Here is a 57671-nt window from a genome sequence, read left to right as displayed (position 1 = left end):
AAAGTGATGGGTGCTGTAATGCCGCAAGTCAAAGGCAAAGCAGACGGCAATCAAGTCAATGCGATCGTTAAAGAATTATTGGATCAAATGTAAGCTCACGCCGCGAGTATGGATGACATGCTCGCGGCTTTTTTTCTGATTTCAAAAACTTAAAAAAAGCATAAGGACAAAAAGGAAACTACCCTTGGACTTTATAAGTAATTTTTCTTTTTTGCATCTTATGTTATTATTAATAAGAACGCCAAAAAAGGAGCTGTAACATATTTGACAGACAAAACTATGACGATCGAGATAACACTTAGTGAGAACGATGACGTTCGTTTACTCTTAGGTGCTCACGATAAGAACATTAAAATCATTGAAGACTCGACGGGGACGGTCATTCACACTCGTGGGGAGCTGATCCAAATCGTCGGCGAAGCGGAAGCTACAGAAAAAGCACAATCCGTGATCCGAGCGTTGCAAGAGTTGATCAAACGAGGCATCAATATCAGTACTCCTGATGTGATCACAGCTTTGAACATGGTAAACAAAGGCAGTCTTGATTATTTCAAAGATATGTATGAAGAAGAAATCATCAAGGACCGTAATGGGAAACCGATTCGGGCAAAAAATGCCGGTCAAAAGAAATATATCGAAGCTGTCCGTAAACATGATGTGGTCTTTGGGGTCGGACCAGCCGGAACCGGAAAAACCTTTCTGGCCGTCGTAATGGCGATCGCTGCTTTAAAGAAAGGTCAAGTGCAAAAGATTATTTTGACACGGCCCGCGGTTGAAGCAGGAGAGAACCTTGGCTTTCTGCCAGGCGATTTGAAAGAAAAAGTCGATCCTTACTTACGCCCCGTTTATGATGCGTTGTATCAAATTTTTGGGATGGATCATACGAACCGTCTGATGGAACGAGGCGTCATTGAGATCGCACCATTGGCATATATGCGTGGACGTACGCTAGAAGATGCCTTTGTCATTTTAGATGAAGCGCAAAATACGACGATCGCTCAAATGAAAATGTTTCTGACGCGTTTAGGATTCAACTCCAAAATGATCGTCAATGGCGATACGAGTCAGATCGACTTGCCAAAAGGGACTTTAAGCGGTTTGATCCATGCGGAGCGAACGTTGCAGGAGATCCCTAAAATTGCTTTTGCTAATTTTGAAGCAGGAGATGTGGTGCGGCACCCAGTTGTGGCCGATATCATTCGAGCTTATGAAGAAGCAGATCTTAAAGACAAGCGCTGATCGTCTTTCAGGAGGAGAACTATGATCATTCAACCACTACGGAAACTTAGAGAAAGACTCGGGAAGTTTTATTTACCAGTTTTGATGTTTCTCTTCTTTCTTTTTTCGATTGGTATCATGTACACCAGTGTCAAACAGAATAATGTCGATTATAGCGAAGGCCAGGTGGCGGAAGAAAACATTCGTGCCAATAAAACGATCGAAAACACTACTGCAACGGAACAAAAACGCAAATTGGCAGCAGAAGCGGTTCCGCCAGAGTACACCTATCAGGATACTCTAGCGCAGACACAGCACGATCGCATCGACCACCTTTTTGACTTAGTTGATTCAGTCAAAAAATCAACGGATGAGGCACATGCAAAAGAAGTTGCTGAGGCGGATGAGGATGAAAATATCCCTAAACCGAGTACGGATGAATACATTGCAGCCTTAAAAAAAGAGTTTGAAAAAATGAGTGATGATGAACTCGATTTCTATCAGTCATTGACGAATAATTTTTTGTCGACATTGTTTTCATTAAGTACCGATGAATTGAATACGGTACGAACCTATGCGTTGCAGCTAGTAGACGAGCAAATGGCCAAACAGATCCGTCAAACAGAACTCAGTACTTTCCGCTCAGAGGCGGAAGACAAGATCCAATTTCTAGATGTTACTTCGGATATGGCGTCCGTTTTACGCTTCATTGTCAATCAAGGAATCGTCGTCAATGATATTCCCAATGAAAAGCGGACGGAAGAAGCGAGACAAACCGCCATGGATGCAGTTCCACCGGTAATGATCTATCAAGGGGAGATCATTGTTCGTGAAGGATCACAGATCGATGCCAACGCATTGGAAAAGCTGCAGCTTTTAGGAATGACCAATCAGACCTTCTCAGTTTTTCCATTAATCGCCTTAGTTTTAGCGACCTGCTTACAAATGCTCATGCTGTTTTATTATACAAGACAGACAAAAGATGTTGAAAAGCGAATGAACGCCGTCACTTTTTATATTTTGGCGATGGCATTCAGTATCTTGATCATGAAATTTTTCCAACTGTTCCAATCAGAATTAGTGACCTTTATCCCGCTCTTTTTCCCAGCAGCCTTTACACCGCTGATTCTAAGCATTTTCTCCAGCAGACGTTTAGGGATATTAGCCGCGATTTTCCAAGTGGTCAGTGCACTCTTCATTTACTTTGATTCCAGTGGGACCAACTTGTTGACGACTGTTTTAGTGACCTATCTCTTCTCTGGGTTGATGGGAACGATGATCAAACGAGCACGTATCGCCAGTCAAGGGAAAATCGCAGTCATGTGGGTGATCGTTTTCCCATTACTCTTAAGCATCATGTTGGTCATTTTCCAAGGAATGGATTTGGCCCGCGGCAATACGTGGACAACACTCGTCTGTGGATTGGCCGGCTCGCTTCTTAGCTATTTGCTGACGATGGGGCTGCATCCATATATCGAATTATTGGTAACGGATGAAAGTATGATCGTGTTGAATGAATTGAGTAACCCGAACCACCCGTTATTGAAGCAGTTGCTGGAAGAAGCACCAGGGACCTATCATCACAGTATGATGGTTGCTAATCTTAGCGCCAATGCCGTCGCCGAGATCGGTGGGCAAAGCTTACTGACCCGCGTGGCTTGTTATTACCATGATATTGGCAAAGTCAAACATGCCAATTTCTTCGTAGAAAATTTACCTGCTGGTGCCGAAAACCCGCATAATTTTTTGCTGCCGGAAGACAGTAAACAAATCATCTTCGGTCACGTGATCGACGGAGCGGAAATTCTCGAAGAAGCCAAAATGCCGCGAATGGTGATCGATATTTGCCGTCAACACCATGGCACAACTCTGATGCGTTATTTCTATGTAAAAGCTCAAGAGCGTAATCCCGAGGTGACGGAAGAAGATTTCCGTTATCCTGGGCCAAAACCGCAGACACGAGAAGCGGGTGTCGTGAGTATCGCTGACAGTTGTGAAGCAGCTGTTCGAGCGATGGAAAATCCGACCAATCAAAAAATTCAAGAATTTGTTGCGAATCTCATCAATGATCGGATCTTAGACGGTCAATTAGATGAAACGGGACTAACGTTGAAAGAAATCCGGATGATTGAAAAATCACTGGTCAACGGACTATGCAGTACCTTCCATTCACGGATCAAATACCCAAAAATGAAATCGGAAGCAGAGAAAATGAAAGAAGAACAAGAAAGAAGAGAGCGCTAATGGAGATTACCTTTTTAGATGAGACAAATTCAGTGGGGGAAACGAAGATCAAAGAGATCGAAGGACTTCTGCAATTTGCTGCAGGACATTTAGACCTTCCAGAGGATACGGAAATGTCCGTCACGTTTATGGACAATGCAGCCATCCAAGAAATCAATCGGGAGTATCGCGGCAAAGATATGCCGACAGATGTCATCAGTTTTGCCTTCGAAGAAGAAACGGCGGAGGAGATGCCGATTATTTTTGACGAAGCTCTTGAAGAGATGCCTCGTGATCTAGGAGACATTATGATCTCCATTGAACGGGCAAAGGAACAAGCTGCTGAATATGGGCATACTTATGATCGGGAACTTGGTTTCTTGGCGTTGCATGGTTTCTTGCATATCAACGGCTATGATCATATGACACCAGAAGATGAAAAGGAAATGTTTGGATTGCAAAAGGAAATACTGGATGCCTATGGACTCAAAAGATAAGAATATTGGGAAAAATAAACAGTTTATCTCGTCAATCGAATTTGCTTTCACCGGTATAAAAACCGTCTTTAAAGAGGAACGTAATATGCGTAAACATGTTGGGTTAGGAATCGTTGCGATCATTGCAGGCTTTATTTTCCGTTTGAGTCAAATGGAATGGCTCTGGTTGCTGCTAGCTGTTTTCTTAGTCTGGATCGTTGAGATCATCAACACCGTCTTTGAAAACGTCGTAGATATGTTTACAGATTTCCATTTCCATCCTATCGGAAAAAAAATCAAAGATATGGCAGCTGGTGCCGTGCTGATGACTGCAGTTTTTGCGTTAGTCGTCGCCGCGATCATCTTCTTGCCAAAATTGCTGCAGCTCTTCTGATGCGCACCAAAACACAAGATAAAGGGGAACAACAATGACAACACACAAATCAGGCTTCGTTGCGATCGTCGGGCGGCCAAATGTTGGGAAATCAACACTACTAAATCGAGTCGTAGGACAAAAAATCGCGATCATGAGTGACAAAGCGCAAACGACCCGTAACAAAATCCAAGGGGTCTACACGACGGATGACGCACAGCTGATCTTTATCGATACACCAGGGATCCACAAACCCAAACACCGTTTAGGCGATTTTATGGTGGAAACCGCCTATAGTGCACTGCGAGAAGTTGACGTGACGCTATTTATGATCAGTGCCGATCAAAAGCGCGGCAAGGGTGATGATTTTATCATCGAACGGTTGCGTCAAAGCCAGACGCCAGTTTTCCTAGTGATCAATAAAATTGATAAAGTCCATCCGGATGCTTTATTGGCAATCATTGAAGATTACTCCTCACAAATGGACTTTGCTGAGATCGTACCGATTTCTGCAACGGAAGGCAATAATTTCGAAACGCTAATGAAACTATTGGTCGATGAAATGCCTGAAGGTCCTCAGTATTTCCCAGAAGATCAAATCACTGATCATCCGGAATACTTTATCGTTTCCGAGTTGGTACGGGAAAAAGTCTTGCTGCTGACCAGAGATGAAGTGCCTCACTCGGTAGCGGTCGTCGTTGACTCCATGAAACGAGATCATAATGACAAGGTGCATATTCAAGCGACGATCATTGTCGAACGTGACAGCCAAAAAGGCATTATCATCGGTAAAGGCGGTAAAATGCTGAAGCAGATCGGGACGAAAGCCCGTCTAGATATTGAACACTTACTAGATGACAAAGTCTTCTTGGAATTATGGGTGAAAGTTCAAAAAGATTGGCGCGACAAGCAAACCTTCTTAACGGATTACGGCTATCGTAAAGATGAGTATTAAGGAAAGGCAGATCCATCACGGTCTGCTTTAAAGAGGAAAAACTGATGCAGTTAGCGAACTGGATCAGTTTTTTTCAAGAAATGAGGTGCGACGATGAATCTTGTTGAAACAAAAGGAATTTTGCTTTTTTCAAAGGACCATAAAGAAAAAGACAAGCTAGTCAAAATCTTTACGGAATCTGCCGGGAAGCAAATGTTTTATGTCAAGGGTGCTCATCGGAAAAATAACCCCTTGGCACCAGCGTTGCTCTCCTATACTGAAGCCACCTACATGGGAACCATCAAAACGGAAGGCTTGTCCTTTTTAAACAATGCCAAAGACATCCATCCTTTTCGTACGATCCAAAGTGACATTTTTATTGCTGGTTATGCAACCTACTTGTTGAATTTGGCTGATTCTGCTATCGATGATCGGGTCTATGACCCACATCTATACCAATTTTTACATGAGGCATTGCACTTAATGGATCAAGGGAACGACGCAGAGATCATCACCAATATCTTTGAGATCCAGATTTTGCATCGTTTCGGGATCACCCCGAATTGGACCCATTGTGCCATCTGCGGAAAAACCGACGGTCGGTTTGACTATTCCTCAAAATATAGTGGCATTTTATGCGAACAACACTGGGGGATGGACGAACGTCGCTATCATGCGGATTCTCGTGCGATCCATTTTATTCGCTTATTTTCGCAAATATCCTATGAGCAGATTGCTTCGATCAAATTAAAGCCAGAAACGAAAACAGCGATTCGACAAGTGATCGATCTATTGTATGATGAATATGTGGGCATTCATTTAAAAAGTAAGAAGTTTATCGATCAGATGGGGCAATGGCAAGACGTTTTAAAACCGAAAAATCAATGATAGAGTTGGCGAAACTTCAATGGAGTTAAGCCGACTCTTTTTTTGAACAATGCGGTAAAGTGACTCGCATCCTGAAACCCTACAGCAAAAGCGGCTTGCTGAATGGGCAGATCCGGCTGTGCCACCAAAAGCTCTTTGGCACGGGTCATGCGATAGTTTAATAAGTATTGGGCGGTGGATTGTCCTAAAAAACGCTGGAACAACCGAGAGAGATATTGAGGCGAAACATAGACGAGCCCTGCTAGTTCTTTGATCGTGATCGCCTGATCGTAATTCGTTTCGATTTCTTGTATAACGGGAACCAGATATTGTTGGAACAGCGGGTGTTTTTCTGTTGGATTCCCTGAGCGTTCTTGCATAATCGCCAATAAAAAGCGGTAACATTCGCTAGAAGCCCGTAGCGGGTCCCAACTGATTTGTTGGTCTTCATTGATCCGTTGATTGATCCAGGTGACATAAGAAAAGGTTTCTGACTCTTCAGCTAATATATAGGGCTGATTCGTGTACTGCTTTAACACCTCAGCTGCCAAAGGGCCTTGGAATGTGGCGAAGGATGTTTTCCAGTTAGTCAGTGGATAATAGCGATGGGGCGTAAAAGGAAAAATCAAAATGCCTTCATTCGGACGTAAGATAAACGATTCCTGACCAAATGTGATTCGGCCTTCCCCTTGCTCGGTTTGCAGCCAATGGAAGTAGGGATAGCCATCAGGACGAGCGACGTCATCTTGTGGCCAATCGTTGCCGATGCTTTCCAGAGATAAAGGCAGCTGCAGATTGGTTTGATAAAAGTAGATAGGCATAGTGTACCTCCGTGTTTCGAAAAGTTATAAAATAGTGTTTCATGTATTATACTACAACAAAATGAAAAGCCTTACAATAAGAGAGTAGAAATCATTTTATTTTAAAGGAGCGTTCACTTATATGACAAAATTTTTTGATCGAATTCTATTCGGCGGCGATTATAATCCAAATCAGTGGCCGAAAGAGATTTGGGAAGAAGACATTCGGATCTTTAAAAAAGCAAGTATCAATAGCGCGACCGTCAATGTTTTTTCATGGGCAAAGATCCAGCCCTCTGAAAATTGTTATGATTTTGAGGAATTGGATCAAATCATCGAAAAATTAAGTACGGAGGGCTTCGACATCGTCTTAGCCACTTCCACAGCCGCTTTGCCAGCTTGGATGTTTAAGAAGTATCCGGAAGTCGCTCGCACCGATTATGATGGACGCCATCATAAGTTTGGGCAACGGCATAATGCCTGTCCCAATAGTTTGGTTTATCAAAAATACGCAGAACGTCTGGCAACGAAATTAGCCGAACGTTACGGCGAAAATCCACAAGTGACTTGTTGGCACATCAATAATGAATACGGCGGCGAATGTTATTGCGACAACTGTGAAAAAGCGTTTCGTGTTTGGCTAAAGGATAAATATCAAACGATCGAAGCACTGAATAAAGCCTGGAATATGGAATTTTGGGGTCATACTGTATATGAATGGGATGAAATCGTTCTGCCAAATGCGCTGTCAGAAGGAATCGGCTATGACAAGACGGCATTTGCAGGAATTTCTATTGACTACCGACGCTTCAACTCGGATAGCCTTTTAAAAAACTATATGATGGAGCGGGACGCTATTCGGAAAATCGATCCCACGACACCGATTACAACGAATTTGATGGGAACCTTTAAAGGACTGGATTATTTCAAGTGGGCGAAGGAAATGGACCTTATTTCGTGGGATAATTATCCAGCGTATAATACGCCATGGAGTTTAGTAGCCATGACACATGATCTAATGCGCGGCTTGAAACAACAGCCCTTTATGCTGATGGAACAAACACCCTCCCAACAAAACTGGCAACCCTATAACTCATTAAAAAAACCGGGACAAATGCGGGCGCAAAGCTACCAAACGATCGCTCATGGGGCGGACACGATCCAATATTTCCAATTGCGACGTTCCATCGGTGCTTGTGAGAAATTCCATGGAGCTGTTATCGAACATGTCGGTCATGAAGACACGCGAGTTTTCCGAGAAACGGCAGCTCTTGGTGCTGAATTAGCGCAGCTTTCAGACATTATTGGGACGCAAACTCAAGCACAGGTTGCCGTGATTTTCGATTGGGACAATTATTGGGCATTAGAATATACGAGTGGTCCGACCGTTGATCTGAAGTATGTAGAACAGATCCATCGCTACTATCGTTATTTTCATGAACAAAATATTGCCGTCGACTTGGTTCCCGTGGATGCTGACTTATCAAAATACAAATTAGTCGCAGCACCTGTTCTCTACATGGTCAAAGAAGGAATGCAAGAGCGGCTCACTGATTTCGTCAAACAAGGTGGTTCTTTACTTACCACGTATATGAGCGGTATCGTTGATCAATCTGACAACGTTCACTTAGGGGGCTATCCTGGGCCATTGCGGGAGTTAGCTGGCATCTGGGTGGAAGAAATCGATGCATTAGCCCCAGAACAATCAAACGGCGTTTCCTTAGTCAATGAAGAACTGACAGGAACCAGTAATTTAGTCAGCGATTTGATCCATTTAGAAACCGCCGAAGCGCTAGCGCATTACACAAGCAATTTCTATGCAGGAATGCCGGCAGTGACGAAAAACATGTTTGGCGATGGCACCGTCTATTACTTTGGTGGACAGTTGGAAGATCAGCTGCAAGATCAGCTTTTCAAAACGATTGTCGAAGAAAACGATATCACCCCAGTGATCGAGGAAGCAACAAAACTAGAAGTTGCCTGTCGTGAAAATGCAGAGGCGAAATTCTTCGTTATCATCAATTTCCACGAAGAAGCACAACCGTTGCCAGCAATGTTTGTTGGAAAGACGGATCTTCTGACGGGTGAGGTTCTTTCTTCAGAAATGATGCTGACACAATACACCACCTATATCGTCAAAGAGGAGCGTAACTGATGCGAACTTTTGCTATCGAAGATGACTTTTATCTAGACAAAAAGCCGTTCAAAGTGATCTCTGGAGCGATCCATTATTTTCGGGTCGTTCCTGAATATTGGCAAGATCGATTAGAGAAACTACGCTTGATGGGTTGTAATACTGTGGAAACCTATGTTCCGTGGAATCTCCATGAAGCACAGGAAGGCGTCTATCAATTTGAGGGGATCCTTGATTTGCGGCGATTTATCCAAACGGCACAAGAAGTAGGGCTTTATGTCATTTTGCGACCAGCACCTTATATTTGTGCAGAATGGGAATTTGGGGGACTGCCTTATTGGCTTTTGCAAGATCCCATGATGAAGCTTCGGTTTGATTATCCACCATTTATGGAAAAAATCACTCGTTATTTCGCCCATTTGTTTCCACAAGTGCGGGATCTGCAGATCACCCAAGGCGGTCCGATTTTAATGATGCAAGTAGAAAATGAATACGGCAGCTACGCCAATGATAAAGAGTATTTGCGGAAAATGGTGGCTGCGATGCGGCAACAGGGTGTAGAAACGCCGTTAGTGACCTCTGACGGACCTTGGCACGATATGTTAGAAAACGGCACTATCAAAGACTTGGCATTGCCTACGATCAACTGCGGCTCCAACATCAAGGAAAACTTTGAAAAACTTCGAAGATTTCACGGAGAAAAACGGCCACTGATGGTCATGGAATTTTGGATCGGCTGGTTTGATGCTTGGGGTGATGACCATCATCATACAACATCAACGGCTGATGCAGTAAAGGAACTTCAGGATTGCTTGGCAGAAGGTTCTGTCAATATTTATATGTTCCATGGCGGGACCAATTTTGGCTTTATGAACGGGTCAAACTATTACGAGCGCTTAGCGCCGGATGTCACTAGCTATGATTATGATGCCTTGTTGACAGAATGGGGAGAACCTACTGCCAAATACCAAGCCTTCAAAAAAGTGATCGCTGACTATGCGGAAATTCCTGAGTTTCCCTTGAGTATGAAACTTGAGCGAAAAGCTTATGGAACATTCTCAGTGAAAGAACGAGTCTCCTTGTTTTCGACGATCGACACGATCAGTCAACCGATCATAAGGAATTACCCTTTATCGATGGAAGCCTGCAATCAAGCGACAGGTTATATCTACTATCGCTCACTGATTGGGCCTGCACGGAAGATTGCCGACTACCGTCTGATCAATACGATGGATCGTGCCCATACGTTTATCAACCAGGAACTTTTGCGCATCGATTACGATCGAGAAATCGGTCAATCCTACAGTTTCGATCTATCAGAATCAGAAAACGAGTTGGGGATCTTGGTGGAGAATATGGGGCGGGTCAATTATTCCGTTAAAATGAACCATCAGCACAAAGGCATTAAAGACGGTGTGATCATTAATGGCGCATTCCAAAGCAACTGGGAAATCTATCCCTTGCCGATGGATAATTTGCATGCCATTGATTTCCAAGGGAAATGGCAAAAAGGCCAACCAAGTTTCTCACGCTTTGAATGTGTTTTTGATGAATGTGCAGATACCTTTATCGAATTGCCGGGCTGGGGCAAAGGGTTTGTCCAAGTCAATGGTCATATGATCGGCCGTTTCTGGGAAAAAGGACCGCAGCAGCGCTTGTACGTCCCGGCGCCGTTTTTAAAAACTGGAATGAATGAGATCATTGTTTTTGAAAGTGATGGGAAAATCGCTGATGAGATCGTCTTTCATGATCAGGCGGATTTAGGTCCAGAAGGATAAAAGTTCAAATTAATCATTGACAAACCCTAGCTTCAACTACTATCATAAGGGTAATCGAATCCGTGCTATGACCGGAAGAAAGAAAGAAGACCATTCCATGAAGCGAACTTGGGAGAGTGAAAGCCAAGTTGGAACCTTATTTCGCAGGCGTCCGTGAGCATGATCAATGAAGCTGCCGACTTGTCGGAAGTAGGGTGGAACCGCGAATGTATCGTCCCTATATCTATACACTTTGTATAGATATAGGGACTTTTTTATGTTTCACACTAAGAATAGCCAAAAATAAAGGAGGTTTATTATGTTATTTGATATGACGATTCCAGCAAGTGCGTTTACCGAAAAAAAGCTCAAAGTATTAGCAAGTATTCCACTGCAGGTTCGACTTTTAAAGGATGAACAGCTTTTACATGAATTTACAACGAGTCCAGACCAAATGCTTTACGACTTATCTGATATTTTAGAAGCAGATGCCGTGGTCGAAGTAAAATTGATCCCCGGATCAGTTGTCGAGTTTTATCCTGTCGTCAATGCGTTATAAGAAAGGAAGAAAAAGATGAGTAAACTAACTGTGCAAGAGATGATTTTGACTTTGCAAAAATTCTGGTCTGAAAACGGCTGTATGCTGATGCAGGCCTATGATACAGAAAAAGGGGCTGGAACCATGAGCCCATACACATTTTTACGTGCAATCGGTCCAGAACCATGGAACGCCGCTTACGTAGAACCTTCTCGCCGTCCAGCTGATGGCCGCTACGGGGAAAACCCAAATCGTTTGTATCAGCACCACCAGTTCCAAGTCGTGATGAAGCCCTCTCCTGAAAATATCCAAGAGCTTTATTTAGAAAGCTTGCGTCTTTTAGGGATCGATCCATTAGAACATGATATTCGTTTCGTCGAAGATAACTGGGAAAACCCCTCAATGGGTTGTGCAGGTCTTGGTTGGGAAGTTTGGTTAGATGGGATGGAGATCACCCAGTTTACTTACTTCCAACAAGTTGGTGGCTTAGCGTGTAAGCCAGTGACATCAGAGATCACTTACGGCTTAGAACGTCTAGCATCTTATATTCAAGAAGTTGAAAGTGTCTACGATCTTGAATGGTCTGCAGGTGTCAAATATGGTGAGATTTTCCGCCAACCTGAGTATGAACATTCAAAATACTCCTTTGAAGTCAGTGACCAAGACTTGCTTTTAGGGAACTTCGATCGTTTTGAAAAAGAAGCAAAACGCTGTATCGATGAACGCTTAGTTCATCCAGCTTACGACTATATCTTAAAATGCAGCCATACCTTCAACCTGTTGGATGCTCGTGGCGCAGTCTCCGTCACTGAACGTGCTGGGTACCTCGCACGTATCCGTAATATGGCTCGTCAAGTAGCAAAACTATTTGTAGCAGAACGGGAAAACCTCGGTTATCCATTGCTTGATCCAGAAGTGGCGCAAAAACTGATTGAGGAGGGAAAATAAGATGGCACAAAACCTATTATTAGAAATCGGCTTAGAGGAATTACCTGCGCATGTCGTAACCCCAAGTATGAAACAATTACAAGAAAAAACGGCAGCTTTCTTAGATGCTCATGCATTACCTTATACAGCGATTGAAGCTTATTCGACACCTCGTCGTTTGGCAGTCTATGTCACCGGTCTTCCTGAAAAACAAGCCGATACACAAGAAGACGTCAAAGGGCCAGCGAAAAAAATCGCCTTAGACGAAGCAGGCAATTGGTCGAAAGCAGCTCAAGGATTTGTTCGGGGGCAAGGATTGACAACCGATGACATCACCTTCCGTGAATTAAAAGGTGTTGAGTATGTCTATGTAACGAAACATACCCAAGGTCAACCAACCGTTGAGGTATTGAAAGGATTGCAGGAAGTAATCACGAGTTTGACTTTCCCAGTAACGATGCACTGGGCAGACTACGATTTTGAATATATCCGACCAATTCATTGGATCGTCGCACTCTTTGGTGAGCAAGTCATTCCTTTCCAAATCCTTGATATTGTTACCGGACGCGAGTCAAAAGGTCATCGTTTCTTAGGTGAGGCAGTCACGTTTGATCATGCGGACGACTATTTGGAGAAAATGAAGCATCAGTTTGTCATTGCTGATCCAAGCGAACGTCAACAAATGATCACCTCACAAATCAATGCGATCGCTCAAGAAAACAACTGGCGGATCGATTTAGATGAAGACCTACTCGAAGAAGTGACAAATCTGGTTGAATACCCAACAGCTTTTGTAGGGGACTTTGAAGAAAAATATCTTTCTGTACCTGAAGAAGTGTTAGTTACTTCTATGAAAGAACATCAACGCTACTTCGATGTCCGCACCCTTGATGGAGAATTGCTGCCGCATTTCATCTCTGCCCGCAACGGGGATGCCGTGAAAATTGATAATGTCATCAAAGGAAACCAAAAAGTCCTGACCGCCCGTCTAGAAGATGCTGAGTTTTTCTATAATGAGGACAAAAAATTGACCATCGACCATTGCGTGGAAAAGCTTAAGCAAGTCACCTTCCACGAAAAAATTGGCAGTTTGTATGAAAAAATGCAGCGTGTTGGATTAGCTGCACAAATCATCGGGAATACTGTTGGTTTAACACAAGAAGAACTGACTGATCTCCAACGGGCAGCTCAAATCTATAAATTTGATTTAGTGACAAATATGGTGGGAGAATTCCCTGAATTGCAAGGAATCATGGGGGAAAAGTATGCCTTGATCCAAGGAGAAAAACCAACAGTTGCCCAAGCGATTCGTGAACACTACATGCCGATCTCAGCAGAAGGTGAACTGCCGCAATCGAAAATCGGGGCTGTTTTAGCCATTGCGGATAAATTGGACAGCTTGCTTGCGTTCTTCGCTGTCGATATGGTTCCAAGTGGTTCAAACGATCCTTACGCACTCCGCCGGCAAACGTACGGAATTATCCGCATCCTAGCTGAAAAACGCTGGTATTTCCCATTTGCTCAGTTACAAGAAGAGATTCGTGAAGCTATTAATGCCCAACCGGAAATTTTTGGTATTCAACTTGCCGCAGGTCAAGAACAAGTGACCGATTTTGTGAAAAGCCGTCTGCGTCAATTCTTACTCAGCAAAAATACGCGTCATGATGTCATTGAAGCTGTTTTAGGCGCACGCCAAGCAGATATCAGTACGCTATTTGAAACGGCTCAGATGTTAAGAGAACATCTGCAAGACACCGACTTCAAACCATCGATGGAAGCCTTGACCCGAGTAATCAATTTAGCGAAAAAAGCCGAATTGGAACAAGCAGCAATTGATCCTGCCTTGTTTGAAAACGACTCTGAAACTGCCTTGTATGAAGCGGTCTTAACAGTAGAGAACAAGTTCCCACATCAAACGATGGAAGAAAACTACCAAAGTTTAGTGGCACTGCGCCCATTGATTGAAGCTTATTTTGATCAAACAATGGTCATGGTGGAAGATGAACAGATTCGCCGCAACCGTTTTGCCTTGTTGGATAAAATCGCGAAGATGAGTCTGGCAGTGGCTAGTTTAGATGCTTTGATTACAAAATAAAAAGCAGCTTGCAGTTGCACATTTCTGAATAAAAAAGCTGGAACTGAAAGAATCAGTTCTGGCTTTTTTTCTATGTTTCTCGATTTTTTTTGTACTTAGAATTGCTTTCTTGCAGTGTTAAATATTATATAATAAAAAACATTTTGACCCATTACTTTTCAAGGGATCGAACGATTCTTCGGCTTTAATGATTGGGGATTTGATGATGATTATAATGATACAAAGATTCTCATCATACAGACCGATTCATTTTTCCATTGAAAATACGCTGAAACGATAGGTGCAATAAAATAGCCTGACAGATCACAAGATGATTTGTCAGGCGAATGTTTATTTGCGGGTCAATTTTACCACCACTTCGCAGCGGGCGGTTTGTGGAAACATATCTACTGATTGCAGATATTCTACGTGAAACACTTTGGCTAATTGGACTAAGTCTCTTGCTAAAGTAGAAACATTACAAGATATATAGACCATCTTCTTCGGTGGTTGTTTCAGCAAAGCTTGCAATAATCGTTCATCCAAGCCTGTCCTTGGCGGATCAACAATGATGCTATCAGGTTTGAAGCCTTCATTGAACCATTTTGGTAAGAGCTCCTCAGCAGTTCCCGTTTCATAATGGGTATTTTGGGCACCAATACGGTGGGCATTTTCTTGGGCATTTTCGATCGCTTGAGGAATAATGTCCATGCCGCGGACTTCTTTGGCATAAGGTGCCACACTCAACCCAATCGTCCCCACACCACAGTAAGCATCAACAACTGTTTCATTTTTGCTTAAGTCAAGGGCTTTTAACCCTTCTTGATACAAGACGCTGGTTTGCTGCGGATTCAGCTGGAAGAATGCGCGGGCGGACAAGTCGAAGGTCAGTTCATTCAACCGTTCTTCGATCGCTTCTTTGCCCCAAAGATGAATCGTTTCCTCTCCCATGACGACGGACGTTTTTTTGTTTTGCACATTTTGCATGATGGAAACGACTTGCGGCAAGCGCTGATTGATCTCGCGAATCAGCGCATTTTTTTGCGGCAGTTTGACAGAATTGGTAATGAAAACAACTTGGACTTCGCCAGTGGCGATCCCGATGCGAACCATCAATGTTCGTAAAATCCCGCTATTTTTTCGTTCATCGTAAATCGGGATCTGGTATTTGTTCAACAATTGGACGATGCCGTTGATCACTTTTTGCGTATCTTGTTCTTGTACGAGGCAATCATCAATGGCGACTAAGCGATGAGACTCCATTTCGTATAAACCCGCTTCGATTCGTTTGGTTTGACTGTTGTAACGCAATTGAAATTGTGCTTTGTTGCGGTAATGCCAAGGAACATCCATGCCTAAAGTATCCCTTAGTTCAAACTGTTGGTAACCTTTTGGCTTAAATTTTTCAAGTGCTTGTTTCAATAGGTCTTTTTTGAAGTCTAATTGTTTGTCGTAGACTAAGTGCTGCAATTGGCAGCCGCCGCACCGGTCGTAAAACTTGCAGGGTGGTTGGATGCGATCGCTGCTTGGCTTGATGATTTTGGTCATCTTAGCTTCAGCAAAGCGGGGAGAGGCTTTGGTGACTTCGGCAATGACCTGTTCCCCCGGTAGAACACGGGGAACAAAGATGATCAGCTTTTTGTAATACCCGATGCCTTCTCCGTTGATTCCCAAGCGTTTGATCGTTAGTTGTAGTTTTTGTCCAAGCTGGACTTGTGTATTTGCCATGTGAACTCCTTAAATAAAATAGTCAGTTCATTTTACCACATTTTTTCAGCTTGATTAGAAGGAATTTCATCGTAGTTGTGGTAAAATAGAATGTACGTTCGCGAGGTGAAGAAGATGAATACAATTATTCGTATCAATAAAGGAAAAGGACCATTTTATGAAGTGGCGACATCAGAAGGTGAAACGCTGCGGGTCTCAGAAGATCTTTTGGTCCGTTTTCGGCTATTAAAAGGCAAGGAACTGAGTGAAGAAGAATTAAAAGAAATCAAAAAAAGTGCGGGGTTTGATTTAGGATTGCAGCAAGCCATGAACTATATCAGCTATCAGCTGCGTTCTGAAATGGAAGTCCGTACCTATTTGAAAGACAAAGAAATCGAAAAACAAGACCGAGACTTAGTCGTTGAACGGCTGAAAGAGCTGAATTTGATCGATGACAAAAACTACGGAGAGAGCTACATTCGCACCCAAGTCCGCATGAGCGATAAAGGACCCGTGGTCATCAGTCAGCAATTGAGAAAAAAAGGCTTGAAAGATCCCGTGATTCAGGAAGTATTGCCTTTGTATACTGAGGAAATGCAGTTTGAAGTCGGGTATCATACGGCTGAAAAAGCGATGCGTCGTTTTCACAACAAAAGCCATAAAGAAATGATCCAAAAGATAAAAATGCATTTGATGCAAAAAGGTTTTCATCAAGGAGTCATTCAGATGATTTTGGATGAATTACCGATGGAAAAAGATGAGGACCAAGAAAATGAAGCGCTCCAAAGAGAAGGGGCCCGACTTATGCGGCGGCATCAGCGGTTACCATTGATGAAACGAAAAATGAAAATCAAGCAAGGCCTTTATCAAAAAGGGTTTGCCATCGATGATATACAACGATTCTTAGATGAGGAAGTAATGGATGAGTAAGCAATGGGAAACTTGGGATGAAGAAAAAATCAAGACGTTCCAAGAAACATTTTTAACTTGGTATCATAAAGAAAAACGCAATCTGCCTTGGCGGGCGACCAACGATCCGTATGCAATCTGGATCTCAGAGATCATGCTTCAACAAACACGAGTGGAAACAGTGATTGGCTATTTCTATCGTTTTATGGAACAATTCCCGACGATCCAAGACTTGGCGGCAGCCGAAGAACAAAAGCTTTTAAAGGTTTGGGAAGGTTTAGGTTATTACTCTCGTGCCCGTAACCTTAAGGCTGCCGCCCAGCAAATCGTTGCCGAATTCGACGGAGAAATGCCCCAATCAATTGAAGAGATTCGCTCATTAAAAGGAATTGGTCCCTACACAGCTGGAGCCATTGGCAGTATTGCTTTTGGCTTGCCAGAACCGGCAATCGATGGAAATGTGATGCGGGTCGTCAGTCGGTTATTTTGTATCGAAGCAGATATTGCGAAAGCCAGCAGCCGAAGACCATTTGACGAGGCGATGAGAACAATCATTTCCCCCGATGAACCTGGTGAGTTTAATCAAGCCTTGATGGATCTTGGCTCACGAATCTGTACACCCACTACACCGAAATGTGAAGAGTGTCCCATCAGTCAGTATTGTCTTGCTTATGCGGAGAATCGACAAACAGACTTTCCAGTGAAATCGAAAAAAGCAAAGCCAAAAGATGTCTATTACATCGCAGGCGCCATCGAAGATCAAGGCTCGTTTTTACTCGTGCAGCGACCTGAAACAGGCTTATTAGCTTCTATGTGGCATTTTCCTTTGGTAGAAGTGACGAAAGAACCGTACGAGGCTCTGCAGCGAACATGGGCAAAAGAGGAGCAGCTGCAGTTGGATTTGATTGCCGAAGATGATGCACTCGAAATTTTTCCTGATCTGCCTGTCGTTTGGCAAAAACGACATTTTGGCGAGATCACTCATATCTTTAGTCATTTGAAATGGCACGTCCTTTTATTTTACGGCAGAAAACGTGGAGAGCTCACGTTACAAGACAGCGAATGGGCAGCAAAAGAATCCTTTCAAAACTATGTTTTCCCAAAACCCCAGCAGAAATTGGTGGATCAATTAAAGAAATATCAGAAACTCGATAAAGATTTCTAGGCAAAGCTTTCTTTTATTGCTATAATATTAACGATGTCGGTGTAATGAACACCCAAACAAAACGCAAGTTTTCTTGCTGAGGGAAGGGTTGCTATGCGAGTTCCAAAAGAAGGAGAGTTTGTCAGCATTCAAAGCTACAAACATGACGGCAATTTGCATCGAACGTGGCGGGATACGATGGTCTTAAAGACCAGTGAATTCTCAGTGATAGGGGTCAACGATCATACATTAGTGACCGAATCAGATGGAAGACGCTGGGTTACCCGTGAACCAGCAATTGTATATTTTCATAAAAAATACTGGTTTAATGTTATTGCAATGATTCGAGAAAAGGGGGTTTCCTATTATTGTAATCTTGCTTCACCGTATTTACTTGATGAAGAGGCATTGAAATATATCGATTATGACCTTGATATCAAAGTATTTCCTGATGGCGAGAAACGTTTACTAGATGTGGATGAGTATGAATTGCACAGTAAGATTATGCAATATCCGCAAGACATTGATTTTATCTTAAAAGAAAATGTCAAAATTTTAGTAGATTGGATCAATAATGGCAAAGGACCCTTTTCGCAAGGGTATGTGGACATTTGGTATGATCGCTACAAGCAGTTGTCTCAAAAATAAGTAAAATGGGTCGAATCGCTCATTTTCCCTAAGAAACTTCAACCAAGTTGGTTGGAGTTTTTTTGTGTTTCTAATGGAATGCTTCAATCAGCAGGTTTTAAGTTCTGTTTAAGCTGACAGTCCCATGATAGAGAGACCAAGAAAATTAGTGGGGGAAGCACATGAAGAAAAAAGGGAAGCTTGTTATCGGGACCACCATGATTCTGCTTTTTGCAGCAGGGTTTGCTGTGTTGAGAAACGACCAATCCGCTCGTGAGGAGAGTCAAGAAAGTACTTCTCAAACTGAGCTTAACGCTCAAACTGAAGAGACCGCTCAGACTGCCAGTATGGTTCAAATTTATGTAGATCCCTCAGAATACGATGCAGCGATTGAAAGTGAGAACGATTATGTACCGATTTATCAGTCAACAAGTCAAGAGACAGTCATTGGGAAAATCCATCGGGGAAGTTGGGCAACCTTCATCAGTCAAACAGAAGACATGGTTGAAATTCAAACAGACGATGGGGTAACTGGTTATATTGAAAAACAATCAGCATCGATTCAAGAAGTCGCGCTTTCGGCAATCCCAAAAGATCTATCGAACTTCAAAGTCGTCCTTGATGCAGGTCACGGCGGCGAAGATTCTGGGGCACTGTCAACGGATCAAACGATCATGGAAAAAGACTTGACGCTAACAACGGTCCAAACGATCGGCGAAGTGTTGACAGAAGCAGGTATTCAAGTCAGTTATACACGCACTGAAGATCGTTATCTCTCGCTGTCTGATATCACCGCTGCTTCGCTTTCAGAAGAACCAGATTTATTTATTAGCATTCATTACGATAATTCAGAAATACCAAACAGTAATCAAGGACTGACAACTTACTATTACTATACTGGGTCAAAAGAGATGGCAGAAACGATCACTGCCAATTTGAGTTCTTCGGTGGCATTGAGTTCCAACGGCACTCGTTTTGGTAACTATTATGTGTTGCGAGAACAATATCTTCCAGCAGTATTATTGGAGTTAGGCTATTTGAACAGTGACAATGATTTGGCAATGATTACAAGTGAAGGGTATGATCAAAGGGTGGCGCAAGCGTTGCTGACAGCGATTGAAGAGATCGTTGAAGCAGAGGAATAAAAAACGGCGACTACAAAACAGAGGAAGGATCTGTTTTGTGGTCGCTGTTTTAAGGAATCACTTCTCGTTAAAGGTTTTGCTCATTTTGATATGGGGCATATCCGCGTCTAAAAAAACATCGCCTTCAGGCTGATAGCCTAACTTCAAGTAAAACTCTTTGGCGGTTATTTGTGCCCCTAAAGTGACTTTTTTGATTCCTTGTTTTTGAATGAAGGCTTCCGCACCTTCGATCAGTTGACTGCCATAACCTGAACCTCGATAAGCAGCGGGGACCGCCATTCGCTGCAACTTCACTTCATGATCAGAGATAGGTAAGAAACGCAAGGTTGCGACTGCTTCATTATCGTCGTCATATAAGACAAAGTGGACTGCCAATGCTTCATTTTCATCTACTTCCAATGCTAATGGAACACCTTGCTCTTTCACGAATACTTGATTTCGTATTTTCAATGACGCCAAATAAATGTCACTCAGCGTATCTTTTGTTTGTGCAATATGCATAAAAAATTCACCTCAGCTAAGATTTCTCCGTTATTTTTAATAGTATACCACTTTTTTTACAAATTTTTTTTGTTTGCGGCTAAAGTCGCAAGCTTTTTTTTTCAAAATCATCTATAATGTTATAAAAAAGGGAGGGAATCTTTTGTTCGACAAATTCAAACAATCAAAACTGTTCTTTTGGTCATTGGAAGCATTAGTTTTAGTGACACTCGTGTTTGTGTTAAGTAAAGTCAATTTTCTATTTGCACCGATTGGCACGTTTTTTTCTACTTTATTTGCACCAGTATTGATTGCTGGCTTTCTGTATTACCTGCTAAATCCAATCGTCTTATTTTTGATGAAAACCACAAAAATAAAACGACTGTTTGCTGTCATATTGGTTCTGTTGTTATTAGTAGCAGCAATCATCTTGATTTTCGTCAGCGTTATTCCTAATCTAGTGAGTCAGATTACTTCATTGGCGGAAAATATTCCAACATTTGCCAAAAATATGGAAAGCTGGATCTCAAGAATCGCAGATGATCCATTTTTCAAACAAATCGATATCGCGCAGCAGTTAGAAAACCTAAATCTTTCTTATGGTTCTTTGCTGCAGCAGTTTCTTAGTGGGTTATCCACTAGCTTAGGATCGATCGTCAGTACGATTGCTTCCGCGACGATGATCATCGTTACAGTACCATTCATCCTTTTTTACATGTTGAAGGATGGAGAAAAGCTAGTTCCTAATCTGAAAACTGTCTTTCCAGAAAGAAGACGAGATCAGATTGTTGGGTTGCTAGGTGACTTAAACAAGACATTATCCAATTACATTAGTGGGCAAGCGATCGAATGTATTTTTGTCGCTACCTTCACGTTTATTGGTTACTGGATGATCGGCGTTAACTATGCCTTTCTTTTTGGGGTAATTGCAGGCGTCACAAACTTGATCCCTTATTTAGGCCCATATCTTGGTTTGATTCCGGCGGTGTTAGTGACGGTCTTTGATGAACCATTTCGCGCATTATTATGCTGTATCGTGGTTCTGGTCGTCCAACAATTAGACGGAAATGTTATTTACCCGAATGTAATCGGAAAATCATTGGCGATCCATCCGTTAACGATCATTTTGGTCTTATTAGTTGCTGGAAATCTAGCTGGCTTGCTGGGGATTTTCCTAGGTGTGCCATTTTATGCGATTTGCCGAACGATCGTCGTCTTTATTGTTCGCCTGATCAAAGACGACAAAATCAAGAAAAATCAGGAACGGTTGATCGAATAATCAATGACTGGTGTTTTTTATTGCAAAGAAAAAAACTTTGTGATAGGATTTTATCGTGGGCTAAACCCACGATTTTTTTTAGAAAATGAAAAAATAAGGAGAGAATGCTATTATGAATGCTGACCCCGAGAGTCAGTCGCTTCTAGCGCAAATTTTATTATTGATCGTTTTGACATTGATCAACGCTTTTCTAGCGGCCTCTGAGATCGCAGTTGTCTCAGTTAACAAAAACCGTGTGGAGCAAAAAGCGGAAGAAGGAAATGTCAAATCACAAAAATTATTGAAAATCATTGATAATCCAACAAATTTCTTGTCAACGATCCAAGTTGGGATTACCTTGGTGAATATTTTATCTGGGGCATCTCTGGCAGATACCTTGTCGACCCGTTTGGCACCTTTATTAGGTGGAGGGACGGCGGCTAAAAGCTTAGCGAACATTATTGTTTTAGCGATCTTGACGTATGTGTCGATCGTTTTTGGTGAGTTGTATCCAAAACGGATCGCCATGAACAAATCAGAAGAAGTTGCCCAGTTCACTTCTGGTGTCATTCGAACGATCGGGATTATTGCAAAACCTTTCGTCTGGTTCTTATCTGCTTCGACAAGTTTATTGGCGCGCATCACTCCAATGGAATTTGACGATGAAGACACGAAGATGACCCGTGATGAAATGCGGTATATGTTGGAAACAGAAGGGGTCTTTGAAGAAGATGAATTAGAGATGCTGCAAGGGATCTTTTCATTAGACACGAAAGTCGCCCGGGAAGTCATGGTTCCTAGAACCTCAGCCTTTATGGTGGACATCAATGACTCAGTAGAAGAAATTTTGACTGAAATTTTAGCAGAAAATTATTCTCGTATTCCTGTATATAATGAAGATAAAGACAAAGTCGTAGGGATTCTACATACCAAAAATCTTTTGAAATGTGCGTACAAATACGGCTTTGATACGATGGACATCAAACAAATCCTGCAGGAACCATTGTTTGTGCCAGAAACGGTCTTTATCGATGATTTGCTTTATGAATTAAAGAAAACCCAAAACCAAATGGCGATTTTGCTTGATGAATATGGCGGCGTCGTTGGGTTGGTTACACTAGAAGACTTGCTAGAAGAAATCGTCGGCGAGATCGATGATGAATCAGATGAAGTCGAAGAGCTTTATGAAAAAATCTCTGATAAAGAATATGTCATCCAAGGACGCATGTTGATCGATGATTTTAATGAAGCCTTCAACATGAGCTTGCATATGAGTGATGTGGATACGATGGCAGGATATTTGATCACTGCTTTAGGATTAATCCCCGATGAAGGAGAAAAACTATCCTTCGAAGTGGACAATGTGAAGCTGATCTCTGAAGAAATGGAAGGATCACGCGTCTTGAAGATCCGGGTGATTTTCCACGACCCAGAAGAAGGGGAAGTGGAACCAGAGGAAGAGCGGCGCTATTTCCGTAAAGATTTTGAGGAAGATGAGCCTCGCCGTTAAAGTTCCGTATAAATGAAATGAGAAAGACCAAGGCAGTTGCTTTGGTCTTTTTTGTCCGTTTTTTTACGTATTCCCCTTGATTTGTATGGAAGAAACGGTTACGATAAATTTATTGAATAATACAGTTTAAAAACAGATAAAAAAACACGTGTATCTTATCGTTAAGCAGTTTGATTGCAATTTTCCGTAAGAAAAGCGAGAATATCCATAGAAATATAATGAGAATGAGGGGCTTGAAATGAAATTTTACCGTATGCTTAGTGAAGATATCCGTTACAATTTGGCGACTGAAGAGTATTTGATGAATAACGTAGATGTTTCGGAGCCTTGTCTTCTGTTATACATACAAAAACCATGTGTTATAATCGGCAGAAATCAAAATGCGTATCAAGAGATTGATTTTGACTATCTAAGAAGCCGTAAGATCGTTTTGACTCGCAGAACGTCTGGTGGTGGAGCGGTTTATGACGATCTAGGCAATATGAGTTTTAGTTTTGTCACCAAAAAAGATGCCACGAGCTTTGGTGACTATCAAAGTGCAACACAACCTATCATGAAAGGCTTAGCGGCAATGGGAGCCAAGGATGTTGAAGTACATGGCCGTAATGATCTGTTCATTGATGGGAAAAAGTTTTCTGGCAATGCGATGTATACAAAAAAAGGCCGGACGTATTCCCATGGCACATTGATGTATGATGTGGATCTAGAAGAATTGACGAAAGTTCTACATGTTGCCCAAGAAAAAATTGCTTCTAAAGCCACGAAATCAGTTCGGAAAAGTGTGACGAATATCAAGCCCTTTTTGGCAGAGCAATACCAATCAATGGATACCAAGGAATTTCGAGATACACTCCTTTGCCGAATCTATGAAGTAGAATCGATTGATGAAATCAGTGAGCAAGAGATCGTCTTAACGGAAACCGATCGACAAGCGATCCAAACACTGTTTGAAGAACGATATGCCAATAATGAGTGGATTTTTAATGAAGCGCCTGCTTTCGAATGGCAAAAAAGAAAGCGGTTTGAGCAGGTTGGGATTGTTGAAGTCGATTTTACTGTCAACAAAGGCAAGATTGCAGCGATTCAAATTACCGGTGATTTTTTTGGACAAAAAGAGATCAGTGAACTTGAAGCGATGTTGCAAGGTATTGATTTTGAAAAAAGCACCATTAGCCGCTTGCTAGAGGGAATCGCCATCGATCAGTTTATCCATCAGATGACCGCTTCTGAATTTTTAGCATTGCTGTTTGATTAGGAGGAAAAAGATGTTAGAAGCGATCAATCTCACAAAGCGTTACGATCGAAAGGTTCTCGGTGGTTTGTCTTTTTCTGTTCAGGCAGGAGAAATCGTTGGGGTCGTCGGCAAAAGCGGCTCAGGAAAATCGACGTTGTTGCGGCTTTTAAACTTGATTGAAACCCCAGACAGCGGGGAATTACTTTTTGATGGCAAAAAAATCGATACATCGAATAAAAAGCATCTGCTACGTGCACAACAAGAAATCGGCATGATTTTTCAAAATTACAATCTGTTACACAATCGAACCGTTTTCGAAAATGTCTATTTGCCCTTGAAGTTAATGGGAAAGTCAGCAGATATGGTACTTGAGATGCTTTCGTTTGTTGGCATGGAAGATAAGGCCCACATCTATCCGGCCAAGTTAAGCGGCGGAGAGAAACAACGAGTGGCTATTGCACGGGCTTTGATCCGTGAGCCAAAAATCTTGCTGTGTGACGAGCCCACTAGTGCGCTGGACGAAGATACGAAAGCCGATGTTCTTGCTTTGCTGCAAAAAGTTCAACAGACGTTTCAACCAGCTGTCGTCTTTGTCAGTCATGAGCTATCGGCCGTCCGACAAATTTGTCAACGTGTGTTTGTATTGGAGGACGCCGTCTTTGAGGCGGAGTTTGCCAATCAGCCACAACCAATCGTCCGCATTGAAAGCTCTTATGTGAGCAAAGTGGAGAGGAGTCTGCTGCATGACGATCAGTGAGAGTATTTTGTATTATCTGCCTGAATTGCTGCAATCTTTGAAAGAAACAGCGATCATGATGGGCATTTCGATGCTCGCAGCCATTGTCTTAGGTCTACCGTTAGGTGTCTGGCTTTTTCTCAGTCGCAGCCGAGGGAAAAAAATCTCATTTCTTTATGAGTGTTTGAATCTCATTGTGACGATCATCCGCTCGTTTCCTTTTTTATTATTTGTTGTAGCGTTGATCCCGTTGACGCGGATGCTTTTAGGCAGCTCATTTGGACCGATTCCCGCCAGTTTTCCTTTGAGCATCGTTGCTATGAGTATTTTTGCTCGTTTGACGGAGCAAGTGCTGTTGGATGTTCCAGAAGAAGTTTCTTATTTGGCGAAATCTCTTGGTGTCAGTCAATGGCAGTATGTTTGGTCGTTTTTACTAGTGGAAGCTAGAAGCGGCTTGATTTTATCTTTAACGACGACAGCAGTCGGCATGGTTTCTTATTCGACGGTGATGGGGATCGTTGGTGGCGGCGGTATCGGCGATTTTGCGATCCGTTATGGGTACCAGCGTTATGAGTATGGCGTGATGTATTTTGCAATTATCATCATGATTCTTTTGGTCTTTATCCTGCAAGGGATTGGCAATCAAGCAGCAAGAAAACTTGATAAACGAAAATAGGAGGAATGAAAGTGAAAAAAGGATTTGTTTTAGGATTGAGTGTATTGGCATTAGGTGTATTGGGGGCTTGCGGTACAGGTTCTGATGAAGCGAGCGAAGAGAAAATCATCAAGGTCGCTTCGCAAACGACGCCAATGACCGATGTCGTAAAGGTTGCAGCTGAAGCAGTGGAAGATGGCTGGGAAATCCAATTGGTCCAAGTCAATGACAATATCCAGTACAATGAGTTGCTGAATAATGACGAGGTCGATGCTAACTTTGCGCAACATGAACCATATATGCAAATGTATAATGAAGAAAAAGATGCAAACCTAGTGGCACTAGATAAAATCTACAACGCAAAAGTCGGTTTTTATTCCAAAGAGTATACGAATATCAATGATATTCCAGAAGGAACGAAAGTCGCATTGCCAAATGATGTGTCCAATGAAGGTCGAGCGTTAGCGATTTTAGCAGAAGAAGGATTGATCACCCTTAAAGAAGGCGTTGGTGTCAATGGAACACTTAAAGATGTTACCGAAAATCCGAAAAATTTTGAGTGGTTATCTGTCGATTTACTGAATCTTGCGGAAGCCTATGATGAACCAAACGTATCTTTGGTATACAATTACCCAACCTATATCGCGAAAATCGGTTTGAAACCAGCAGATGCCCTTTTCTTAGAAAAGACCATCGATGATCGCTTTGCTATCTCATTGGTTGCTCGAGAAGACAATCAAGATTCTGAAAAAATCGCTGTATTGCGCCGTGCCATGACTAGCGATAAAGTTCGTGAGTTTTTAGAAAACGAGCATAGCGATACCTTATTGCCAGCATTTTAATTTATTTCTATCAAAATGGAAGGAGCGCCCTTTGCCTAACTCTCTAAAAGAGAGTAGTCAAAGGGGTTTCTTGTCTTTTTTTGCTTTTTTATCACCCTTATCCATGATATACTGATTTGGTCAGAAAACTAGCGACAGTCTAAAATAGACACTGTTCGCATTGTAAATACAAGAAATGGAGCAATAGAATCAATGGATAATCCAAAATTAAAACAACAAGTCGATAGTCGCCGTACCTTTGCGATTATTTCCCATCCGGATGCGGGGAAAACAACCATTACAGAACAATTATTATTATTCGGTGGCGCGATTCGCCAAGCTGGTACGGTCAAAGGGAAAAAGACTGGTAATTTCGCAAAGTCCGACTGGATGGAAATCGAAAAACAACGGGGGATCTCCGTTACCAGTTCCGTTATGCAGTTTGATTACCAAGGCAAACGGGTCAATATTTTAGATACCCCTGGGCATGAGGACTTTTCTGAAGATACCTACCGTACCTTGATGGCGGTGGATAGTGCTGTCATGGTGATCGATAGCGCAAAAGGGATCGAAGCACAAACGAAAAAACTCTTCCAGGTCGTTAAAAAACGTGGTATTCCGATTTTTACTTTTATCAATAAACTCGACCGTGATGGCCGCGAACCATTAGAATTATTAGAAGAACTAGAAGATCTTTTAGAGATCGAATCATTTCCAATGAATTGGCCGATCGGCATGGGGAAAGGCTTGGAAGGACTGTATGATATCCACAACCAACGGGTCGAATTTTACCGTCCTGACAATCACGGTGGGGAACGTTTAGTTGCCCTAGATGAAAATGGTCAATTCCCAGCAGATCATCCATTTGCCGAAGATGGGCTGTTCCAACAAGTTTTAGAAGAAGTGGAATTGCTGCAAGAAGCTGGCGACGCCTTTGATACAGAAAAAATCGCTCGGGGCGATCAAACCCCTGTATTCTTTGGTTCTGCTCTCACAAATTTTGGCGTACAGACCTTTTTAGAAACCTTCTTGACTTTTGCACCAGCACCTTACGGACATAAAACACTAGCTGGTGAGGAAGTCAGTCCTTATGAACCAGAAATGTCTGGGTTTGTATTCAAGATCCAAGCAAACATGAATCCTGCCCATCGTGACCGGATCGCCTTTGTCCGCATTTGTTCAGGAACCTTTGAACGAGGCATGGACGTTACTTTAGAACGTACTGGCAAAAAAATGAAACTCAGCAATGTGACTCAATTTATGGCTGATACCCGTGAAAATATTGAAGAAGCTGTCGCCGGAGATATTATTGGTGTCTATGACACGGGGAATTATCAAATCGGTGACACGATCTATGAAGGAAAACTAAAAGTTGCTTACGAAGAGCTGCCATCGTTTACTCCGGAACTCTTTATGAAAGTTACTGCGAAAAATGTGATGAAGCAAAAATCTTTCCATAAAGGAATCTATCAGTTGGTCCAAGAAGGGGCTATCCAGTTGTACAAGACGTATCTTAGTGATGAGTATATCATCGGTGCTGTCGGGCAACTGCAATTTGAAGTTTTCCAATATCGCATGATGAATGAGTACAATGCGGAAGTCATCATGACCCCAATGGGCCACAAGATCGCCCGTTGGATCGATCCGAAAGACTTGGATGAGCGTATGAGCTCCAGTCGTAACATTTTAGCGAAAGACCGTTTCGACCAGCCATTGTTCTTGTTTGAGAATCAATTTGCGATGCGTTGGTTCGCAGATAAGTACCCAGATGTCGAATTGAAGAGTTTGATGTAAGAGCCGTTTCCCGCGAGCCTGTCTAGGTATGCGCAACTCTGTACGTAAGGCTGATCTTTTTGAATTGAACGATCGTAGAAAGTCCTTTCTTATCAAAATGGATAAGAAGGGGCTTTTTTTTGCTGAAAACGTGCTTTTGATACAGAAAGAAGGCTGTGTGATTGGGGCAATGGTCCAATGATCAGACAATTATCCTAATTTATAAACATTCTTTTAAAAGAAGATAAAAAGAGTTGGAAAAAGAGCGTAGTATTAAAGATGACCGCAAGGAAGTGCACTTGAAATGAATAGAAAAATATCATAGGCACATTTGGTGATTCAGGAAATTTTTACTTGTTTGAAAGTAGAGGGAAAGCAGAGAATAGATTGCCAGTGATAGAGGTCATTTAATCATTTGATCGAGGGACAAGTTCTTTTTGTCAGATGCTACTAGTGAAGACTAAACTTTCTTTATCTGAGCATGATTCGGTTATAGCCCTTAAAACTTCATTTGAAGCACTTCTAACAGATGGCTTAAGTTTTCAGTTGGTGAACCATGGCTTCATAACTCCAAAATGAATTAGTCTCATTGCTAGTCTACTAGTTATCTATAGATCGATTTTGCTAAAGCGAATGATTATTTGTTAAATAAAAGTGATTTCTGAAAGAAGAAAGGGGACCATGTAGTGCTAAAAAGTTTGTTATTTATATTTTCGGCGATATTTTTCTTTCCAACAGTAGAGGCTGCGGCTGATGAGGTTTCCGAAACGTTGATTTTTGATTTGAACACGATTGACTTTAAGGACGAACACTATTATTTGTTGAAAACCACACAAGATCTTCAGCTGACCGTCGATAGCAACGGCAGTGAAGGTGCTTTTGGCGTAGAGATCACAGCTGTCGGGAAGGCATTTTCAGCAGAACTAAACAGCGTGAACGGTTCGGAAGAGAAAATCATTCAGATTGAGGATACTGATGAAGCATCAATGATTCTTAACGTAGCTGCAACATTGAACATAAAGGAATATCTTGATTCCAACTCTGAGTACTACCTATCAGTCACTTTTACAGCAATTGATGATTCAGAGACCTTTACGAAAGATATAAAAATGAATCAGACGGATGAGGAAAAAGAAGAGATATCGGATGAGAATTTAATGACTGAAGACCAAGACGATGAAAAGCAAGAAGACAATGGCATCGAAGATGATTCTGAGAGCCAAAAGGAAGAAGCAGAATCTATTTACGACGAGCAAGCAAACTTGGAAGAAGACTCGCTTGATAAGGATTCTACCAAACTAGAAGATTCAATCAGTGATGTTGAGGATGAGGCTGGTACTGAGTTTTTTTTAGGGAAGAAAAGCCAATGTGAGACAGCAACATTTTTTTCAAAAGAAGTGATCATTGAAAAAAATATGTTTAGATTTATATTAGGAAAAACCGCTTATTTGATATGAGCGGTTTTTCTTGTCTCACTTCTTCTATTTCTTCCTAAAGAGGAAACCATGGAGAGAAGATACGCAACATTTCTTTAAAAAGGAATCTCTCAATAATTGATGACCAATGGAATAAGTAGAAGCAGAACAAAAGAGAGGAACTAGCCCTCTCTTTTTCTTTTTGATTTTAAAATGTAGATGACTGCAGCTGCCAGCGCTGCAATGAGAACAAAGATGATCCAGATAAGGATTTGATTATTTGTATGAACGTTGGCAGTGTTCGTTGGACGGTTCTCTTTTTTGAAGTTATCCAAGTCCTCTTTCTCATAAGAAAAAGTAGTGGTGATCGCTTTTCTAGTTGTTTCTATTGTTAAACGGTATTCGCCTTCAATAAGCTCACTATCGTCTATTAAAGGAATCTGCATTCTTGATTTGGTTAACGGCGTTAAAAGAACGGAATCTGCTAACTCTCCAGAGGCAATTGTTTCTCCATTTGGGTTTATTAGTTCGTAGAGCGCATTGTTTAAGTTGCCTAAAATAGGATTATAGTTGAGGGCATAAAATTGTAGGTTTACCGTGTCCTGAAGAGCAACAAATGAGAAATCTTGATAAATAATATCTTGAATATCCTCATATTTGCTAAAAATTAAGTTGATGAAAATGATAGACTCGTAGGCAGACGCAATACTAATAGAATCTTCAGCTGTTTGAACACCTAATATTTGCTTAAAATTAATTCCACCCATTACAGTACCTTCAAGCTCTATGTCGTCTGGAACATTTATGGTAATGCTGACACCAACAGATTCATTAGGAGCAATTTCTATTTGATTCTCTTCGTCTATAGCTTCTGAAGCGATAGTAACATAATTTGAAAAGTCGTATTTATCATCGAGAAGGTTCTCTGTATTCGAAGTGTACAAAATAGAGGATTCTCTTGAAATAGCAGTTGAAGCAAAGGGAGTGACCACTATTGATGAATCACCAGCTCCGATGTTTTCCAATTTAATGTCAAATGTATACTTTTTATCAACATCAGAAGGAAGAGTAATAGTATTTCTTGATGTCTCATATTCGGTATCGCTAAGCGATAGTTTTAAAGTATTCGTTGTCTCATTCGCTGTTGCAATACTTATATTTATATTTGCGATTATTGTCAATATGAGGAAGAACACAGAAACTCTTAGAAAGGAGTCTCTGTGTTTTGATATTTTATCCATATGTTATCCTTTTTAAGAATTAAAGGTCTTGGCCATTGTCTAAGTCAGTAGTATCTGATGCAGTAACTGTGATAGTGGGTGTGCCATCTAGCAAAGCAGTTTGACGATTGAATGTGAAAGTTGTATCTACGCTGGTAGCTACTGATTGGGAAATAGCTTCTGCTTCAACGGCAACATCACCATTTTCGGTGATAACGATTCCTTCAGAATCAGAAGAAACTGTAATTGTAACTTTATTAACTGAACGAGTTAAGTTTGTTAATGTTCCGCCAACGTTTTCAATAGTTCCTGTCATTGTTCCGTTGACAAATAATGCTGGACTTATTTCGAACGTTTCGTTTAAATTCATATCATTAAATGCAAAACTAGATGTTCCTTCTGTTATAGTAACAGCAAATGGAACAGAGGGAACCTCTGGCATAGCAACATCTGCTGACGCAGTGATTCCTCCTACTAGTAGTAAAGATGTTGCCAATGTAGTACCCAAAATAACTTTTTTCATAATAAAACCTCACTTTAATTTTTGCAGATGATTTACTGCTTAAATAAAGTATACAATGATGATGTATTAAGTTATTATCCGTTTTTGCGCTATTTTTAATGAAAAAGTAGAAAGTATTTTATTAATCTGATTTTTTATAAAATAATTTAATCAAATTTTCTAGTAGTCCAGTGATGTTGATTATCAAGTCCACATATTTTTCTGTGTAGCAATTGTCCGTGCGGTAATGATTTATATGAAAATAATTTTGTTGCAATGTTACAATTTGGCTAATATTTTAAGTCAAGATCTTCTCAGAGTTGAAAGAATTGTCGTTCCAACTAGGATTCGACCTAGCAAAGTAATTATATTGTTATTCGTAGTCTCTGAGAATTTGCTCTGAATCAGTCGCTGTCAGGGGAATCAGTTCTGAAGATTCATATCTGTTATTTCTTTCGTGAACATCTGCAATTCAGTAGAATACAATCTTCTATCATTTTTAAGATACTATTTATAGAAGTAGTTTTACGAGTATGAACTATTGCATAGGTGGGGATTGAACGTATTGTTCTATTTATGCATTTCTATTGAATGGGCAATCAAAGTCATAGATTTGAAAATTATCAATTAATGTTTTTATTCAATTTGTAATCTGTGCCTATAAATCTTCTACCTTAACGGGACAGAGATATTAAAGGTTGCTTCAAGCTTAAAATTATAAATCCGTACTTGTTTCATTTTAAAAATATCTCAAAAAAATTAGCTGTTTAGAATTACTATCTCATTAATACTAGATTTTAGTAGGATTCATAATATTAGGAGAATATACAATAAGACTCTTTGAAGAAACCTTAGAGTTTTTTTGTCTCTTTTATTTTTATGAAGTTGCTACTCGTTTCTAATTAACAGGTCTTTTAGTCAGTAGAAAGAAAAATGAGGAACAATGATTATTTTATTTGTAGTTTTTTTGAAAAAAAGACGATAAAAATCGGCTGGTTCTTACTATATCCTTAATAGCAGAGGATCAAAGTTCTTTTAAGGAGTGAATCAAAATGCTGCAAACCAGAATAAATTTCAGTCGACAAAAGAATGCTACTATGTTGACTGTGCGCTTTTTCAGCAACAAGACGAATACGATTTTAGAGAGAAATTTAATTGTGGATCAAGAAGATGATCGCCAATCGGTTCTTGACTACTTAGCACAATCACTAGGGGAAATCAACATCTTGCAATACTCTTCGAAAAACGTTTTGTGTATCGCTGAACGTTCAAGGTTAGAAAAAGCAGGCGGCACTCATCGATTGGAACATTTTTGGGGAGATGTGATCAGCTATATCGTTGAGTGCGTGGATAAATCTGGTGTTCATTATGATTTGCATGTCATTGGCAATGTTGATTCGGATGATGAAGAAATCATGCGGTCAATCAATCAAATGAGTGATGAATTGTCGATCATCAACATTTATGAATACAAAGATTGCTGGCTAAAAAGAGAAGATATTTTATTACAAGCTCTTTGAAATGAACTTGATTCCTCAAAGAAGTTTGTCCAGCTAGAAAATGATTTTACTCTCCAAGTCACTTACCAATCAATGAAAGAATACGAATTTTTTCTAAGTTTATGGAAACAGCTAATTCACAGGTTCTTTTACAGGGTTTCCAACACTTTTTTGTTACAAAAAATAAGAATCGTTTCACAAGTTTTTCTCACCCGTACTGTTTTAAAGAAGAGGGGATTTTTCTGAATTTTTTATTAAAATTGTCCGTTTAATGAAAAAAGAGGCTTAAATTTAAGTTTATTTTACTATAATTGGATACTGGGATACTTTTTAAATAAGGCGGGTAAAAAATTTTGGAGTATATAGAAAAATTGTATAGGTTTTATTTAACCAAAAAACAGGTAGATAAATTAACTGTTGTTAGAAATATCATTTTGGAGAAGCAGCTGTCTCTCGATAAAATATGTGAAACGACAAACAAATCTTTGTATCAGGTGAAAATATTGATCAATGAAATCGCCGAAGATATGAGAGAGTTTACGACTTTTGACGAGTCAATTTTTTTGCTGAAAAAGAGAACTGTTTATTTGTCACGAGAATTAAATGAAGAACAAAGCCTGCATATTTTTGTGAATCTAAAGAAAAAATATTTCTTAGAATCTCCTTATTATCGTCTATTATCCTATTTGTTAAGAAAAAGAAAGACCCGTATGGTGGACATCTCGGAAGAATTGATTTTTAGTATTTCTTATTGTTATAAATTGATCAGCTATCTTAAGAAAATGCTGGTTATCCAAAATGTTCCGATTACTATCAATAACAATACAGATTCCATTGATTTGACAGGGGCAGAGCCGTGTGTGAGGATGTACCATTATTTAGTTGAGATCATGGCTTGTAATGTATACATCAATCAGCGAACCCGTGCCAGCGTTGAATTAGCAGCTAAAGAATATGAGCCGTTAAAAACCACGAAAGTGAAGCACGACATTATGTTTTCAATCATTGAAAATGCGGTGTTGAGAGGCTATATTGTCAATGAGTTAGACGATGCTTCCATCACTATTTATGAGCAAATCAAGCAACTAGATGGGGAAAAGCAAGTGATCAAGCTGCTGCCGATCAGAAGTCAGCAAGATATTGAGAAAGAACAGATTTTTTATCATTTCTGGGTTTTTCTTTTCATACCTGAAACGATCTCGGATCAAGAAAAACTACTTTTGGGCCAAAAGCTGAGAAATCTTTTAGGAAATCCGCTGGTCGAATTTTCTGCCGATGTTGTAGCTGTCTTGTCGCAAAAGTATAATCTTTCTAAAGAGATCGAAGAATTCATTACCTATGAATTAGTGATGAATACATGGGGCTGTCTTCATCTCTTTTTGGATAGTTTTGTGTCTACTGAAGATTTGTCCTCTACGAACGAACGAGTATTAGAGGTGGAAGAGCTGATTGCAGCTGCCTTGCAGCGCCATTCGTTTGTAATAGAAAAAGAAGCCCTCTTCTTAAGGAAAATCGCTCAGATCACAGCGTCTTATTTACCTATCCAGGAAGAGGAACCGATTCGCATTGGTATTTCTCTTTTGAACCATCCAGAATATATTCCGGTCATTAAAAACAAACTGTTGAAAATTTACAATGAAAATGTGATTCACTTTAGTTCGAATTTAGGAGACTCAGATATATTGTTTTCTGATGGCGTGCTAATCCATAATGAGTCGCAGAAATTCACATTTTTTGGCAATGTTCATAGTACCAAGGATTGGCACAATCTAAATGTGATGATCCAGTCGATGATTTCTAATAAATATACTTGAAAAGAGAGCGTATGGCTCTCTTTTTTTACTTGAACATCAGGTATCGTTGGTCGAAGTACTAACCAATAGAAGGAAGAGAGAAGACAAAAAAAGATATCTATAAAAGAGGGCTGCGACAGTCACCTTTTATAGATATTTTTTAAACCCGTGATCAGGCAAAGCTAACGTGATGAGGATAACGTTTTTTTGATGGAGATTTCCACCACTTCGGGCATTTGGATCACAGAGATCGTTGCAGGATCATAAGAGCCATCAGGTAATTTTTTCAAGAAGTAATTTTTGATTTCTTCAACTTCCGTCGGGCGAATAGTTCTTTTTTTATTGATCAGCAAAATTTCATTGTGGTTCGGCGCTGAGGTAAAGATCACGGTTGTATCTCCGGCTGTGTAAACCTTTACAAGTTCCGCGTCGGTATTTTCAAGTTGATTCAATACTAGTCGAGAATGGCTGTTCGTAACATTGATTAATTTCACCAGACTCACCTCACATTCTATGTATTTATTAATAACATTATAGGGCGTTTTTTTTCAAAAGAAAAGCCAGACAACTCGGAATTACCCAATTTTTTGGCAAAACATGGTTGTCTGGCAAAGGAAACGTTTCGTTACACGTTTTGGCAGCTTGTTACTCGTTTGTTTCCGATGCTTCTTCTTCAGAAGCCGGATTGGCTTCTTCAAGAGGTGCAGGGGACTCAGCGGAGGTCACAATGATTTTATCTGCATCTTCTAATTGTGCTTTTAGTTGATGTACTTGTGGATGCTCAAGATAAAATTCTGCAATGCCGTCTTCGATTTGATCTTGGATGGTTCTACGCAATGGGCGAGCCCCCATCGTTGCACTGTAACCAAGATCCACCAATTTTTCTTGCACGTCTTGTGGAACGTCGATATGCAGTTTTTGTTGGCTAAGGGTTTGATTGACTTCATGCAGCATGAGAGACACGATCGATAACAAGTTTTCCTTGCTTAAAGCTTTAAATTCGATGATGCCGTCAAAGCGGTTGAGAAACTCTGGTGTAAAGTAATTATTCAATTGATTCAAAACGGAACGAGTGATACCTTCACGCGCCGCACCGAAGCCAACGTTAGCTTCAACTTTGCCGGTTCCGGCATTACTTGTCATGATGATCAAGGTGTCCTTAAAGCTGACGGTACGTCCTTGAGCATCGGTCAAGCGACCATCATCGAGAATTTGCAAGAACATATGCAATACATCAGGATGGGCTTTTTCTACTTCATCTAATAGAATCAAGCTGTAAGGATTCCGACGAACTTTTTCAGTCAATTGACCTGCTTCTTCATAGCCAACATAGCCTGGAGGAGAACCAATCAATTTGGATACACTGTGTTTCTCCATGTATTCTGACATGTCGAAACGAATCATTGATTCTTCAGAACCAAACATTTCATAAGCTAATTGTTTTGCTAATTCGGTTTTCCCGACACCGGTTGGACCGACGAATAGGAAAGAGCCGATCGGACGGTTTTGTTTGCCTAAACCGACCCGATTTCTGCGGATCGCTTTTGCAACTTTGTCGATTGCTTCGTCTTGACCAATAACTTTAGCTTTCAAGTCATCCGCAAGATTCCTCAACTGGGTTTGTTCTTTTTCTTTTAATTCCCCAACAGGGATATTTGTCCGTTCTTCAACGATTTGTTCCATGTCTTTTTCGGTGATGACAGGCGTTTCTTCTTCGCTGATTTGACGTTCTTTCATTTTTTGAAGCTTGTTGATTTGATCGCGATAGTAAGCAGCTTTTTCAAAATCTTCTTCTCGAGAGGCAGCTTGTTTTTGTTCTTCCGCTTCTTGTAATTTCTTTTCGATCGTTTTTGGATCAACGATTTGGATCGTCAAGTTTTTCTTCGAACCTGTTTCATCTAGCAGATCGATCGCTTTATCAGGCAAGAATCGATCTTGAATGTAACGGTTAGAAAGGGTAGCGGCAGCTGCGATCGCTTCATCCGTATATTTCACATGATGGTAATCTTCATAACGCGGTTGTAGGCCTTTTAAAATACGAATGGTTTCTTCCACAGAAGGTTCATCCACACGTACTGGTTGCAAACGCCGTTCTAAAGCGGCGTCTTTTTCGATAATGCGGTATTCATTTAACGTCGTTGCTCCGACCATTTGTAGTTCTCCACGGGCAAGAGCTGGTTTTAAGATGTTTCCAGCATCCATATTTCCGTCGCCGGCTGCACCAGCGCCAACGATTTCATGGACTTCATCGATAAACAAGATCACATTTTCCGCTTGCTTGATTTCTTCGATCAATTTTTGGATGCGTTCTTCAAATTGGCCACGAATACCTGTGCCTTGAACAAGCGACGCAACGTCCAAACGAATAACTTCTTTTTCCATCAATTTTTGTGGCACATCACCATCAACGATTTTTTGGGCTAACCCTTCAACAACGGCAGTTTTCCCAACCCCAGGTTCACCAATCAATACAGGATTATTCTTGGTTCGGCGATTAAGGATCTCGATCACGCGTTTGATTTCTGAATCACGACCGACCACTGGATCGACTTCACCATCACGAGCCATTTGAGTGATATTGATGCCATATTCTCCCAGCAGACCCGCAGGCGCTTGGTTATTGCGTGGTGGTTGCCCGCCAACAAAACCGTTACCGCCAGTTTGTGTCGGTGGGGTTTGTTCATAAGGGGGATTTCCTTGCTGCATTTGACGAGACATTTGACGGAATAAATCATCAAGATTGCCAAATCCAAAAGGATCTTGCGCCATTGCAGCTGCAGCATTCCCAGATTGTGCTTTTATTTTTTGGTAACAACTTTGACAATAATCGAGTTGTTTTCTTTGACCATTGACATTGGCATATAAATGAATTGAAGCTTCATTTTTGCCGCAATTTTGACAAAGCATAGATTCACGACCTTTCATATTTGTTCCAACAACCCTATTTTACGGCGCATTTGATTGCTTGTAAAAGAAAAGGGGCTGTGGGCAAAGTAACGGTCACCTTCAAGGTAATGTGTTATTGATCTTTACTGACCATAATTCTATTATACTAACTTTTTGTCAGACTGCAAGAATTTTACCTTTAAAAATTTTCCCTTCGATTTCACTTATAGAAGCGGTCTTTTAAATAAAAAGTAATTCCTATATAATAGAAAGAAAGAGGTGAGAATAGACGTTGGAGAACAGAGATTTTGCTGCAGAAGTAGTACGTTTACGTAATGGAGAGATCCAAGAATTGATTGTCCAACAGCCGGAATTTCTGGCGTTTAGAGATGTCTGGCTCCAGTTGGAAGACCGGTCTTCTTTTGTCGGAGAAGCGGGGTTAAATGGGAAGATCATCTACCGTTACGTGCAAGAAAATAAATAGGACATTTATTTCAATCGTTTATTTAAGAGAAAACGGTTGTCTATCGAGGAAAAAAATGGTAATCTTAACAGTTGAAAGGGCGATTTTTTTCGGGTATCATTGCATGCATGGAAATTTTGCCTTCACACAAAAAAACGTATCATAAAGGAGATTGATCAATATGGAAAAGAAAGATTTTCACGTAGTTGCTGAGACAGGGATTCACGCACGTCCAGCTACATTATTGGTTCAAACAGCAAGCAAATTCAACTCTGATATCAACTTAGAGTACAAAGGTAAATCAGTAAACCTTAAATCAATCATGGGCGTAATGTCATTAGGTGTTGGCCAAGGTTCTGATGTAACTATCACTGCTGAAGGTGCTGACGAAGCAGATGCAATCGCTGCAATCGTAGAAACAATGAAAAAAGAAGGTTTGTCTGAATAATGGTTGAGATGCTAAAAGGAATTGCTGCTAGTGATGGTGTAGCCGTTGCGAAAGCCTACCTGTTAGTACAACCTGATTTATCTTTTTCAAAAGTATCAGTTGAAGATACTGCAGCAGAGGAAGCACGCTTAGATGATGCGTTAGCGAAGTCAACAGCGGAATTACAACAAATCCGCGACAAAGCAGCGCAAACTTTAGGTGAAGCAGAAGCACAAGTATTTGATGCTCATTTAATGGTTCTTTCAGATCCTGAGATGATCGGTCAAATCAAACAAAACGTGACAGATAACAAAGTCAATGCAGAAGCTGCATTGAAAGAAGTTACTGACATGTATATTGGTATGTTTGAAGCAATGGATGACAATGCTTACATGCAAGAACGGGCAGCTGACATCAAAGATGTTGCTAAACGTATCTTGGCGCATTTGTTGAATGTGTCTTTGCCTAATCCTTCAATGATCAACGAAGAAGTAGTCGTTGTTGCGCATGACTTGACACCAAGTGATACCGCACAATTAGACCGCAACTTTGTTAAAGCTTTTGTAACAGATATCGGTGGACGTACTTCTCATTCCGCAATCATGGCACGTTCTCTTGAAATCCCAGCAATCGTTGGAACGATGGAGATCACTGCAAAAGTGAAAGCGGGCGACATCTTAGCTGTTAACGGCATTATCGGTGACGTTATCGTCAACCCGACAGATGACCAAGCGGCTGAATTTGTTGAAGCTGGGAAAGCCTACGCAGATCAAAAAGCAGAGTGGGAAAAATTAAAAGATGCTGAAACAGTTACGGCTGATGGTAAGCACTTTGAATTAGCTGCGAACATTGGTACACCAAAAGATTTAGAAGGTGTCCACAACAATGGTGCAGAAGCAGTCGGTTTATACCGGACTGAATTCTTGTACATGGATTCTCCTGATTTCCCAACAGAAGAAGACCAATATAAAGCGTATAAAGCAGTTCTAGAAGGAATGGCTGGAAAACCAGTGGTTGTCCGCACAATGGATATCGGTGGCGATAAAGAACTTCCTTACTTAAAATTGCCTCATGAAATGAATCCTTTCTTAGGCTATCGTGCATTGCGTATCAGCTTGTCTGAACTTGGGGACGACATGTTCCGTACCCAACTTCGTGCGTTGTTACGTGCTTCTGCTCATGGTAACTTACGTATTATGTTCCCAATGGTGGCAACATTGAAAGAGTTCCGTACAGCGAAGAAAATGTATGAAGAAGAGCGTCAAAAATTGATTGACGAAGGCGTTGAGATTTCTAACGAGATCCAAGTCGGAATCATGATCGAAATTCCAGCAGCAGCTGTCTTAGCAGACAAGTTTGCGAAGGAAGTTGACTTCTTCAGTATTGGTACCAATGACTTGATCCAATACACAATGGCTGCAGACCGCATGAATGAACGCGTGTCTTACTTGTACCAACCATACAACCCATCCATCTTACGCTTGATCAAAAACGTGATCGATTCAGCGCATGCTGAAGGCAAATGGGCTGGTATGTGTGGAGAAATGGCCGGCGATCAAACTGCTGTGCCACTTCTTGTAGGTATGGGCTTAGATGAGTTCTCAATGAGTGCAACATCTGTTCTGAAAACACGTAGCTTAATGAAACGTTTGTCAACCACTGACATGCAAGAATTAGCAAAACGTGCTTTAGAAGATTGCGATACAATGGAAGAAGTTGTAGAGTTAATCGAACAGTATGTAAAATAATCATTTCTAGGCAACAAGCAATTTTTGCTTGTTGCCTTTTTTTGTTTTAAGAAGACATTTTGTTTGATTTGACTTGCAACAACTTACTACTTTTTTCAGAAAACGAACAGTTTTGTCATATCTTGGAATTAAGCTATGATTCCCTGAGTTTTTCCCGTATCATGGTTAAATGGGGAACAAAATCTAGGACCATGGTAGGAGTATCTCTGCGATCGCCTATGGTATACTAATATCAGATATAAGCATTTCCAAGGAGGAATCATCTTTGAAAGTACTTCTTTATTTTGAAGGAGAAAAATTATTAGCTAAATCAGGTATCGGTCGCGCATTGGCCCATCAGCAACGAGCGCTGACATCTGTCGGGATTCCTTTTACTCTTGATAAAAATGATGAGGATTATGACATTCTTCACATCAACACGTATGGAATCAATAGTATGCATATGGTCAATAAAGCCAAAAGACAAGGAAAAAAAGTGATTTACCATGCCCATTCTACAGAAGAGGATTTTCGGAATTCATTTATCGGTTCAAATCAGCTTTCGCCATTATATAAAAAATATTTGATCAATCTTTATTCCAGAGCCGATCAATTGATCACCCCGACCCCTTATTCGAAAGAACTTTTGGAAGGGTATGGTATCCAAGTGCCGATCGAAGCGATCTCAAACGGGATCGATCTTGACAAATATCAGCCGGATCATGAGAAAGAAAAAGCCTTTCGTGAGTATTTTCAGCTTTTACCTGATCAAAAAGTCATTATATCGGTCGGCTTGTTTTTTGAACGAAAAGGCATTCTTGATTTTGTAGAGATAGCTAGACAATTGCCTGAATATACGTTTATCTGGTTTGGTCATACACCAATGATGACGATTCCTAAGCAGATTCGCGACCTTGTCAATGAAGACCATCCAGAAAATGTGCTGTTTCCCGGCTATATCAAAGGAGACATCATCGAAGGGGCATATTCAGCGGCTGATCTGTTCTTCTTTCCTTCCTATGAAGAAACAGAAGGGATCGTGGTCCTTGAGGCGTTAGCCAGCCACCAAAATGTGCTTGTTCGGGATATTCCAGTATATAAAGGGTGGCTAAGCAATGGGCACAATGCATACATGGAGAAAACCAATCAAGGGTTTATCGAGAAAATCAAAGGAATCGTAGATGGCACGTTGCCACAGTTAAGTGAAGCGGGTTATGAAACGGCCAAGCAAAAGAGTATTGATGAAATCGGATATGAGCTAAAAGAAGTTTATACAAAAGTGATGAATACGGAATAAAGAAACTAATGTAAAGTTTGGAGGTACCGTTTTGAAAATCGGATTTTTTACAGACACCTACTTCCCCCAGGTAAGTGGTGTGGCGACATCGATCAAGACATTGAAAGAAGAGCTTGAGAAAAAAGGCCATAAAGTGTATATCTTTACTACGACCGATCCCAATGCTGATCTAGACGAAGAAGATATCATTCGCATGCCAAGTGTCCCGTTTGTGTCCTTCAAAGATCGGCGAATCGTAGTGCGCGGCATGTTGTATGCCTATTTGATCGCCAAAGAGTTAGAGTTGGAATTGATCCATACCCATACCGAGTTTGGCTCTGGGATGTTAGGGAAAATGGTGGGGCGCAAATTGCAAATTCCTGTGATCCATACCTACCATACGATGTATGAAGACTACTTGCACTACATCGCCAATGGGAAGGTCTTACGGCCGTCTCACGTGAAATATCTTTCGCGGCTATTTGCCAACCACTCGACAGGTGTTGTTTGTCCAAGTGAACGAGTCATCGATACGCTGAGGGGGTATGGTGTGGTTTCACCGATGCGGATCATCCCCACAGGGATCGAAGTCGAGAAGTTTCGTCGACCGGACATTACATCTGAAATGAAAAAAGAATTGCGGGAGAAATTAGGCATCACTGAGGATCAACCCATGCTGCTTTCTCTCAGTCGTATTTCTTATGAAAAGAATATCCAAGCGATCATCGATGGAATGCCGGAAATTCTAACCAAGATTCCTGATGCGCAATTAGTGATCGTTGGGAAAGGTCCGCATAAAGAAAAATTAGAAGAAAAAGTGGTGGATATGGCGCTAACTGACCATGTTCAATTTGTCGGCGAAGTGGCGAATGATAAAGTGGCGATCTATTACCACGCTGCCGATTACTTCGTCAGTGCCTCCACTTCAGAAACACAAGGACTGACATACACGGAAGCAATGGCTGCTGGGACCCCATTAGTCGTTGAAGGCAATGATTACTTAAACACCTTGATCGATGATCCATCGTTAGGCGTCACCTTTGAGAGTGATCGGGATTTCGCAAAAGCATTTATTGATTATTATGAACAAAAGATTCCTGCTGATCCCGAAGTTCTTTCTAGGAAGATGTACGAGATCTCGGCATTACGCTTTGGTGAGTCGATGCTGTCTTTCTACCATGATATGGTTGCCTATTATGAAACCGAACGCATCGAGAAAGAAACCGAGCAGACGTTAGAAAAATTCAAAGTCAAATTAAAGGCTTTTCGCCGAACGATCGATTAAACAGAAAATTTTCGCAAGTTCATGTTTTTAGCGTATACTAAAGACATGAACTTTTTTATTTTGGAGGGATCTGCATGAAATTAGGATTTATCGGTACTGGTGTCATGGGTCAAGCGATGGTTGGTCATCTCTTAGCTGCAGGACATACAGTGAATGTTTACAATCGGACGAAAGCAAAAACAGATGAACTCGTTGCGAATGGAGCAATTTGGTGTGACACCCCAACAGAAGTTGCATCAGAAAGTGAAATCATCTTTACAATGGTTGGGTATCCATCCGACGTTGAAGAAGTTTACTATGGGCCTCAAGGGATTTTTCAAACGGCTGTGACGGGCAAAACATTGGTGGATTTTACCACCAGTACACCTGATTTGGCAGAACGAATCTATCAGACAGCGAAGGAAAAAGGTGCTGCGAGTATCGATGCGCCAGTTTCTGGTGGTGACCTTGGTGCCAAAAATGCCACGCTAACGATTATGGTTGGTGGCGATGAAGAAGCTTACCAACAAGTAAAACCACTTTTTGAAGTATTAGGAAAGACGTTTCAACTTCAAGGAGGGGCAGGAAAGGGTCAGCATACGAAAATGGCCAATCAGATCATGATTGCCGGAACCATGACGGGGATGACAGAAATGCTGGTCTATGCGAACCAAGCGGGTCTAGATTTACCACGAGTGATTGACACCCTTTCTGGCGGTGGTGCTGCCAATTGGTCCATGACGAATTACAGTCCACGTATCCTAAAAGAGGATTATTCACCAGGTTTTTTTGTCAAACATTTCATCAAAGATCTGGGGATCGCTCTGGATGAAGCCAAGAAGATGGGATTGGATTTGCCAAGCACCACTTTAGCTAAAAAATTGTATGATCAGTTGGCTGAAAAAGGCTATGAAAATGACGGAACGCAGGCGCTGATTAAACTTTGGTGGCAAGATGGAAAAAAATCTTAAAATGACAAAAAAAATACGAAAAATCAATGCAAGATAGAGGATGTTTTGATACAATATAACGGACAGAAAAAGGAGGCTTACGAATGAAAAGTTCGCAATTAGTCGCTATCATCAAACGTTTAGAAGCGATGGTCGAAGCGCAAGACAATGAAGTTCAAGTACGTCGTTTTGAAAAAGAAGGCGTCGAAAAATGTACCGTTACTTATGACAATTCGACAGAAACGTTTGAATTAACGGAAGCAGAATCAAGTCAATCTTATCAATTTGATAATGTTGATATTGTAGCCATGGAAATCTATGATTTGATCCAATAAGAATGAGTGGGACGTTCGTCGTCGCTTTCTCATTTCTATACAGCAAGCCTACTTGGGCTTGCTGTTTTTTATTTATCTGCTGCTTTTTCTTGGCGGTACAGGTGATTAAGGATGATCCCTAATGGATCGAGATCTTCCGGGGCTAAAGGCAGCGCAGCGCTTGATGGCGGAAGTGGCTGGAATGTTTCTTCGGGAGAAAGAATGTTTGTTTGGATCAACTTACCAAAGCTGACTTGATAGTATTTGAGTTGAGTCGTCTGTGATACTGGCTCCTCTAAGTCAAGGGGAATCGAAAAAATCACTTCCGGTTCTTGAATGAACTGATTGACCCTCACGATTTCTTGGTAAAAGCTTTCTGCTAAATGGATCTCTCGCTGCAGTACACTAGCTTGTTCAAACAATAAGTGATCAATCAGGTATGCCAAGCGTTTTTTAAGGAGTGAAAAACAGTCTGTCTTCTTTCCTGCAAAAAAACAGCCGATCTCTCGCCACTTCTCTTCCAAGGGATACGCCTCCATTTGAGGGAGTTGTTTACGTAAGGTTAATAGCGTCAGTTCGTTGACTGTCGGCAATTGAAACGTTTCTGACAATAATTGAAACAACACAGGCAATTTTTTTGTTTGCCGAAAGGGGCCATAACTGCCAATTTGTGGTGTTTGAGTGATCGTGAAGCTATGATTCGTCAAATCAACAAAGCAATAGTTCGCTGAATGGTTCATTTGGCGGTTGTAGATAGGATGAAAAGCTTGGATCAAACGACATTCAAGTAATAGTGCATCCAATTCGGTATCTGTTTCGATGGTTTCAAAATCAACGACATTATAAACAAGTCGAAGTACCTTATTGGCATGCTGCTGGTTTTTTCGGAAGTAGGAAACGACACGCTGCTTCAATGATTTGGCTTTTCCCACATACAAGACTTCGTTGTGTTGATCTTTCATTAGATAAACGCCAGGCTTTTCAGGCAGTGCATTTGCTTTGTTTTTTAGAAACTCTTTGTTCGGATTCATCGATCGTTCCTCTCCTTCCTTCAAAGAGTAGCAGATGAGAGCGGAGAGAGCAACGTTTGCTGGCCGTTGACAAGAAAAAAATAGGAATAGAGTGGAGACAACGCAATGATAAACTTTGACATTCAAAGGAAATTTCTCTATAACGGAAACGGATTATTTTGTCAACTCGCAGCTTTTAAAATCTTAGAAAATCAATTCTTAAATAAAAATGCGCTTAAAAATAAAAAAAGTTCGAAAAAATTCTTGCATTTCTCAATAACTTCCGATATAGTTTGACTATCAAATGATTTGATTATCAAAGTATTCGGATGGTGAAGGTTATGGAACCCAATTTAGAAACAGTTAATGACTACTTAGTCAGCGTCTTTAATGACATCTTAGTGATTGAAGAATCTGAATTGAAAAAATCTCAATTCAAAGACCTTTCAATTACCGAAATGCATACCATCGAAGCCATCGGGATGTACAAAAAAAAGACCACGACTGAAGTTGCCAAAGAGCTTTCGATCACTGTTGGGACTTTGACCATCGCGATCAATCGTTTGGTGAAAAAAGAATATGTAGAACGGATTCGCAGTGAAGATGATCGGCGAGTCGTCAAACTAGGTTTGACGAAAAAAGGAAAACTCCTTTATCGTGTTCATCAGCATTTTCATCGTGAGATGGTGAAGGGTGTCTTGAGTCAGATGTCTCCTGAAGAGGAACAGGCACTGTTGAAAGCACTGAAAAATCTGCATGACTTTTTACAAGATTATAAGTGAGAATAATGGATGAATATGTTTGGAAAAATTACCGCGACTGCAAGTTATGTTCCAGAAAAAATCGTAACAAATGATGATCTATCAAATTTGATGGATACTTCAGATGAATGGATCCATTCTCGCACGGGAATCAAACGAAGAAGAGTCGCTGTCGGCGAAAACACTTCAGACCTTTGTATTCGCGTCGCTCAAACGCTCTTGCAAGATGCTCAGCTTTCAGCAGAAAGTCTGGATTTTATCTTGGTAGCGACGATCACACCGGATTTCAATACACCGGCGGTTGCTTGCCAAGTCCAAGGGGCGATTGGGGCAGTCAATGCCTTTGTTTTTGATATCAGTGCAGCATGTGCTGGTTTCGTGTATGCATTGTCTATGGCTGAAAAACTGATTCGAACGGGCGCTAAAAAAGGATTGGTCATCGGTGGAGAAGTACTTTCAAAAGTCTTGGATTGGAACGACCGTTCGACGGCTGTTTTATTCGGAGATGGTGCCGGCGGTCTATTGTTGGAAGCATCTTCAGAGCAGCATTTGCTCAAAGAGTCTTTAAAAGCAGATGGGACGCGAGGCATGTCCTTAACATCTGGTTTTCGCACGAATGAGAATCCTTTTTCACAAAACGCTCCGGCGTATAGTGCTTGTATGCAAATGATTGGACGAGAAATCTTTGATTTTGCGACGCGTGATGTGGTCGCCTCGATCAATGATCTGATACAAGATGAAGCAATTGATTATTTTTTGCTTCACCAAGCAAATTCACGCATTTTAGACAAAGTTGCTCGCAAGCTGAAGCAACCCCGTGAGAAATTTTTGCAAAATATGCAAGATTATGGCAATACTTCGGCAGCCTCGATTCCGTTATTGCTAGATGAAGAAATCAAACGAGGTACACTGTCCCTTGGCAGTGGTCAAAAAGTGGTGTTCTCAGGTTTTGGCGGCGGATTGACATGGGGAACTATGTTAGCCACCTTATAACTTGTTCACGAAACAAAATTACTATTGAAAAACACATTGGAGGAATATACACATGGTATTCGAAAAAATTCAAGAAATCGTAGCAGAAGAATTAGGAAAAGAAAAAGAAGAAATCAAATTGAACACGAACATCCAAGAAGATTTAGAAGCAGACAGCTTGGATCTTTTCCAAATCATTAACGAGATCGAAGATGAATTCGATGTGAAGATCGAAACAGAAGATGGTATCACAACCGTTGAAGATCTAGTTAAATATGTAGAAAAACAACAAGCATAAAACAAAGGCTAGGCAGACAGCCTAGCCTTTCCTTTTTAAGAACGTGTTTTTGCTGATTCATAGACGAACTGCAAGAAGCCATGTTCTCCAACAACAACGAACAAAGTAATGAAGGAGTGCAAGATGAAGACAGCCTTTTTATTTAGCGGTCAAGGTGCACAGTACCCCAAAATGGGGGAAGAGCTCTATCACCAAGAAGCAATCGTTCGTGAGACGTTTGAACAATCCAGCACTATTCTAGGATATGATATGGCCGAGTTATGCTTTACTGAAAACGAACGTTTAAACCAGACGGAATATACACAGCCTGCCATTTTAACAGTAAGCACGGCTTTTTGGCGACTTTTGGATGCGCAAGGAATCGAAGCTGTTGCTGTTGCTGGCTTAAGTTTAGGTGAATATACAGCCTTAGTCGCTAGTGGCGCGCTTGATTTCCAGACCGCAGTCGCATTGGTGCAAAAGCGCGGTCGGTATATGGCAAGTGCGGCGCCTGCAGGTGTTGGGAAAATGGTCGCTGTGATGAACACACCCGCTGAAACGATTGAAGAAATCTGTAAAGAAGCAAGTCAAGTCGGGATCGTGACACCAGCGAATTACAATACGCCGCAGCAGATCGTTATTGGCGGTGAAGCGCCGGCAGTGGATAAAGCGGTGGAATTGTTACAAGCTGCTGGAACCAAACGGGTGATTCCTTTAAATGTCAGCGGTCCTTTCCATACTGCTTTGTTGGAACTGGCATCGCAGCAATTAGCACAGGAATTAGCTCAAATTACCTTTGATGAGTTGCAAGTACCTGTCATCAGCAATACGACCGCGCAGCCGATGCAGCAAGACCAAATCAAGGAACTGTTGACGCTGCAAGTGAAATCACCAGTGCGTTTTTACGAAAGCATTGCGACACTGAAGGAACTTGGCATCCAACAAGTCATCGAGATCGGACCAGGAAAAGTATTGAGCGGTTTTATGAAGAAAATAGACAAAGAAATCCAGACTGCGCGTGTAGAAGATAGCCAAACGTTGGCAGATACACTAGCCCGATTCAACTAGGAGGAATTTATGGATCTGCAAAATAAAAACGTCTTTGTAACTGGTAGCTCGCGAGGGATCGGTTTTACTATCGCGGAAGCCTTTGCCAAAGAAGGAGCGAATATCGTTTTAAATGGACGAAAAGAAATTCCCCAGTCACTGATCGATCGCATCACCAGCTACGGCGTGAAATGTGTAGCGATCAATGGGGACATTTCTGATTTTGATCAAGCGGCAGCCATGCTTTCGGAAGCAGAAGCGGCAGTCGGGCCGATCCACATTTTGGTCAATAATGCCGGGATCACGAATGACAAATTATTGTTGAGAATGAAACCGGAAGATTTTGATTCCGTGATCAAAATCAATTTGACTGGTACCTTCAATATGACGCAGCACGCGTTGAAAAAAATGATGAAGTTGCGAGAAGGCCGCATCATCAATTTGACGAGTGTGGTCGGCTTGACGGGAAATATCGGGCAAGCCAACTATGCGGCAAGTAAAGCTGGCGTGATCGGTTTTACGAAATCTGCCGCTCGTGAAGGTGCCGCTCGGGGGATCACCTGCAATGCGATCGCCCCAGGATTTATCGAAACAGAGATGACTGAAGTGCTGTCGGATAAAGTCAAAGAACAATCATTGGCAACTATTCCATTACAGCGTTTTGGTTCCACACAGGATGTTGCGCAAACAGCAGTCTTTTTAGCAAAAAGCCCCTACATCACTGGTCAGGTGATCAGTGTAGACGGCGGGATGGCAATGCAAGGGTAGGAGGAAGAAAAGATGAATCGAGTAGTAGTTACAGGATACGGCGTCACTTCTCCAATCGGAAATGACCCAGAAACTTTTTTAGCAAGTTTACAAAACGGGACCAACGGCATCGGCCCGATTACAAAATTTGACGCAGAAGCAACAGGGATCTCAGTTGCCGCTGAAGTCAAAGATTTTCCGTTAGAAAAGTACTTCGTTAAAAAAGATACGAAGCGGATGGATCTTTTTTCCATTTATGGAATTTATGCGGCCTTAGAAGCGATGGAAATGGCGAAGTTAGATACAGAAACCATTGATGTGGATCGTTTTGGCGTGATGGTTGGTTCGGGGATCGGCGGCTTGCCAACGATTCAAGACCAAGTGATTCGAATGCATGACAAAGGAGCAAATCGGGTATCACCAATGTTCGTACCGATGTCGATCGTAAATATGGTTGCCGGCAACATTGCGTTACGGGTAGGTGCGAAAGGCATTTGTACGACGACTGTTTCCGCCTGTGCTTCTGGTACCCATTCAATCGGTGAAGCTTTCCGAAACATCAAGCATGGCTATGCAGATGTCATGATCGCTGGTGGTTCAGAAGCGACGATCTGTGAAATCGGTATTGCTGGTTTTGCTTCTCTGACGGCGTTAACCACTGAATCAGACCCTGACAAAGCTTCCGTTCCGTTTGATAAAAATCGTAGTGGATTTGTCATGGGTGAAGGCGCTGGCGTCTTCATTTTAGAATCATTGGCGCATGCACAAAAACGTGGGGCAACGATTTTAGGTGAAGTCGTAGGGTACGGTGCGAACTGTGATGCCTACCATATGACTGCGCCAAACCCTGATGGATCAGGTGCTGGAAAAGCAATGAAATTAGCGATGCAAGAAGCGGCGATTACCCCAGCTGAAGTTGGTTACATCAATGCCCACGGTACAAGTACGCCCGCCAATGACAGTGCAGAAGCGACATCGATCCAATACGGATTGGGCGAAGACTATAAAAAACCATATGTCAGCAGTACAAAGTCAATGACTGGTCATTTGCTTGGGGCGGCTGGTGGAATCGAAGCCATTGCTTCACTATTAGCATTACAACATCAATTTATTCCACCAACCATCAACGTGACAGAACAAGATCCTGAGATCGACTTGAACGTTGTTATCAATCAAAGCCAACCAGCAGAATTGACCTATGCCATGAGTAATTCACTTGGGTTTGGCGGTCATAATGCAGTGATCTTGCTGAAACGTTGGGAGGAAGCGTAATTGGAAACACATGAGATAAAAGAGCTGCTCAGCCAATTCGATCAATCGACGTTAACTGAGCTTCAATTAAAAAAAGAGACGTTTGAACTTTATTTTAATAAAAATACGACAAGTGGGCTACAAAATGCACAATCTACACCTGCGCCTGCTCCTGCAGCGAATGCTGCGCCAACTCCTGTTGTACCAACGCCTGCTGTCTCAGCGACACCTGACACAGTAGAAGCGGCGAAACCTGTCTTAGAGGGCAAAGAAGTTGTCTCGCCGTTAGTGGGTGTCGTTTATTTGAAACCAAGTCCTGACAAAGATAACTTTAAGCAAATCGGCGATCACGTGAAAAAAGGCGATATTCTTTGTATCGTTGAAGCGATGAAAGTCATGAATGAAATCGTCAGCGACGTCGATGGCGAATTGGTTGAAGTCTTGGTTGAAAGCGAACAAATCGTTGAATTCAATCAACCATTATTCCGTGTGAAAGAAGGGTAAAGCAATGAGCGCATTAACGATTCAAGAAATCAAAGAAATCATCCCTCATCGTTATCCGATGCTTTTAGTGGATCGCGTTGAGGAGTTAGAAGAAGGCAAACGGGTCGTTGCGAAGAAAAACGTTACCATTAATGAGCCGTTTTTCCAAGGCCATTTTCCCCATGAACCAGTGATGCCTGGAGTATTGATCGTGGAAGCAATGGCTCAAGCAGGTGCTGTGGCATTATTGTCATTGGAAGACTTTCGTGGGAAAACTGCCTACTTTGGCGGTTTAGACAAAGCAAAATTCAGAAAAAAAGTAACACCAGGCGATACCTTGATCTTAGAAGTAGAAATAATCAAAGTAAAATCTGCAGCCGGCATCGGCAAAGGAATTGCCTATGTTGATGGGAAAAAAGTGGCGGAAGCAGAATTGACTTTCATGATTGGATAGGTGAGACATGTTTTCTAAAGTATTGATCGCAAACCGTGGCGAAATCGCCGTACGTATCATTCGCGCTTGTCGCGAATTAGGTATTCAAACGGTCGCCGTTTATTCAGAAGCAGATAAAGAAGCGTTGCACACAGAGCTTGCCGATGAAGCGATTTGTATCGGACCTGCCAAAGCAGCTGACTCTTATTTGAATGTACAGCAGATCCTAAGCGCTGCGATCGTCACAAAGGCTGAGGCGATCCATCCCGGCTTTGGCTTTCTTTCAGAGAATAGCCGCTTTGCTGCGATGTGCGAGGAATGCAATATCGTCTTTATTGGGCCAAAGAGTGAGACTATCGATGCAATGGGAAACAAAATCAATGCAAGACGCTTGATGATCGAAGCAGAAGTACCGGTCATTCCCGGAAGCAAAGGCGCGATTTCTGATGTGGAAGAAGCTTTAACGATCGCTGAAGAGATTGGTTACCCGGTCATGCTCAAAGCAGCAGCCGGCGGTGGCGGTAAAGGGATACGGAAAGTCGCCGATAAAGAAGCGTTACCACATCATTTTGCTTCGGCACAGCAAGAGGCGAAAGCGGCATTTGGCAACGATGAAATGTACATTGAAAAAATCATTTATCCTGCTCGACACATAGAAGTGCAAGTGTTAGGTGATTCTTTTGGTAATATTATCCACCTTGGTGAACGCGATTGCTCGCTGCAACGCAACAACCAAAAAGTGTTGGAAGAATCTCCTTCTGTGGTGATTTCTGAAAGCAAACGAGCAGAGCTAGGAGAAGCAGCGGTACGTGCCGCACAAGCGGTAGGGTATCGCAATGCCGGCACGATCGAGTTTTTAATGGCAGACACTGGGGCGTTTTATTTCATGGAAATGAACACTCGAATCCAAGTGGAACACCCCATCACTGAAATGGTGACGAACATTGATCTAGTCAAAAAACAACTCGAAGTTGCTAGTGGCGAACCGCTAGGCTTGACACAAGCAGACATCAAGATGACAGGTGCGGCAATCGAATGTCGGATCAATGCAGAAAATCCAGCCTTCAATTTTGCACCGTCACCAGGCAAGATCAACAATTTATTTCTGCCTGGTGGAGGCTTGGGTGTACGGGTAGACAGTGCCATGTATTCCGGCTATACGATCCCGCCTTATTATGATTCCATGATCGCTAAAGTGATCGTTCACGGCGAGAACCGTTTTGAAGCATTGATGAAAATGCAGCGGGCGTTAGCTGAATTAGTGACCGATGGTGTCATTACGAATGCAGAATTCCAAATGGACTTGATCAGTCACCCGAAAGTGATTGCGGGAGACTATACAACCGCCTTTTTACAAGAGGAATTTTTGCCAAATTGGACACCTGAACAATAGGAGGGAAGTTGAGTGGCTTTATTTAAGAAAAAAAACTACATTCGCATCAATCCTAATCGAGGTCAGCTGCCAACGAACGAACCAGTCGTCCCAGATAATCTTTGGGCGAAATGTCCTAGTTGCAAACGAACGCTTTATACGAAGGAGATGGGGGCAGAAAAAGTCTGTCCCCACTGCGGGTATAATTTCCGGATCAGCGCCTGGGAACGGATCGCTATCACGATTGATGAAAAAAGTTTTGAAGAATGGGACACAGATGTTACCACAAAAGATCCCCTTGATTTCCCAGGGTACCTGGATAAAGTCGCACAAATGCAAGAAAAAACTGGTTTGCATGAGGCTGTTCTAACGGGAGAAGCCAAAGTTCGAGGATTGCCGTTAGCAATCGGTGTCATGGATGCGAATTTCATCATGGGCAGTATGGGAACGGTCGTGGGGGAGAAAATCACCCGTTTGTTTGAACGTGCGATCGAAAAACAGCTACCAGTTGTTCTTTTTACCGCTTCGGGTGGGGCTCGGATGCAAGAAGGGATTTTGTCACTGATGCAAATGGCGAAGATCTCCGCGGCAGTAAAACGCCACAGTAAAGCTGGCTTGTTTTATCTAACGGTTTTAACGGACCCGACCACCGGTGGCGTTACCGCTAGTTTTGCGATGGAAGGGGATATCATCCTGGCAGAACCGCAAGCATTGATCGGTTTTGCTGGACGACGTGTGATTGAACAAACCATTCGTCAGGAACTACCTGAAGATTTTCAAAAGGCAGAGTTCCTGTTAGATCATGGCTTTGTCGATCAAATCGTTCCACGGACGAACTTGCGGGAGAAAATCCACCATTTGATTTCTTTGCATACGCGGAAAGGATGGAATCGCAATGACTAGAGCAGCCCACGAAATCGTTGAACTCGCTCGCAGCAAAGACCGCTTGACGGCACTGGATTACTTTGAAGGCATTTTTTCTGAGTTTGAAGAGTTTCATGGAGACCGTCTGTTTGGCGAAGATGAAGCCGTTGTTGGCGGGATAGCTTGTTTAGATGGCAAGCCAGTGACCGTGATCGGTATTCAAAAAGGCCGTAATCTACCTGAAAATTTACGCAGAAACTTTGGCTCACCACATCCTGAAGGCTATCGAAAAGCGTTACGCTTAATGAAGCAAGCAGAAAAATTTCAGCGACCTGTGGTCACATTGATCAATACAGCAGGGGCATTTTGTGGTATTGGCGCGGAAGAACGGGGAGAAGGTGAAGCGATTGCCCGTAACTTGATGGAAATGTCCGATTTAACGGTGCCGATCTTGGCAATCATCATTGGTGAAGGCGGCAGCGGCGGTGCTTTAGCACTGGCTTTAGGGGATGAAGTGTGGATGATGGAACACTCGATCTATGCCATTTTATCTCCCGAAGGCTTTGCTTCGATCCTATGGAAAGATGGTAGCCGGGCCAAAGAAGCTGCTGGTTTAATGAAGATCACTGCCCAAGAACTATTTGAATTAGGCGTTATTGAAAAAGTGATTGCTGAAACCCATGAAGAGGCCTTTTTACCGAAAGAGCAATTGATGGAACAGATGAAAGCGGCAATTTCAACGAAACTCGCTGAACTTTCTACGTTGCAAACAGAAGAATTGCTTGAGGCAAGGTATCAGCGTTTTCGCCGATTTTAACAACTAGGATATCCACTCTGATTAGAGAGAGGGTATCCTAGTATTTTTTTATTAAAAGTGTTATTGAATAAATCGTGCAAATGACGAAGTTTTTAGTTTAAAATTTAATTATTCTGTGCTATTATGTATATATTCTGAATATAAGAAGATTATATTGCATAAATATTTGTTTTGAAGAGGAGCGTTTTTAATGAAAAAATTATTTGGAGCACTTGTTGTATTGACGGGGATTTTGGTTTTAGGAGCTTGTGGAAATGGCGGCTCATCGAGTACTGGCAGTTCTAGTGCCAGCGGTTCGGCGGATAACCAATTGGAAGCCATCAAAGCAGCCGGTGTGTTAAATGTGGCAACTTCTGCTGACTTTGCCCCCTTTGAATTTCATGCCTTGATTGATGGCAAAGATACGATCGTGGGCGCAGATATCGATATGGTCAATGAGATCGCTGATCGTCTTGGTGTCGAAGTGAATATTTTGGACCTTGATTTCAATGCTGTCTTGACTGCTTTGCAACAAGGAAAAGCCGATATCGCTGTTTCAGGCATCTCAGCAACTGACGAACGTAAACAGACTTTTGATTTCACCGATAACTATTTTACACCAGAACAAAAAGTAGTTGTTAATAAAAACAATGAGTCGGCATTTGATTCAATCGAAAGCTTGTCTGGCAAAAAGGTGGGCGCTCAAAAAGGCTCGATCCAAGAAATGATCGTTCAAGACCAATTAGCGGATTCGCAATTGGTTTCCATCGCCAAAGTTCCGAATCTAGTCAATGAATTGAAACAAGGCTCGATCGACGGTTTGGTGCTTGAAAGTGCGGTGGCTGAATCGTATGTTGCACAAAATGATGACCTCGTGATCACTGATGTAGCATTAGAAGCGTCTGAAGGCGATTCTTATGCAATTGCTTTACCTAAAGGGAGTACCGAACTACAAGAAGAGCTAAACAGTATTTTGAAAGAATTGATTGAAGATGGTACAATCGATGAGTATGTACAAAAGAACACAGATCTAGCCAACGAAAATGCGGCGCAATAGATAGAACGGAGTAGACACAATTATGGATTTATCCTTTTTAGCGATATATTACCCTTATTTTCTTTCTGGTGTGGTGATCACCATCGTGATCTCTATCATCACCGTGATCTTTGGAACGATTCTAGGGGTGATTTTTGCCCTAATGAAATTATCAAAAGTGACGCCTTTGCGCTGGTTTGCTAATGCGTATATTGAAGTCATCCGCGGCACACCAATGTTGGTGCAGATATTGATCGCTTTTGGTCTTTTGCAAGGCATGTTTGCCTTGCCGACAGTCTCGATCGGTGTGTTGAGTCTTGATTTTGGGCGGTTATTTCCTGGGATCATTGCGCTCTCGCTTAATTCTGGGGCATATGTTGCTGAGATCGTCCGAGGGGGAATCAATGCCGTTGATTACGGTCAAACAGAAGCGGCTGGTTCTTTAGGGCTGCGGCCTTTTCAAACGATGCGTTATGTCGTATTGCCACAAGCACTACGCAACATCTTGCCGCCACTAGGCAATGAATTTATCGTTTTGATCAAGGATTCCTCTTTGCTTTCAACGATCGGCATCTACGAGCTGATGAATAGTGCGCAGATCGTTGTCACCAGTTCTTTCCAACCATTAACGCCTTTCTATGTGGCGGCGGTCATTTATTTCATCTTGACGTTTACGACTTCGCGACTATTGAGTTTATGGGAAAAGAAACTAGGAAAAGGCTATCGTCGTTAAAAGGAGAAGACAAGCTATGATGTTAGATATTCAAGAGTTACACAAAACCTTTGGCAGCAATCAAGTGCTAAAAGGGATCACAACGACGATCGAGCAAGGAGAAGTCGTTGTGGTGATTGGACCATCTGGTTCAGGAAAAAGCACGTTCTTACGCTGTTTAAACTTACTAGAAGTACCGACAAGCGGAAAAATCTTTTTTGAAGGAACCGATATTACCGATCCAAAGAATGATTTGTATAAGATGCGGGAAAAAATGGGCATGGTTTTTCAAAATTTCAATCTTTTTCCGAATATGACGGTTTTAGAAAACATTACTTTGTCCCCGACGAAAGTCAAAAAGATAGCAAAACCAGCTGCTGAAACACTAGCAAAGCAACTATTGAATGATGTAGGTCTGCCTGATAAGGCAAACTCCTATCCACAAAGTCTATCTGGTGGACAAATGCAACGGATCGCTATTGCACGTGCCTTGGCGATGGAACCGGATGTGATGCTCTTTGATGAACCGACTTCTGCGTTAGACCCTGAAATGGTTGGCGAAGTATTGTCCGTTATGCAGCGTTTGGCTCAGCAAGGAATGACGATGGTCATCGTCACTCATGAAATGGGCTTTGCGAAAGAAGTCGCGGATCGGATTTTATTTATGGATCAGGGAATCATTATGGAGGAAGGAACGCCAGAACAGCTCTTTGATCATCCGAAAAACCCGAGAACCATTGATTTTTTAAGTAAAGTATTGTAAAATGCGAGAAGCTCGCAGTTGCAAATGACAATTTTGGACTTTTTCTAAGCATCCTTTCAGTAAAAGGATGCTTTTTTGACGGAAAAAAAGAATACTTTAAAGAAGTGATGGAACAAACTGTTGTTTCGACACCTTCGTTTTTCAGTTCTTTTACAAGAAACCTGCAGAAACTAGCGCACTTGCTAGTATTCAAAAAGATTCTATTGTATAATTACAGGTTGAAGAGGTCTGATCTTGATAGAAACCATCTGCGTGATTGTAGGCAGATCGGACTGTTTCTTTTTAAGGATCGACAATTTGGATCGATGACTAGTCGCCGATTTTTAATACGTGAAGAAATCATGCAGTAAAGGAGATTTTATGTTTTCAAATTATAAACCGACTTGGATGGTCGATGCGATTTATAAAATCACCCCTAGCCAACTAAAGGCACAGGGGATCAAAGGGATTTTGACCGATCTTGATAATACCTTGATTGCTTGGAACAATCCTGACGGAACCGAAGAACTAAAAAACTGGCTACTGGAAATGAAAAATGCTGGGATACCGGTAGTTGTCGTTTCCAACAACAATAGTGAACGAGTGGCACGGGCAGTTGCGCCCTTTGGCTTAAAGTACGTACACCGCGCATTAAAACCTTTTTCAAGAGGGATCAAACAAGGCTATCAGCAATTAGGCTTGAAAAAAGAAGAGGTCGTGATGATCGGCGATCAAATCATGACGGATGTACGAGGTGCCAATCGTGCCGGTGTTCGCAGTATTTTAGTGAAACCAGTGATCCCAACGGATTCTTGGAAAACCCAATTTAATCGAGCCGCAGAAAGAAAAATCATGAACTATTTATTGAAGCACAACCCAGAGTTAAAATGGCGTGGAGGAATTTAATATGACAGAAGGAATCGAAGAAATTCACTGTATCGGCTGCGGGGCAGTGATTCAGACAACGAACCCCAATGAATTGGGCTACACCCCGCAATCCGCATTAGAAAAAGGACTTGAATCAGGAGAAGTCTATTGTCAACGCTGCTTCCGTTTGCGCCATTACAATGAGATCCAAGATGTTTCCCTTACCGACGATGATTTTCTGCGTC

Annotated in this window: 57 protein-coding genes (2 of these 57 only partly in view); 49 read left to right on the top strand and 8 right to left on the bottom strand. The window is 41.7% G+C overall.

The features are described from left to right. From IGJ26_RS09530 to recO, 7 genes are all read left to right on the top strand, one after another. Positions 1 to 93 carry the end of a GatB/YqeY domain-containing protein gene (locus IGJ26_RS09530; RefSeq protein ID WP_005235483.1) on the top strand. The gene continues 357 nt to the left of window position 1, outside the view, so the window shows 93 of its 450 coding nt (coding positions 358-450); its start codon lies off the left edge, out of view; its stop codon occupies positions 91 to 93. A 186-nt stretch (positions 94 to 279) separates the two neighbouring features. Further along, positions 280 to 1239, top strand: coding sequence for a PhoH family protein (locus tag IGJ26_RS09525; RefSeq protein ID WP_016612213.1), 960 nt, complete (start codon positions 280 to 282; stop codon positions 1237 to 1239). Positions 1240 to 1260: 21 nt separating this feature from the next. Then, positions 1261 to 3462 (top strand): HD family phosphohydrolase, encoded by a 2202-nt coding sequence (locus IGJ26_RS09520; RefSeq protein ID WP_008378271.1) that lies wholly within the window; start codon positions 1261 to 1263, stop codon positions 3460 to 3462. Further along, positions 3462 to 3938: an rRNA maturation RNase YbeY gene (gene ybeY / locus IGJ26_RS09515; protein ID WP_008378268.1), complete on the top strand. Its 477-nt coding sequence runs from the start codon at positions 3462 to 3464 to the stop codon at positions 3936 to 3938. Before IGJ26_RS09520 ends, ybeY begins: the two co-directional genes overlap by 1 nt. After that, positions 3922 to 4311 carry a diacylglycerol kinase family protein gene (locus IGJ26_RS09510; protein ID WP_176273390.1) on the top strand — a complete coding sequence of 130 codons (390 nt, stop codon included), beginning with the start codon at positions 3922 to 3924 and terminating at the stop codon, positions 4309 to 4311. The genes ybeY and IGJ26_RS09510 overlap by 17 nt, the downstream gene beginning before the upstream one ends. A 34-nt stretch (positions 4312 to 4345) precedes the next feature. Continuing rightward, positions 4346 to 5245, top strand: a complete 900-nt coding sequence (gene era / locus IGJ26_RS09505; protein WP_008378264.1) for a GTPase Era — start codon at positions 4346 to 4348, stop codon at positions 5243 to 5245. A 93-nt stretch (positions 5246 to 5338) separates the two neighbouring features. After that, positions 5339 to 6112, top strand: a complete 774-nt coding sequence (gene recO, locus IGJ26_RS09500) for a DNA repair protein RecO (RefSeq protein WP_086316207.1) — start codon at positions 5339 to 5341, stop codon at positions 6110 to 6112. On the opposite strand, the gene IGJ26_RS09495 is transcribed toward recO, so the two are convergent. Beyond that, the gene (locus tag IGJ26_RS09495) at positions 6106 to 6912 is read right to left on the bottom strand and encodes an AraC family transcriptional regulator (RefSeq protein WP_430599566.1); all 807 of its coding nucleotides are present in this window, start codon (positions 6910 to 6912) and stop codon (positions 6106 to 6108) included. The genes recO and IGJ26_RS09495 overlap by 7 nt on opposite strands. Before the next feature lie 121 nt (positions 6913 to 7033). Between IGJ26_RS09495 and IGJ26_RS09490 the strand changes: the two genes are divergently transcribed. From IGJ26_RS09490 to glyS, 5 genes are all read left to right on the top strand, one after another. Beyond that, positions 7034 to 9046 (top strand): beta-galactosidase, encoded by a 2013-nt coding sequence (locus IGJ26_RS09490; protein ID WP_194199639.1) that lies wholly within the window; start codon positions 7034 to 7036, stop codon positions 9044 to 9046. Next, on the top strand, positions 9046 to 10803 hold the full coding sequence (locus IGJ26_RS09485; protein WP_005235498.1) for a glycoside hydrolase family 35 protein: 1758 nt from the start codon (positions 9046 to 9048) through the stop codon (positions 10801 to 10803). The genes IGJ26_RS09490 and IGJ26_RS09485 overlap by 1 nt, the downstream gene beginning before the upstream one ends. A 298-nt stretch (positions 10804 to 11101) precedes the next feature. Further along, a complete protein-coding gene (locus IGJ26_RS09480) occupies positions 11102 to 11341 on the top strand; it encodes a hypothetical protein (protein WP_008378255.1) in 240 nt (79 codons plus the stop codon). Between the two features lie 15 nt (positions 11342 to 11356). Continuing rightward, the gene (glyQ, locus tag IGJ26_RS09475; RefSeq protein WP_005225852.1) at positions 11357 to 12268 is read left to right on the top strand and encodes a glycine--tRNA ligase subunit alpha; all 912 of its coding nucleotides are present in this window, start codon (positions 11357 to 11359) and stop codon (positions 12266 to 12268) included. Position 12269: 1 nt separating this feature from the next. Beyond that, positions 12270 to 14342: a glycine--tRNA ligase subunit beta gene (glyS, locus tag IGJ26_RS09470; protein WP_005235502.1), complete on the top strand. Its 2073-nt coding sequence runs from the start codon at positions 12270 to 12272 to the stop codon at positions 14340 to 14342. Between the two features lie 330 nt (positions 14343 to 14672). Here glyS and rlmD read toward each other — a convergent pair whose 3' ends face one another. After that, entirely contained in the window at positions 14673 to 16049 is a 1377-nt protein-coding gene (rlmD, locus tag IGJ26_RS09465) for a 23S rRNA (uracil(1939)-C(5))-methyltransferase RlmD (RefSeq protein WP_008378249.1), read from the bottom strand. A gap of 114 nt (positions 16050 to 16163) precedes the next feature. Here rlmD and recX point away from each other — a divergent pair, with 114 nt between their 5' ends. The 4 genes from recX to IGJ26_RS09445 all read left to right on the top strand — a co-directional run bounded on the left by recX (position 16164) and on the right by IGJ26_RS09445 (position 19853). Beyond that, positions 16164 to 16958, top strand: a complete 795-nt coding sequence (recX, locus tag IGJ26_RS09460; RefSeq protein WP_008378247.1) for a recombination regulator RecX — start codon at positions 16164 to 16166, stop codon at positions 16956 to 16958. Continuing rightward, positions 16951 to 18102 (top strand): A/G-specific adenine glycosylase, encoded by a 1152-nt coding sequence (gene mutY / locus IGJ26_RS09455; protein ID WP_430599564.1) that lies wholly within the window; start codon positions 16951 to 16953, stop codon positions 18100 to 18102. The genes recX and mutY overlap by 8 nt, the downstream gene beginning before the upstream one ends. A gap of 93 nt (positions 18103 to 18195) precedes the next feature. Beyond that, positions 18196 to 18729: a nucleoside tri-diphosphate phosphatase gene (gene ntdP / locus IGJ26_RS09450; protein ID WP_005225863.1), complete on the top strand. Its 534-nt coding sequence runs from the start codon at positions 18196 to 18198 to the stop codon at positions 18727 to 18729. A 161-nt stretch (positions 18730 to 18890) separates the two neighbouring features. After that, positions 18891 to 19853 (top strand): N-acetylmuramoyl-L-alanine amidase, encoded by a 963-nt coding sequence (locus tag IGJ26_RS09445; protein ID WP_016612206.1) that lies wholly within the window; start codon positions 18891 to 18893, stop codon positions 19851 to 19853. 57 nt (positions 19854 to 19910) lie between these two features. On the opposite strand, the gene IGJ26_RS09440 is transcribed toward IGJ26_RS09445, so the two are convergent. Continuing rightward, positions 19911 to 20354, bottom strand: coding sequence for a GNAT family N-acetyltransferase (locus IGJ26_RS09440; RefSeq protein WP_142437114.1), 444 nt, complete (start codon positions 20352 to 20354; stop codon positions 19911 to 19913). Between the two features lie 142 nt (positions 20355 to 20496). Between IGJ26_RS09440 and IGJ26_RS09435 the strand changes: the two genes are divergently transcribed. From IGJ26_RS09435 to IGJ26_RS09400, 8 genes are all read left to right on the top strand, one after another. Next, on the top strand, positions 20497 to 21612 hold the full coding sequence (locus IGJ26_RS09435; RefSeq protein WP_008378242.1) for an AI-2E family transporter: 1116 nt from the start codon (positions 20497 to 20499) through the stop codon (positions 21610 to 21612). Positions 21613 to 21724: 112 nt separating this feature from the next. Next, on the top strand, positions 21725 to 23101 hold the full coding sequence (locus IGJ26_RS09430) for a hemolysin family protein (RefSeq protein WP_005235523.1): 1377 nt from the start codon (positions 21725 to 21727) through the stop codon (positions 23099 to 23101). A gap of 238 nt (positions 23102 to 23339) precedes the next feature. Further along, entirely contained in the window at positions 23340 to 24356 is a 1017-nt protein-coding gene (locus IGJ26_RS09425) for a lipoate--protein ligase (protein WP_005235525.1), read from the top strand. A gap of 10 nt (positions 24357 to 24366) precedes the next feature. Beyond that, positions 24367 to 25092 carry an ATP-binding cassette domain-containing protein gene (locus IGJ26_RS09420; protein WP_194199637.1) on the top strand — a complete coding sequence of 242 codons (726 nt, stop codon included), beginning with the start codon at positions 24367 to 24369 and terminating at the stop codon, positions 25090 to 25092. Then, positions 25079 to 25747, top strand: a complete 669-nt coding sequence (locus IGJ26_RS09415) for a methionine ABC transporter permease (protein WP_194199636.1) — start codon at positions 25079 to 25081, stop codon at positions 25745 to 25747. Before IGJ26_RS09420 ends, IGJ26_RS09415 begins: the two co-directional genes overlap by 14 nt. Positions 25748 to 25752: 5 nt before the next feature. Beyond that, complete coding sequence (locus IGJ26_RS09410; protein WP_016620418.1) at positions 25753 to 26568, top strand: MetQ/NlpA family ABC transporter substrate-binding protein; 816 nt, start codon at positions 25753 to 25755, stop codon at positions 26566 to 26568. Between the two features lie 192 nt (positions 26569 to 26760). Beyond that, complete coding sequence (locus tag IGJ26_RS09405; RefSeq protein ID WP_008378231.1) at positions 26761 to 28341, top strand: peptide chain release factor 3; 1581 nt, start codon at positions 26761 to 26763, stop codon at positions 28339 to 28341. A 665-nt stretch (positions 28342 to 29006) separates the two neighbouring features. Then, a complete protein-coding gene (locus IGJ26_RS09400; RefSeq protein WP_016620417.1) occupies positions 29007 to 29777 on the top strand; it encodes a hypothetical protein in 771 nt (256 codons plus the stop codon). A gap of 140 nt (positions 29778 to 29917) precedes the next feature. On the opposite strand, the gene IGJ26_RS09395 is transcribed toward IGJ26_RS09400, so the two are convergent. Then, positions 29918 to 30976 (bottom strand): WxL protein peptidoglycan domain-containing protein, encoded by a 1059-nt coding sequence (locus IGJ26_RS09395; protein ID WP_194199635.1) that lies wholly within the window; start codon positions 30974 to 30976, stop codon positions 29918 to 29920. Between the two features lie 19 nt (positions 30977 to 30995). Further along, positions 30996 to 31478: a hypothetical protein gene (locus IGJ26_RS09390; RefSeq protein ID WP_005235554.1), complete on the bottom strand. Its 483-nt coding sequence runs from the start codon at positions 31476 to 31478 to the stop codon at positions 30996 to 30998. A 1031-nt stretch (positions 31479 to 32509) separates the two neighbouring features. Between IGJ26_RS09390 and IGJ26_RS09385 the strand changes: the two genes are divergently transcribed. Beyond that, on the top strand, positions 32510 to 32977 hold the full coding sequence (locus tag IGJ26_RS09385) for a hypothetical protein (protein WP_005235556.1): 468 nt from the start codon (positions 32510 to 32512) through the stop codon (positions 32975 to 32977). A 473-nt stretch (positions 32978 to 33450) separates the two neighbouring features. Then, complete coding sequence (locus tag IGJ26_RS09380; protein ID WP_430600010.1) at positions 33451 to 34770, top strand: helix-turn-helix domain-containing protein; 1320 nt, start codon at positions 33451 to 33453, stop codon at positions 34768 to 34770. A gap of 161 nt (positions 34771 to 34931) precedes the next feature. Here IGJ26_RS09380 and IGJ26_RS09375 read toward each other — a convergent pair whose 3' ends face one another. After that, a complete protein-coding gene (locus IGJ26_RS09375) occupies positions 34932 to 35243 on the bottom strand; it encodes a DUF1827 family protein (protein WP_008378223.1) in 312 nt (103 codons plus the stop codon). 151 nt (positions 35244 to 35394) lie between these two features. Further along, positions 35395 to 37656, bottom strand: a complete 2262-nt coding sequence (locus IGJ26_RS09370; protein WP_034878864.1) for an ATP-dependent Clp protease ATP-binding subunit — start codon at positions 37654 to 37656, stop codon at positions 35395 to 35397. A gap of 271 nt (positions 37657 to 37927) precedes the next feature. Between IGJ26_RS09370 and IGJ26_RS09365 the strand changes: the two genes are divergently transcribed. The 7 genes from IGJ26_RS09365 to IGJ26_RS09335 all read left to right on the top strand — a co-directional run bounded on the left by IGJ26_RS09365 (position 37928) and on the right by IGJ26_RS09335 (position 44077). After that, positions 37928 to 38119 carry a hypothetical protein gene (locus IGJ26_RS09365; protein WP_005235564.1) on the top strand — a complete coding sequence of 64 codons (192 nt, stop codon included), beginning with the start codon at positions 37928 to 37930 and terminating at the stop codon, positions 38117 to 38119. A gap of 160 nt (positions 38120 to 38279) precedes the next feature. Beyond that, the gene (locus IGJ26_RS09360; RefSeq protein ID WP_003126335.1) at positions 38280 to 38546 is read left to right on the top strand and encodes a phosphocarrier protein HPr; all 267 of its coding nucleotides are present in this window, start codon (positions 38280 to 38282) and stop codon (positions 38544 to 38546) included. Then, a complete protein-coding gene (ptsP, locus tag IGJ26_RS09355) occupies positions 38546 to 40273 on the top strand; it encodes a phosphoenolpyruvate--protein phosphotransferase (protein WP_194199634.1) in 1728 nt (575 codons plus the stop codon). Before IGJ26_RS09360 ends, ptsP begins: the two co-directional genes overlap by 1 nt. Before the next feature lie 265 nt (positions 40274 to 40538). Then, on the top strand, positions 40539 to 41549 hold the full coding sequence (locus IGJ26_RS09350) for a glycosyltransferase (protein ID WP_005235568.1): 1011 nt from the start codon (positions 40539 to 40541) through the stop codon (positions 41547 to 41549). Between the two features lie 31 nt (positions 41550 to 41580). Beyond that, the gene (locus IGJ26_RS09345) at positions 41581 to 42813 is read left to right on the top strand and encodes a glycosyltransferase family 4 protein (protein WP_005235570.1); all 1233 of its coding nucleotides are present in this window, start codon (positions 41581 to 41583) and stop codon (positions 42811 to 42813) included. Positions 42814 to 42887: 74 nt separating this feature from the next. Next, positions 42888 to 43763, top strand: coding sequence for an NAD(P)-dependent oxidoreductase (locus tag IGJ26_RS09340; RefSeq protein WP_087664005.1), 876 nt, complete (start codon positions 42888 to 42890; stop codon positions 43761 to 43763). Between the two features lie 83 nt (positions 43764 to 43846). Next, complete coding sequence (locus tag IGJ26_RS09335) at positions 43847 to 44077, top strand: YkuJ family protein (protein ID WP_005225886.1); 231 nt, start codon at positions 43847 to 43849, stop codon at positions 44075 to 44077. Between the two features lie 68 nt (positions 44078 to 44145). On the opposite strand, the gene IGJ26_RS09330 is transcribed toward IGJ26_RS09335, so the two are convergent. Continuing rightward, positions 44146 to 45087, bottom strand: a complete 942-nt coding sequence (locus IGJ26_RS09330; RefSeq protein ID WP_016612191.1) for a GIY-YIG nuclease family protein — start codon at positions 45085 to 45087, stop codon at positions 44146 to 44148. A gap of 320 nt (positions 45088 to 45407) precedes the next feature. Between IGJ26_RS09330 and fabT the strand changes: the two genes are divergently transcribed. From fabT to yqeH, 16 genes are all read left to right on the top strand, one after another. Continuing rightward, positions 45408 to 45848 carry a fatty acid biosynthesis transcriptional regulator FabT gene (gene fabT / locus IGJ26_RS09325; protein WP_008378199.1) on the top strand — a complete coding sequence of 147 codons (441 nt, stop codon included), beginning with the start codon at positions 45408 to 45410 and terminating at the stop codon, positions 45846 to 45848. 9 nt (positions 45849 to 45857) lie between these two features. Then, positions 45858 to 46820 carry a beta-ketoacyl-ACP synthase III gene (locus IGJ26_RS09320; protein ID WP_194199633.1) on the top strand — a complete coding sequence of 321 codons (963 nt, stop codon included), beginning with the start codon at positions 45858 to 45860 and terminating at the stop codon, positions 46818 to 46820. Between the two features lie 52 nt (positions 46821 to 46872). Next, positions 46873 to 47097: an acyl carrier protein gene (locus IGJ26_RS09315; protein WP_005225890.1), complete on the top strand. Its 225-nt coding sequence runs from the start codon at positions 46873 to 46875 to the stop codon at positions 47095 to 47097. A 123-nt stretch (positions 47098 to 47220) separates the two neighbouring features. After that, positions 47221 to 48144, top strand: a complete 924-nt coding sequence (fabD, locus tag IGJ26_RS09310) for an ACP S-malonyltransferase (protein WP_194199632.1) — start codon at positions 47221 to 47223, stop codon at positions 48142 to 48144. Between the two features lie 9 nt (positions 48145 to 48153). Then, complete coding sequence (gene fabG, locus IGJ26_RS09305) at positions 48154 to 48891, top strand: 3-oxoacyl-[acyl-carrier-protein] reductase (protein WP_016620362.1); 738 nt, start codon at positions 48154 to 48156, stop codon at positions 48889 to 48891. A gap of 12 nt (positions 48892 to 48903) precedes the next feature. Continuing rightward, positions 48904 to 50142 (top strand): beta-ketoacyl-ACP synthase II, encoded by a 1239-nt coding sequence (gene fabF, locus IGJ26_RS09300; protein ID WP_016610185.1) that lies wholly within the window; start codon positions 48904 to 48906, stop codon positions 50140 to 50142. Then, positions 50143 to 50625: an acetyl-CoA carboxylase biotin carboxyl carrier protein gene (accB, locus tag IGJ26_RS09295; protein WP_016612188.1), complete on the top strand. Its 483-nt coding sequence runs from the start codon at positions 50143 to 50145 to the stop codon at positions 50623 to 50625. A 4-nt stretch (positions 50626 to 50629) separates the two neighbouring features. Beyond that, the gene (gene fabZ, locus IGJ26_RS09290) at positions 50630 to 51058 is read left to right on the top strand and encodes a 3-hydroxyacyl-ACP dehydratase FabZ (RefSeq protein WP_005225895.1); all 429 of its coding nucleotides are present in this window, start codon (positions 50630 to 50632) and stop codon (positions 51056 to 51058) included. A 7-nt stretch (positions 51059 to 51065) separates the two neighbouring features. After that, entirely contained in the window at positions 51066 to 52430 is a 1365-nt protein-coding gene (locus IGJ26_RS09285; RefSeq protein ID WP_005235585.1) for an acetyl-CoA carboxylase biotin carboxylase subunit, read from the top strand. Between the two features lie 12 nt (positions 52431 to 52442). Then, complete coding sequence (gene accD / locus IGJ26_RS09280; RefSeq protein ID WP_086316197.1) at positions 52443 to 53312, top strand: acetyl-CoA carboxylase, carboxyltransferase subunit beta; 870 nt, start codon at positions 52443 to 52445, stop codon at positions 53310 to 53312. Then, on the top strand, positions 53305 to 54090 hold the full coding sequence (locus IGJ26_RS09275; RefSeq protein WP_005235587.1) for an acetyl-CoA carboxylase carboxyl transferase subunit alpha: 786 nt from the start codon (positions 53305 to 53307) through the stop codon (positions 54088 to 54090). Before accD ends, IGJ26_RS09275 begins: the two co-directional genes overlap by 8 nt. Before the next feature lie 190 nt (positions 54091 to 54280). Then, complete coding sequence (locus IGJ26_RS09270; protein ID WP_005235588.1) at positions 54281 to 55126, top strand: transporter substrate-binding domain-containing protein; 846 nt, start codon at positions 54281 to 54283, stop codon at positions 55124 to 55126. Between the two features lie 22 nt (positions 55127 to 55148). Beyond that, complete coding sequence (locus IGJ26_RS09265; protein ID WP_005225900.1) at positions 55149 to 55838, top strand: amino acid ABC transporter permease; 690 nt, start codon at positions 55149 to 55151, stop codon at positions 55836 to 55838. Positions 55839 to 55854: 16 nt separating this feature from the next. Next, a complete protein-coding gene (locus tag IGJ26_RS09260) occupies positions 55855 to 56580 on the top strand; it encodes an amino acid ABC transporter ATP-binding protein (protein ID WP_005235590.1) in 726 nt (241 codons plus the stop codon). A 360-nt stretch (positions 56581 to 56940) separates the two neighbouring features. Continuing rightward, positions 56941 to 57465, top strand: a complete 525-nt coding sequence (locus tag IGJ26_RS09255) for a YqeG family HAD IIIA-type phosphatase (protein ID WP_005225903.1) — start codon at positions 56941 to 56943, stop codon at positions 57463 to 57465. Position 57466: 1 nt separating this feature from the next. Further along, positions 57467 to 57671: the 5' portion of a ribosome biogenesis GTPase YqeH gene (yqeH, locus tag IGJ26_RS09250; protein WP_194199631.1), read on the top strand. The gene runs 914 nt beyond the window's last position; only the first 205 of its 1119 coding nucleotides appear in the window; it begins with the start codon at positions 57467 to 57469; its stop codon lies off the right edge, out of view.

This window comes from Enterococcus sp. AZ095a, assembly GCF_050546735.1.
GTDB lineage: Bacteria > Bacillota > Bacilli > Lactobacillales > Enterococcaceae > Enterococcus_D > Enterococcus_D entomosocium.
Note: the sequence above shows the minus strand (reverse complement) of the source record. Positions and strands in the feature narration are given on the sequence as shown.

Excerpts from the sequence above, each read along its gene's own strand:
- IGJ26_RS09525 (WP_016612213.1), top strand. The coding sequence starts at position 280 with ATGACGATCGAGATAACACTTAGTGAGAACGATGACGTTCGTTTACTC.
- IGJ26_RS09520 (WP_008378271.1), top strand. The coding sequence starts at position 1,261 with ATGATCATTCAACCACTACGGAAACTTAGAGAAAGACTCGGGAAGTTT.
- ybeY (WP_008378268.1), top strand. The coding sequence starts at position 3,462 with ATGGAGATTACCTTTTTAGATGAGACAAATTCAGTGGGGGAAACGAAG.
- IGJ26_RS09510 (WP_176273390.1), top strand. The coding sequence starts at position 3,922 with ATGGACTCAAAAGATAAGAATATTGGGAAAAATAAACAGTTTATCTCG.
- era (WP_008378264.1), top strand. The coding sequence starts at position 4,346 with ATGACAACACACAAATCAGGCTTCGTTGCGATCGTCGGGCGGCCAAAT.
- recO (WP_086316207.1), top strand. The coding sequence starts at position 5,339 with ATGAATCTTGTTGAAACAAAAGGAATTTTGCTTTTTTCAAAGGACCAT.
- IGJ26_RS09495 (WP_430599566.1), bottom strand. The coding sequence starts at position 6,912 with ATGCCTATCTACTTTTATCAAACCAATCTGCAGCTGCCTTTATCTCTG.
- IGJ26_RS09490 (WP_194199639.1), top strand. The coding sequence starts at position 7,034 with ATGACAAAATTTTTTGATCGAATTCTATTCGGCGGCGATTATAATCCA.
- IGJ26_RS09485 (WP_005235498.1), top strand. The coding sequence starts at position 9,046 with ATGCGAACTTTTGCTATCGAAGATGACTTTTATCTAGACAAAAAGCCG.
- IGJ26_RS09480 (WP_008378255.1), top strand. The coding sequence starts at position 11,102 with ATGTTATTTGATATGACGATTCCAGCAAGTGCGTTTACCGAAAAAAAG.
- glyQ (WP_005225852.1), top strand. The coding sequence starts at position 11,357 with ATGAGTAAACTAACTGTGCAAGAGATGATTTTGACTTTGCAAAAATTC.
- glyS (WP_005235502.1), top strand. The coding sequence starts at position 12,270 with ATGGCACAAAACCTATTATTAGAAATCGGCTTAGAGGAATTACCTGCG.
- rlmD (WP_008378249.1), bottom strand. The coding sequence starts at position 16,049 with ATGGCAAATACACAAGTCCAGCTTGGACAAAAACTACAACTAACGATC.
- recX (WP_008378247.1), top strand. The coding sequence starts at position 16,164 with ATGAATACAATTATTCGTATCAATAAAGGAAAAGGACCATTTTATGAA.
- mutY (WP_430599564.1), top strand. The coding sequence starts at position 16,951 with ATGAGTAAGCAATGGGAAACTTGGGATGAAGAAAAAATCAAGACGTTC.
- ntdP (WP_005225863.1), top strand. The coding sequence starts at position 18,196 with ATGCGAGTTCCAAAAGAAGGAGAGTTTGTCAGCATTCAAAGCTACAAA.
- IGJ26_RS09445 (WP_016612206.1), top strand. The coding sequence starts at position 18,891 with ATGAAGAAAAAAGGGAAGCTTGTTATCGGGACCACCATGATTCTGCTT.
- IGJ26_RS09440 (WP_142437114.1), bottom strand. The coding sequence starts at position 20,354 with ATGCATATTGCACAAACAAAAGATACGCTGAGTGACATTTATTTGGCG.
- IGJ26_RS09430 (WP_005235523.1), top strand. The coding sequence starts at position 21,725 with ATGAATGCTGACCCCGAGAGTCAGTCGCTTCTAGCGCAAATTTTATTA.
- IGJ26_RS09425 (WP_005235525.1), top strand. The coding sequence starts at position 23,340 with ATGAAATTTTACCGTATGCTTAGTGAAGATATCCGTTACAATTTGGCG.
- IGJ26_RS09420 (WP_194199637.1), top strand. The coding sequence starts at position 24,367 with ATGTTAGAAGCGATCAATCTCACAAAGCGTTACGATCGAAAGGTTCTC.
- IGJ26_RS09415 (WP_194199636.1), top strand. The coding sequence starts at position 25,079 with ATGACGATCAGTGAGAGTATTTTGTATTATCTGCCTGAATTGCTGCAA.
- IGJ26_RS09410 (WP_016620418.1), top strand. The coding sequence starts at position 25,753 with ATGAAAGTGAAAAAAGGATTTGTTTTAGGATTGAGTGTATTGGCATTA.
- IGJ26_RS09405 (WP_008378231.1), top strand. The coding sequence starts at position 26,761 with ATGGATAATCCAAAATTAAAACAACAAGTCGATAGTCGCCGTACCTTT.
- IGJ26_RS09395 (WP_194199635.1), bottom strand. The coding sequence starts at position 30,976 with ATGGATAAAATATCAAAACACAGAGACTCCTTTCTAAGAGTTTCTGTG.
- IGJ26_RS09390 (WP_005235554.1), bottom strand. The coding sequence starts at position 31,478 with ATGAAAAAAGTTATTTTGGGTACTACATTGGCAACATCTTTACTACTA.
- IGJ26_RS09385 (WP_005235556.1), top strand. The coding sequence starts at position 32,510 with ATGCTGCAAACCAGAATAAATTTCAGTCGACAAAAGAATGCTACTATG.
- IGJ26_RS09370 (WP_034878864.1), bottom strand. The coding sequence starts at position 37,656 with ATGCTTTGTCAAAATTGCGGCAAAAATGAAGCTTCAATTCATTTATAT.
- IGJ26_RS09360 (WP_003126335.1), top strand. The coding sequence starts at position 38,280 with ATGGAAAAGAAAGATTTTCACGTAGTTGCTGAGACAGGGATTCACGCA.
- ptsP (WP_194199634.1), top strand. The coding sequence starts at position 38,546 with ATGGTTGAGATGCTAAAAGGAATTGCTGCTAGTGATGGTGTAGCCGTT.
- IGJ26_RS09340 (WP_087664005.1), top strand. The coding sequence starts at position 42,888 with ATGAAATTAGGATTTATCGGTACTGGTGTCATGGGTCAAGCGATGGTT.
- IGJ26_RS09335 (WP_005225886.1), top strand. The coding sequence starts at position 43,847 with ATGAAAAGTTCGCAATTAGTCGCTATCATCAAACGTTTAGAAGCGATG.
- IGJ26_RS09330 (WP_016612191.1), bottom strand. The coding sequence starts at position 45,087 with ATGAATCCGAACAAAGAGTTTCTAAAAAACAAAGCAAATGCACTGCCT.
- fabT (WP_008378199.1), top strand. The coding sequence starts at position 45,408 with ATGGAACCCAATTTAGAAACAGTTAATGACTACTTAGTCAGCGTCTTT.
- IGJ26_RS09320 (WP_194199633.1), top strand. The coding sequence starts at position 45,858 with ATGAATATGTTTGGAAAAATTACCGCGACTGCAAGTTATGTTCCAGAA.
- IGJ26_RS09315 (WP_005225890.1), top strand. The coding sequence starts at position 46,873 with ATGGTATTCGAAAAAATTCAAGAAATCGTAGCAGAAGAATTAGGAAAA.
- fabD (WP_194199632.1), top strand. The coding sequence starts at position 47,221 with ATGAAGACAGCCTTTTTATTTAGCGGTCAAGGTGCACAGTACCCCAAA.
- fabG (WP_016620362.1), top strand. The coding sequence starts at position 48,154 with ATGGATCTGCAAAATAAAAACGTCTTTGTAACTGGTAGCTCGCGAGGG.
- fabF (WP_016610185.1), top strand. The coding sequence starts at position 48,904 with ATGAATCGAGTAGTAGTTACAGGATACGGCGTCACTTCTCCAATCGGA.
- fabZ (WP_005225895.1), top strand. The coding sequence starts at position 50,630 with ATGAGCGCATTAACGATTCAAGAAATCAAAGAAATCATCCCTCATCGT.
- IGJ26_RS09285 (WP_005235585.1), top strand. The coding sequence starts at position 51,066 with ATGTTTTCTAAAGTATTGATCGCAAACCGTGGCGAAATCGCCGTACGT.
- IGJ26_RS09275 (WP_005235587.1), top strand. The coding sequence starts at position 53,305 with ATGACTAGAGCAGCCCACGAAATCGTTGAACTCGCTCGCAGCAAAGAC.
- IGJ26_RS09270 (WP_005235588.1), top strand. The coding sequence starts at position 54,281 with ATGAAAAAATTATTTGGAGCACTTGTTGTATTGACGGGGATTTTGGTT.
- IGJ26_RS09265 (WP_005225900.1), top strand. The coding sequence starts at position 55,149 with ATGGATTTATCCTTTTTAGCGATATATTACCCTTATTTTCTTTCTGGT.
- IGJ26_RS09260 (WP_005235590.1), top strand. The coding sequence starts at position 55,855 with ATGATGTTAGATATTCAAGAGTTACACAAAACCTTTGGCAGCAATCAA.
- IGJ26_RS09255 (WP_005225903.1), top strand. The coding sequence starts at position 56,941 with ATGTTTTCAAATTATAAACCGACTTGGATGGTCGATGCGATTTATAAA.